The sequence below is a fragment of the Luteibacter sp. KNZ12-1A genome (assembly GCF_056755675.1).
This window is the reverse complement of sequence record NZ_JBPGXU010000019.1, coordinates 1-51,026: the sequence shown is the minus strand read 5'-3', so window position 1 is coordinate 51,026 and position 51,026 is coordinate 1. Positions and strand designations below refer to the sequence as shown.

Here is a 51,026-nt window from a genome sequence, read left to right as displayed (position 1 = left end):
AGATGTGTATAAGAGACAGGGGGAAGCCATGCATGCCGGATGGGCGAGCGCGCGAGCCGCATGCTCGAAATCCGTCAACGATCCGCCCTCCCGGCCTTCGCTCACGGCCGCCTCGGCCGCGTCGAACCATGCCGGCACCGGCCATCGAGGCCATCCGTTCGCCGTCGGCGCGACCGATGCCGCAAGCACCAGGGGGAAGATGCGGCCGACCCGATCCGACGAGAGGGCGACGGCGCCCACCCAGGAGTTCGGCCCGCATACATGCGTCGCGAGTGCGAAGCGCCATACCGGTGTCGCCAGGCAGCGTTTCCGCCCACTCTCGCCCAGGTTGCCGGCGAGGCCGGCCATCGCCTCGCGGCATGCCCGGTCCCAAGGTTCGACGAATTCCGGCGGAAGTCGACGCTGGACGAAGTCGCCGAGCAGCGGAAGCTTGCCGTGGAACCCACAGACCTCGTTGCCGATTCCCGCGCTCATGCGGGGCACCTGAAACGACGCACGCTGCTATCGCCGAACGGGTTATGCAAGCTCGCCGCCTCGATGTCCACGTTCGCATGTGTCGCGCCGAAGCCGAAGTCCGCGCCGAACCGGGTCTCCGTGCGCCGTTGCAGGGACGCCGCGTCGAGCGCATGGAACAAGCCCCATTCGCCCGGATACTCCAGCACCGGGAGCGGCTTGCCGGACGTGTCCCAGGCGCTGATGCGTGTCAGGCCGGGCTTCGGACCGGGCCATTGCATCGCGACGGACACCGGCGCTTGGCCGGCCTTGTACTCGTAGGTCTGGCCATCCACTTCGATCGTCAGCCGATCGATGCCGACCGGTGGCGTCGCGATCGAAACGGTAAAACCGACCTGCGGTTGCGGCCCATCGCGGAAATACACTTGCCGGATCGTGTCCGCCAGCTGCGCCTCGGCGAGCACCCCGGCTCCAGCCTTCGCGCTGTCGGCATCACGGAAGGTCCATGACGACCCGCCGCTGTCCACGACGCGCGACAAGGTCTGCCGGAAGAACGTGTCGAAGCGGCCACCGTTGCCGAACAAGGCGGCGAAGTCCTGCAGAGGTATATCGTTGCCACGCGTCGCGGCGAAGGGGTAGCGCCCCTGCACGAAGCGTGTGCAATCGGCACCGGCGGCTTCGCGGAAGCCATCGGCCAACGCGCCGCTGGCACCCTTGCTTACCAGGGACTGGCTGCTGCCCACGAGGCTGCCCACCCATCCGGATAGCGGCGGAGGCAACTGCGCCGCTTCGAGCCGCGCGGCGGCGAGCGTGGGATCGGGACGGCCGATCGCATCCGCGGCCGGATTCAGGCTCAGCAGGGTCTTGCTCAGTTGGTCGAGCGTGCCGAGGGTATGGTCCAGTGGGGTCGCGCCGACCGCGCCATCGGTCAACTGGTTGAGCGCGGCGAAGTGTTCGACGATCGGCGCGGACGCGCCATCGTCCGTACCGCCCGTGTTGTCGCGCACGAGCGCCAGCAGCGCCTTCAGCGGCGAACCCGGGCCAGCCAGTCTTGCGGCCACGCCGCTGGCTTCCTGCACGTTGCTCACGGGTTGCAGCTCGAGATCACCGAGCAGGTCATCCCACGCACGGATATAGTCGGCCACATAAAGCGCGCGCACCTGGGCGACGAGCGACACGCGCCGCAAGGGGTCCGCCGCCGTGGCGCCGAACACCCAGCCGTCGGCGACGAAGCGATCCACCGCGCTGGCGATCCCGCCACCCGGGCCGCCACCCGAGGCAGGTGCCGCCTGCACCATCGCGGTGAACACCGGCCGCGTGAACAACGCCGGTAACGGCCTGGACAGCGGCGCGCCGCTGCGACGGCGGAATACATCGCCACGCAGCCCCAGGATGCGATCCAGCCGCACCGGCGCATCGCGACGCGACGCGCCGTCGATTTTCACTCCCCCGTAAACCAGCGTCGCCAGGTCCGCCGCGCGCAACGTGGCGCGGGCCGCTTCGACCAGGGAGTGATCGAGCGGCAAGGCCCGCATCTTGTCGTGCCCATCGAAGAGGATGCGGAAATGGCCTTCCAAAGCCTGCACGAGGCTGTCCTCATCGGGAAACACCTCGCGCCATCGCTCGCCGGCCAGCAGAACGAGCTGGTCGCTATCGCGATGGCTGGTATCGCCGAGCATGAGGTAACCCTTGAGTACGTAGTAGAGCTGTTGCGGGTCGCCGGCAAGGCCACGCAAATCGTCACGGAACTGCAACGCGAGTCCCGGAACGACGCTGGCCTGGAACTCGCGCTCATGCGCTCCTCGTACTTCATCGAAAACCGCGTCACCCTGGAACAGTCCGAAGCGCATGGACCATGGCGTCCGATCGCGCACCTGCCCCGCCACCTGCTCGGCACGCTCCAGCGTGTCGAGGCGCTGCAACGCCTGCGCGTAGTACTGGCGCAACGATGCCGGCTTCGTACCCACGTCATCGCCGGGGAAGTCGTGCAAGGCCTGGTCGACACGCGCGACGTAATCGGCGTTACGGCCAAAACTCGTCGCCATGCCGACCACGAGAACGGCGCCCAGCACACCGATGCCACCGATCGCCGCCGCCTCGGCCAGGCGACGCCGACGCCATGCGACCGGGTCGGCACCGACGAAGCCCGCCTCCGGCAGGATCGTTTCCTTCAACAACCGCTCGGTGAAGTACGTGCGCCTCTGCGCGCGGACGGATACCGGCGTGGCGGCGTGCATACCGAAGGAACGTCCGACCGCCGAGAGCACGCGATCGATCGGTGTGCCTTCCTGCGTGCCCGACGTGAGGTACACACCGCGCAAGAGCGGCGGCCGTCCATAGGCATGGCTGCCGAAGACCGTCGAGACCAGCGGCAAGGCCGCTTCGCGGAATGCGCGCAACTGCTGCGGAAAGGACAGTATCCGTGCCCGCCTGCGCACGTCGCGCTCGGCGTGCATCCGCTCGATCACGCGCTCGTCGATCCGCTCCAGCAAGACGTCGAATTCCGCACCCAGCAACGCCGGCGCGCCACCCTGCACGCTTTGCGCGGCGGTGAAGGTCGTGCCCCATACCTGGGCGCGCCCTGCCGGGTCGAGCGCATCGAAGAACTCCATGAAGCCCGCCACGAGATCGCACTTGGTGAACATCATGTACACCGGCACCACGACGGCGAGCTGGGTGCCGATCTCGTCGAGACGTCCGCGCAGCCTTTGCGCATGCTCCTGCCGCTCGGCATCCGTCATGGTCAGGATGTCGGCGACGCTCATCGTGAGCAGGATGCCGTTCACCGGTCGACGCCGGCGATGACGCTTCAAGAGGCCGAGGAAGCCCGTCCACGCCGAGGCATCGGCATGCGGATCGGAGTCCTGCGTCGTATAGCGGCCCGCGGTGTCGAGGAACACCGCGCGATCGGTGAACCACCAATCGCAATCGCGCGTGCCACCAACGCCTCCCAGTGAACGCTGGCCCATGCCGCCGAGCAATGGGAACTCGAAGCCCGAGTGCTCGAGCAGGGTGCTCTTGCCCGAGCCCGGCGCGCCGATGAGCAGGTACCACGGCAGTTCCCGCAGGTCGCCACCGCCATCGCGACGCTTGCGCAGCACGGCCATGGCTTCGGCGAAGCGGTGGCGCAAGGCTTCACGCTCGGCACGCGCGCGCGCGTCGGAATCCGCACGCGCCCCGTCGGGTTGCGAGGAGAGTTCCGCGTCGAGCTGCTCGCTGCGACGGGCAGCGAGCCGGCGACGTCCGATCAGGACACCGATCCATACGGCGGCCACCACGGCGATCGCCACGACCCGCGAGGTGACGCTGGCCAGTGGCTGTGTATCGCCGATGCCGAGATACGGGCCACCGAATCCGATCAACGATGCACACAGGGCGATGCCGAGCAGCGCACGTATCCAGGACGCATGGAACAGGTCGGCAAGGGTCTTCATCCGGCCTCCGGCATGAACAGGATCTCGACGCGACGGTTACGCGCGCGGTTGGCGGGCAGGTCGGGCGATGTCGCGACCGGTTGCGAGGCACCGGCGCCACTGGATTCCACGCGACGTGGATCGCGCAGGCCGCGGCTCAGGATGGCGCTGACGTTGCGTGCGCGTGCCGCCGACAGTTCGAAGTTGTCCTTGAAGCGAAGCGACCGGACCGGCTGGTCATCCGTATGACCCACGACGACGATGCGGCCACGCAACTGGTCGAGCGCGCGGGCGACACGGGACAGCAGGGCCGCCTGCTCCGGTGCCACGTCCGCGCCGCCCGAGGGAAACATGTTCGTGGCGGCGAGGCGTAGCGTCGCCTGGCCGTCCGGCTTCTCGTCGATGGCCAGCGCCCCGCTGCGCTCGTCGCTGGCGAGCAACTGACGCAGGCTCGCGGCTGGGGGCCTGGCCGGTGTACCGGTCGCTGGCAGCGGCACGCCGTGCAGGCCGATGGCGGCAAGCCGCGAACTCACCGGATCGGTGATCCCGTTGAGGCGGCCGTGAAGGTAGACCCACGTACCGGCGACGATGCATAGCGCCACCAGCGCCGCCATCCACACCGGCATGCCACGCCTCGGCACGAGCGGCCGGTCCAGGCCACGCCATCGTGGCGACAACTCGGCGGGAGCGGCGGAACGATACGCCATGATCCGCCGGTAGAGATCCTCACGGCGATCCGCGAGTCGCGACATGCCGCCGGGCTCCACGAGGTATTTCCCGCCGAAACCGAGCGCGAGACACAGGTACATCATCTCGACGAGGTCGATGTGGCGGACCATGTCCTGGGCGAGGCGGTCGAGGATGGCGAAGAACTTCTCGCCGCCGTAGGTCTCGCCATGGAAGGTCACCAGCAGGGTCTGGCGCTGCCATCCGGTCTGGTCACCCCAGGGCGAATCCAGCACCGCCTCGTCCAGCATCGTGCACAGGACGTAACGCGCGGCCACGCCTGTCGGCGCGTCCACGCCGGCGCGCGCCGCCATGTCGTCGAAGCGGCGGATCGAAGTCATGGCGCGCTCGCGCAGGAACGCGGCGTCCGGTGGTTCGGCGCTGTTGCGCAATTGCGCGGCAAGCAGGAGCAATGGATTGGCCGCCCGCACCAGCGGGTTGCCGCCCGCCATGGGCAATTCCTGCGGCGCGGCGGCGGTTTGCCACCCTGGCTCGCGTTCACTCCGTAGCGGCGCGGGTGACGGTTCACGCGCGGCACTCGGACGCACGATGGTCGCGTCGTCCGGGCGATAGCCCGGCCTCTCGTCGGTCGTCATCGAATCAGTTCCTCACCGCCCACAGTTCGAGTTCGAGCCCATCGAAACCGTTACCGAAATGCAGCGCCACGCCACCGGACGTGCGCAGGGTTTTCCACATCGGCGAGGCCTTGTCGAGTTCGAAGTACTGGTAGCCCGCGTGGTACGGGATCTGGCGCGGCGCACTGGACATCGACGCCACGGCGATGCCGGGCAATTGCAGGTTGACGAGATCGCGGATCTTCTCGACCGGGCCGATCTTCGATTGCGAGGGCAGCCGGCGGCGCATGTCCGCCGCGGCGATGTCGGCCTTGGCGGCGAGCACGAAAGCTGCGCCATCGAACAGCGTCGTGTCCGCGACGGTGCCCACCCATACTCCGTACTTCCTCTGTTGCAGCGGTACCGGGATCGCCGTCTGCTCCAGGACGGCGCTGAGGCTCATGCGCAACGCATCGATCAAGGGCTCGAAACTCTCGCGCAGACGCTCATGGCGATACGACGGGAAGACGTCGCTGCGCTTGCCTGGCGTGGTGAAGGTCGCCAGTTCCCCCGCCATGCCGAGCAACATCCGGTAGAGGTCTTCCGGATGCAGGAGCGGCGCCTCGGCCAGATGGGCCAGTTGGGGCTGGTAACGGTTGACCAGCTGGAGCATGAGGAAATCCGACAGCTCGGCGGTACTGGTGCGATCGTTGCCGGCCACGCGTGCGGCCAACGCCTCGCCGCGTTGATGCAGCAAGCCCAGCAACTCGGTGAGGAACAGGCTCAGGCTCGCCGAGGCACGACAGGACAAGGCGCTGGGAATGAAGCCGTCGTCGAGCACCACGCGGCGGTCGGCGCGGCATTCGACGAGATGCGCCAGAGGCAGGTCCACCAGGCCCTCGCGCGGTTGGCTGGCAGCGAGGAGCCGCGCGCTGAGCCCGCCGACCTCGAGCATCACCGTTCCGGTCGTGCTGCCCGACGCATCGGCCACCTCGGCCTCGCGAACGCGGAAGCGCGCCAATTGCCCTGGCGACGCCGTGTCGGGCCACACGCTTTCGGACTGCGTCGCCGAACGCAAGGGCAAGGTGAGATGGATGACCTGGTCGCGCCAGTTCGGATCGATGTCGAGCGGTGGGGGCAAGGGATCGCGATCGGGCATGGAGAACGGCGTACCGTCGGGAAAGACGCCGCGCGCGCGACGAATACCGAGCTTGCCGATGGCCAGCAGGTCCCGCTCCAGTTCCAGTTCGTCAAAGCCCCATGGATGCGGGCGCAGCGTGGCCGCCCGCAATTCGATGTAGCGCTCCGTGTAACGGTCCTGCTGCTGCATGTGCTGCGGGCGAAGGAACAGTCCTTCGCTCCAGACCACCTTGTTGAACGAGGTCATCGTGCGGCTCCGTCGCTCTTGAAGCGTGCCAGTTGGTCTTCATACGCCCGTGCGAACTCGTCGCCGAACAGGCGACGAAACCGTTCATCGGGATCGGCGGCCAGGCCCTGGTAATGCGCGCGGTAGCGATCCCACGCGCCTTTCCCCGCACCGGGCAGGAAACGCGATCGGCGCGAACCTCCCTCGTCTTCGAAACGTGCGGGGTCGAACTGGGCGATGAGGTCGTCGAAGGCGGCGCGTACGCCGGAAAGCAAGGCCACCTGATGGAGGCGGATATCGTCCATCGCGTCGACGATGGCCGCTTCGCCCGAGAGGAAGGCTTCGTTCGGCGCCGCGAGCAGGCGGGCCATGGCTTCCCCCGCCGTGGGCGCGAACTTCAACGGATTGTTTTCCGTCCGGCGGATCAGCGTGGCGGGCATGCGGAAACCGTTCTTCAATTCCGCGCGCGCACGAAGGACATCCATCACGCCCTCCAGGACGAGCAGGAAGAGCGGCTCGACAGCGGCATGTGTCGTGCCGGATGGCGATGGTGACGAAACGGGCGATGGCGGGGCCTCGACCTTCGCGTCCGCGGCAACGGGTACCTCGGCGACTGGCATCTCGGCGACAGGCGCCTCGGTGGCTGTCGACACGGGGTCCGGCACCGGCTCGCGGAACAGGCTCCGTGTCCTGTCCCAGTTTTCCGGTAGCACCGCCGTCGGACGGGGCACGGCGTCGTGGTCCACACGCGGCACGACGAGATGTTCGTCCATTGGCGACACATGGCTCCAGGGTGTCGGGGAACCGACGGTCGACCGCACTTCGTCCAGGCCCATGGGCGATACGGTCTGGAACCATGCAAGCGGGTCGAGTGACGCAGTCGCGCCTCCCTCGCCCGGAATCAGGGATAGTGCCGGTGCCTGCGCGACGTCGACCACCGGCGCCGGCGGCCGAACGGCAGGCGCGGTATCCGCGATGTCGCGCGTTTCGCGCCGCGCCGTGGTTCGCGCCACCTGCTCGACAGGCGACTCGATGGCGACGAGGACTTCGAACGTGTCGATCTGGACGAGGTCGCCGTCGCCAAGCAGCGCCGGCTCGCCGCCGCGAAGAGGCGTGCCGTTGAGCAACATGCCGTTGGTGCTGCGGTCCTCCAGGAAGTACAGGCCATTGAGATGGCGTACGACCGCATGCTGTCGCGAAACACCGTGGGCATGGAGCACCCAATCGCACTGCTCCGCACGACCGATGGTGAGGTCGCTCCCTTCCACGCGCACCGACGCCCGGTCGGCGATTTCCTCGGTACGTGCGCCGAGCACGGAGAGGACCAGGCTGGGTCCGGCATAGCGGTTCATACGGAATCCTCCGATCGGAGCAGGCCGAGGGCCGATGTGACGAAGGCGCGGCAACGCGCGTCGAAGTCGTCGCCGGCCGCGGCAAGGGTCAACAAGGCGCCTGCGGCGACGACCGCCATCAGGTGTGCGGCGACGGGGGCGACTTCCTTGCCCGAGGCATCGAGCAGGAAGCCCTCGGACCATCCCGCGCTGGCGGCGATCAAGGCGCCCGCGCCGACGTAGTGGCGGCTGGCCGCATAGGCGAGCGCCTTGCGCCGGTTGGCCTCGTCACGATCGCGCAACCACGCCTCGGCGAGATGTAGCCCGGGGCGGTCTTCCTCGGCGATCGCCACGCCGGCGGCGCATTGGCACAACCAGGGCACCACGTAGCCACGCGGCAACAGGCGCATCTGCAAGCGCAACGCCGCGCCCGCGTGGTCACCGTCGAGCAAGGCCTGCACCGCGGCCCGCGGGGTCATTCCGTTGCTCAACCGCGCCATGGCGGCCGCGTCCAGGCCCATGTCCGTGGCGGCCCTGGTGATACTGGTCGTTGTCGTGGTCATAGCAGCAATGGCGGCGTGCCCTTGAGCACGGCCGGTCCAGCGGTGGAAGAAAGCATCAAGGCCGCGCCCGCGGTGACTGCGATGGCGGCGGTGGCGTTCACCGTCACCGTGGCACCCGCGGTCAGCGATACCGCCGCCCCCGACGTGATCGACGCCGCGCCTCCAGCCGTGAGGTTCAACGCGCCGGTGCCGGTCAGGCGCAACGTCGTGCCGGCGATCTCGATTTCGCCGGTCCGCCTCAGCACGATCCGGGCGATGCCGGTGACGAGTTCGATCTCCTCCCCGGCTTCGATACGCAAGCGACGGCCCACGCGCAGGCTGTCGTCACGACCGATGTCGTGGCTGCGATCGCGCTTGATCGCGGTCGTTTCATCGCGGTCGATCGTGCTGATGTGATCGTTCTCCGCCTCGTGGCGGAGGTCTCGCTGGGCGTGCAGCAACAGTTCTTCCGCGCCCTTGCGGTCTTCGAAGCGAATCTCGTTCGCCTCGCCCGCCGAGCCCATCAGGCTGCGGCTGACGACACCGCTGCGGGTCTTCTGCTCCGGCAACGGATACGGCGGCTGGTGGTCCTGGTTGTAGACGCTGCCGATGATCAGTGGCCGGTCCGGGTCGCCATCGAGAAAGGCCACCACTACCTCTTGCCCCACGCGCGGAACGAACTGCGCGCCCCAGCGCTTGCCAGCCCACGACGAACCGATACGCACGGGGCAGGACTGGTCGGACTTCGGCTTGCCCGGCGTATTCCAGAAGAAGGTCACCTGCACGCGTCCGAGTGAATCCACCTGGATGTCTTCATCGGCCTGACCGTAAACGACGGCCGTCTGCACGCCCGCGATGGACGGACGCGGGGTGACCTGTGCCGAACGGAAAGGCTGCCGGCTACGGATGGCACGGAAGCGACAGGCGAAGGGCGCCTCGTCGGCATCCGGCTCCACGCCGCCCGCCTGGTAATCCACTTCGACCATGCGCGTCGTCGAACCGATCACCAGGTATTCCTGGTTCGCATCCGCCAGCGGGAAGTCCTTCAGGGTGAAGAGATCCCCGGTCGCCAGGCCGACCGCGTCCGTGGACCCTTCGCTGATCGCGTCGGCCACGTTGAGCGCATCGACACGGACCCTGGCGAAACGCTGGCCGTCCGCCATCTGCTGGGCATGGCCCACCGACCCGTATGGGTAATCGTAGATTTCCAGCCCCGGCACGGCATGGATATCGGGTCCGTCCGTCACCGGCTCGTTCGCAAGCAGCGAGGCCCTGGGTCTCTGGTAGTCATAGTCGTCCATACGTACGCGCGTGGGATTCACGCTGCGGGCGACGTGCCAGTCACTGACCGATGCCTTCATCCGATGGCCGCGCTCGGTGGGAGGCGCATACGGAAGCGTCTCGAACCCCGGTCGAGGCGCATGAGCGCCCAGCGCGTCGGCGAGCACCATCGTGTGGCTGGACGATGCGTGGGTGAAGAAGTAATAGATGCCTTCCTGTTCCATCAACCGGCTGATGAAATCGAAGTAGCTCTCGCGGTACTGCACGCAGTATTCGCGAGCCGTATAGCTCGCGCCCAGGGCGAGCCGCACGTCGCCGTACCCGAACTCCGCGAGAACCTCGCGCGCGATCTGCGGCACCGTCTTGCCCTTGTAGATGCGGCAATCGGACGTTTGCCGGAGAAGCCAGGGCGTCGGCACGACGCGGAACGCATAGACCGCATAGCGAACGTTCTGGATGCTGATGAAGGCGCCCTGCTCCGCCTCGGCGACGATGCCGTTGAAGTAGCGGACGACGCCTTGCGGCGTGACCATCTTCACGGTCATCGGCGTACCCAGGAGTGCACGCAGGTCGGCCTGCGCGTTCTTGCTGATCGCTTCGATGCGCAGGTCGAACAACCGACCGAGCTCTTCCTTCGCCGTCATGTTGGCGAACAAAAGGGCATCTCCCATGCGGGACGAAAGGGTGATGGCATGCGCCATGGCCGGGTCAACGAGCCGACGGTTCGGCGGACCAGCCGGCGAGCCCGCGTCGCAGGACATTCCGCCAGGCGGTCTCGTCGCCGGCATACTCCACCGCCCCCGCGGTCGAGAGGTCCTGCCTGATCGCGACGAGCCACTTCGCCACCAGCCGCGTGAGGTCGCCACGGATGAACAGTTCCACCTGCCTGCACAGTTCCTTTCGCGCATCGCCGCTCTTCGGCGCCTGCGCCAGCGAGCTTCCCTCGATGAACCCCTTGCGCGCCGCCGGGTCCTGGCCCGCGTTCACCATGTCGCGCCAGGCCATCATGGGGTCGGCGGGCACGCCGCAAACCCACTTATAGAAAACGTCCTTGAAATCCTTCGCCTTCTTGCCGAACTCGATCGAATTGTGGTCGTTCGCCTCCACGCGCTCGTCATCCTGTATCCAGCTTCGTTCCCTCATGCGCGGATGCGCCCTTATCTCCAGCAGCAAGGGATACGAGGCGGCGAACTTCGAGTTCATGACACGGCGCCCTTCCGCCATGTCACCCCCGCTTCCATTCAACGCGTTGAAGTGACGCTCCAGTTTGTACTGCTCGAGGAGCAGGACGAAGCACGAGACGATGCAGCTCTCGAAGTCGTTGAAGACATGATTTCCGTTGGCCATGAGTACGTCCCCAACTACAGCGTGTAGATGTTGTTCAACATTTTCTGGCGATCGCCGCTGAAATCCTTGTGCGTGTAGTAGCGCAAGTAGTCGCTGGCATCGATGGGTCGCCACGTGGGCGAGTAACTGTTCGACGCCAACCGGTACCGGCAGAATGTCGCGACCTTGCTGTAGTCGTTGAACACCTTCTTGAGCGCGGGAAGATCGGCCATCTGGCGGTTGCCGACCACGCCGCGCATGATCTTCTCGACCAGCCGCGACCGGGCCGCCTCGGAGGTCAGCGCCACCACCTTCGCAAGGTCCGGATTCATCTGTGTTCCGCCACCAGCGCCACGTGCCAGCGCGTGCTTGAAATCGTCGCGCCCGGCCTTTCCGACCAGGTCCTTTTCCTTGTAGTTGTAGTCGGTGAGCACGATGCGCGAGCCATTTCCGTGGCTGTACGCGAACAATTCGAAATTCGGCGTGTGATAGAAATACGAGTGGCCCAGCCCCTCGTCGTCGACATACGAGACGTCGATCTCCGACCCGGCCGGAACGTTCGCGAAATTCGCCTGCCGGAAAGCGACCAGGAAGCGCGAGTAGGCCTCGGGCGTCAATGTCAGCGATATCGTCATATCAGTGCGCCCCGTCTTCGAACCGGTAGGTGAAACCGCCATCCGCGACGCCCACCTCCACTCGCTTCACCACTTCGCCTCGCATCGTTCGTTCGAGGAAGGCGCGACTGACATCGGGAAGCATCGTGTTGGTCAGGATGGCGTCGATCATGCGGCCGCCGGATTCGCCCTCGGTACAGCGCGAGACGACCCTGCCGACCACCTCGTCGTCGTACGCGAAGGGCACGCGATAGCGCGACTGCACGCGCTGCTTGATGCGCTCCAGTTGCAGGCGGACGATGCGTTCCAGCATGGACGCGCTCAAGGGGTAATAGGGAATGGTCACGAGGCGCCCAAGCAGGGCCGGCGGAAACACATCGAGCAGGGGCGCCCGCAGCGCGCTCGTCATTTCCTCCGGATCGGGTACGCGGCCCTCGCGGCCGCACAGCCTTGCGATCGTATCGGTACCGACGTTGCTGGTCAGGATGATCAGGGTGTTGCGGAAGTCGATGGTCCGCCCTTCCCCGTCCTCCATCACCCCCTTGTCGAAGACCTGGAAGAAGATCTCGTGCACATCGGGATGGGCCTTCTCCACTTCGTCGAGCAGCACCACCGAATAAGGCTTGCGGCGCACGGCCTCGGTCAGCACCCCGCCTTCGCCATAGCCCACGTAGCCCGGCGGCGCCCCCTTCAGCGTGGAGACCGTGTGCGCCTCCTGGAACTCGCTCATGTTGATGGTGATGAGGTTGTGCTCACCGCCATACAGGGTCTCGGCCAGCGCCAGCGCCGTCTCCGTCTTGCCCACGCCGGAGGTGCCCGCGAGCAGGAAGACGCCGATCGGTTTATCGGGATTGTCAAGGCCCGCGCGAGACGTCTGGATGCGCCGGGCGATCGTTTCCATCGCGTGGTCCTGGCCGATGACCCTACGCGCCATGAGGCTGCCGAGGTTCATCACCGTTTCCAGTTCGCTGCGCAACATGCGGCCGACGGGAATGCCGGTCCAGTCGGCGATCACGGTAGCCACCGCCTGCTGGTCCACGCTGGGCAGGACCAGCGGCGTCTCGCCTTGCCGTTCGGCCAGGCTGGCTTGCAGGAGACGCAGTTCGTCCAGCGCGGCCACCCGGCCGGACTCATCGAGCGCGCCATCCTCGCGCAGCCGGGCACGCAGGGTGAGCACCCGACCGACGAGTTGCTTCTCCTCCGCCCAATCAGTTTCGAGGACATCCAGGCGCATGCGCTCGTCGGACAGCTTCGCCGTGACGGCGGACTCGCGGTCGGCCACGTCGATCCCCACCGTCTTTTCACGCACGATGATGGCCAGCTCCGTTTCGAGCGCCTGGATGCGCTTGCGGGAGTCATCCACCGCCGCCGGAATGGCATGCTGGCTCACGGCGACCCGCGCGCATGCCGTGTCCAGGAGGCTCACGGCCTTGTCGGGCAGCTGCCGCGCCGGGATGTAGCGATGCGAGAGTTTCACCGCCGCCTCGATCGCCTCGTCGAGCACCTGCACGCCATGGTGTGCCTCCATCACGCCCGCCACGGTGCGCAACATGAGCACGCCGCGCGCTTCGTCCGGCTCGCCGACGTGCACCGTCTGGAAACGCCGGGTCAGCGCGGGGTCCTTTTCGATGTGCTTCTTGTATTCGGCCCAGGTGGTGGCGCCGATCGTGCGCAAGTTGCCGCGGGCGAGCGCGGGCTTCAGCAGGTTGGCGGCGTCGCCCGTGCCCGCCGCGCCACCCGCGCCTACCAGGGTGTGCGCTTCGTCGATGAACAGGATGATGGGGCGCTCCGAGGCGTTCACCTCGTCGATCACCTGGCGCAGCCGGCTCTCGAATTCGCCCTTCATGCTCGCGCCGGCTTGCAGCAGGCCGACATCGAGCACGCGCAATTCCACCTCGCGAAGCGCGGGTGGCACGTCGCCTTCGGCGATGCGCCGTGCGAAGCCTTCGACGACGGCTGTCTTGCCGACGCCGGCTTCACCGACCAGCATGGGATTGTTCTGCCGCCGGCGCATGAGAATGTCGACGACCTGACGGATCTCCTCCTCGCGGCCGACGACGGGGTCGATCTTGCCGGTACGCGCCTGCTCGGTGAGGTCGATCGTGTAACGCTGCAAGCCCTCCCGTTTGCCGAGCGGGGCCGGGGCCGGCTCGCCGGCATCACCGCCTGGCCGCCCATCGATGCGGAACCCGTCGTTGGCGCCGAGGCGATCCTCCGGCGAGCCGGCGACGATGCGCGGCAGGTCGTCGATAAGGGCCTCGGCGCGCAGCTTTTCGAACTCGGTCGAGATACCGGTCAGCACATGCCGCAAGCGTCGCGTTCGCGCGATGGCGGCGATCAGGTAGCCCGTGCGCACGTGTGCTTCACCGAAACGCAAGGTCGCATACACCCAGGCGCGCTCGACGGCTTCCTCGATATCCGCCGACAGGTCGCTCACCGAGGAGGCGCCGCCGGGCAGGCGCTCGAGCGTGTCGGTGATGTCGCGGGCGAGACGCGAGGGCTCGATTCCCGCGTGGCGGACGATGCGGTGCAGGTCCGAGTCCGCCAGACCGAGGATCTGCTCCAACCAGTGCACGAGTTCCACCTCGCGGTGGCCACGCAGGCGGCACGCCACGGTGGCGCCTTCGATCGCCTTGTAGGCGATGGCGTTGAGCTTGCCGAACAGGGCGGCGCGGCTGATGTCGGTCACGACGGCATCCTTGGGCGATTCGATGGGGAAAGGGGTTGCAGCACGAGGTCGTCGGCATCGCCGGGGCCGGGGAAGCGGCCCATCCAGGACGACAGGCCGAGCCGTCCCGAGCGACCCATGTGCGTGAGGGGCACCTCGTCGCGGCGGAGGATCACCTGGACGTCCCAGTCCTTCTCGTCGCCCGCGTAGAAGCGGACCGCGGCGACGAGTTCACGCAGTGCCTCGCCGCCCGGCTGGAAGCGACGGTAGTCGGACAGGCCTACCGGGCCGATGCGAATCCGGAACCGATGCTGCGCATCGCGCACGGCTGTACCCAGCACCGTCGCGGTACCCAGCGTCGCCATGCCGCCACCCATGCGCAGACGCCCGTCCTCCGGGAGGACGAGCCAGGCCACCGCGAATTCCTCGATTCTTACGGGCACGGCGAAGAAGGCGCCGAGGAAGGCGACAAGACCTTCGGCATTCCTCGCCTGGGACAGGACGCGCCCTGCCATGTACCGGCGGAAACGGTCAGGCAACGCATCACGTTCCGTCAGTGCGGGAATGCCGATGCCCGACAATGCGCCGAGGAAACCGGCAAAGGCGTCCTCGGCGGGGCGGTCCATCTGCACGGTGGGTTGTGCGTCGGCCCAGGCGCGATAGAAGAAGCTCAGCATCCGGTGGTGGAACACGTCCGCGAATGCCGTGAACGTGCGGTCCCGCGCCGTGCGCTCGCGCTCTAACACGTATTCGGTGAGATGCAAGGGCAAACCGCCGTTCGGTCCCCACAACCCGAGCATCAGGCTATGGACGCGCGGCTTCCCGCCTTCTGTTTCCACGCGATCGATGCTGCGCGGAGGGAAGGCGAGTGAAGGCGTGTGCGCCAGGCGCACGGGATCGTCCGCCGGCCGGATCGAATGACCAAGCCTGGGGCGATCGTCGTATACGCACTCGATACGACGCAACGCATCGAACCAGTCGAAGGAACCCGGTTCGGCGCGTATCGCTTCGAGCAGCGCTACAGGATCGGGCGCGTGCCGGATCGAGCCGTCCACCGGGCTACCTCGTTGCGTTCCAGGGTATGCAGTACGGTTTCGGTGAACGAGTTCAGCGAGACGTACCGCGAGAAGAAGTGCTGCATAACGGAGCCGAACAGGAAGGTGCCGGTGCCTTCGAAGGCGCGTTCCTCGCAGGTGAGCCGAATCTCCAGGCCGCGTCCGTACGTGACCGGACCGGCGATCGGCAGGCGGCGGACGATCGGCGCGGAACGCACGTCACGCACGCCTTCGACGAGGCGACGCGATGCCGCATCGTTCTCGTCGCTGTAAAGCGAAAGCATCTCGCGCAGTGCCACCGCCCCCTGCTCGTGCTCCAGCAGTGACAGGTAATTGAGCTGCAGGTGGCTGATGAGCTTCCAGGCCGCCTGCCCTTCCGCGATCGCGGGCCGGGGGCGTGTGGGTCCGGCGAGGCAGCGCACGCTGCGTACCGGGGCATCGCTGTCGAGCAGGAAATCCGTGCGGCCCTTCCCCACCGGCATGTGCAGCGGCAGGTCGCGATTGCTGCAAAGCAGTCGCAGGCCGACCTGGCGCAGGCTGCTGGCATAAGGCGCCTCGCGTCCGTCGACCAGGGAGAGGAACACTTCGCCGCCCGTATAGCTCGACCTCGGGCCGTCACGACGTTGCCGCGTGGAGGCAAGACGCGGCTCGCGGCGCAGCGTGTAGAACGCGGCCGCGGGATCGTGCCACGTGCGATCCTGCCCGCCGTAGAAGGGGTGGAAGCTCTGCTCCGGCTCCTGGCTGTCGCCGAAACCCTGGACCTCGTCGATCTCGACGACCTCGAAATCCATGGGGCGCGCCCGATCCGCCAGTACGTGGTACTCGGCAGCGCCGTCGCGAAGATGGATGCGATCGGCGCGTCGGGGGAACAGATTGATCGCCGGCGTACAGAACAGGCGCAGGTACGACGCATCGACCGCGTTGTCCAGCCGTGGCACCGAGCGATCCAGCCACACGACGATATCGAACTCACTCGCCGACGATTGTTGCAGCACGCGGTGCAGGCCGGTGAACGCCGCGAATTGGAAGCGTTGCGGACAGGCGAAGTATTCCTGCAACAAGCGATAGCCGCTGAACGAACGATCGGAGACCGGCAGCAAGGCTTCGTCGTCCGCGAAGCCGCGTGCCTCGATGCGCACCTGCTCGACGAAGCGGTTCGTATCGCCGGCGATGACGGAGAAACCCAGGCCGTTGCCCAGCACCTGCTCATAGAGAAGCCCGGGCAGGTCCCCGCCGCCGGCGAAGAACAGGGGCAACTCGTCGAACGACAGCGCATCCAGTCGCGCGCCTGCACCGAGTTTGAAGCGCAGTCGCAAAGCGGCGCGGGGAGATGTGCCTGCGGGGGGCGACACCCCCACGGCCGCGATCGCGGCCGGGCTCGCCAGGTAACGCGCTTCGCGAAGCTCCAGCGGCAGCAAGGTGACGGCGTGAGCGGTGCGGTATTCGCAGGCGGTCCGTTCGCCGAAACCGATCTGGCTGCGCAACGCGCTGCCACGCGGGACGAGGTGTCCGTCCACCGGAAGGCTCTCCGCGCTGTCAGGCGTCATCTCCACCACGGTCATGGAGGGGACCGGAGCGAGATAATGCGGGTAAAGCATGCGCAGCAGGTGCTGGGTGAACACGGGATGCTGTGCGTCCAGCTTCATCTGCACGCGCGCGGCCATGAACGCGAAGCCTTCCAGCAAACGCTCGACATAGGGGTCCGCGCACTCCATGCCCTCCATGCCCAGGCGGCCGGCGATCTTCGGATAGGCGCTCGCGAACTCCGCGCCGGTCTCGCGGACGTGCTGGAGTTCCTGGCTGTAGTAGCGAAGCAGTCGGGGGTCCATGATGCTCAGCCGAGGCCGTCGAAAACGCTGAAGCGTGCGGTTTCCAGATCGACCTCGGTCTTCAGGTAGAGATTCAGGGGCAACGGTTGCGCCCACATCGTCGACTCGATCCGGAAGGACAGCGTCAGGCGGTCCATCCGCATCGTGTCCGCCTTCACGTCGACATGCAGCGTGGCCGGGTCGAGCCGTGGCTCGAAGGCGACGATCGCGGCGCGCAGGCGCTGGCTCAGCGATTCGATGTCCATGCCCGCGATGGCCGCACCGGTGAGATCGGGGACGCCGTAGTCGAGGACGGAGCCCTCCACGTACGGCAGCCCCACCAGGTCTTCGGGCGACCAGTGCCGCGTGCAGTTGAACAGCCAGCCCAGGTCACGCACGACGTACTCGCGCAGGCGCGCCGCGGTCATGACGCGCTTCTCGCGGCTTTCCTCCGTCACATGCGGTTCGTCGTCGCGAAGGCGGTCCAGCAACGAAGGCTGGAGCCGCTCCTGGGTGGTCAGCTCGGCCATGGGTGGATCAGGCCTGGCCCTTCACCTGTTGCATGTCGTAGGTGAAGTCCTTGGTGCCGCCCTCCGCCTTGCCCTTGTCGTTCTGCGGCTGGAACGAGTACTTGAACTTGCCGAAATGCAGGGTGATGTTCTCGGTGAGGCGCTCGTCGCCGCCGCTGCCACCCGTGGACACCGAGGTGACCATCACTCCCTCGCTCAACTCGATGGTGAGGAAGTCGGTCTGTTCGCCCGTGGCATTGGTCACGTACAGCGTGGCGCTGTCCACGCGCGCACCCGTGCAGCAGGCGTTGAGCAGCGCGTTGGAGCAGGAGTCGACGAATTTCGTGATCGTGATGTCCTGCACGTTGGCCTTGCCGCCCGAGGCATAACCAGCGCCGGTATGCAGGTTTCCGGAATTGCTGGCGCCCCACGCCCAAGCGATGATCGGCACCTGGCCCTTGTGCTTGGCGTGGTTGGACGCGCCCTCGATCGAGACCTGACCGGGGCCGAACTTGATGTGCATGTCGTATGCCATGGAACGCTTTCCTCAAAGGAATGTGGAATCAGGCGGCCTTGCCGGAAGGCAGGCGGGCGACCAGACGCAGCGATACGGTCAGGCCTTCCAGCTGGTAATGCGGCTTGAGGTAGAACTTCGAGGTGTAGTAACCCGGGTTGCCCTCCACTTCCTCCACGACCACCTGGGCCGCGGCGAGCGGCTTGCGCGCCTTGGTTTCCTCGCTGGAGTTCACGGGATCGCCGTCGACGTAGTTGAGGATCCAGCTGGTCAGCCAGTTCTCCATCTGCTCACGCGTGCTGAACGATCCGATCTTGTCCCGCACGATGCACTTCAGGTAATGCGCGAAGCGCGAGCAGGCGAACATGTAGGGAAGGCGCGCACTGAGCGCGGCGTTGGCCGTGGCATCCGGATCGTCGTACTCCTCGGGACGCGCGAGCGACTGCGCACCGATGAAGGCGGCCATGTCGGAGTTCTTCCGGTGCACGACCGGCATCAGGCCCATCTTGTCGAGTTCGGCCGAACGGCGATCGGTGATGGCGATCTCGGTGGGACACTTCATGTCCACGCCGCCATCGTCGGTCGGGAAGACATGCGCCGGCAGGTTGTCGATGATGCCGCCCGACTCGACGCCGCGGATGCGCGTACACCAGCCGTACTGCTTGAACGAACGGTTGATGTTCACGCCCATCGCGTAGGCGGCGTTCTGCCAGGTGTATTTCGAGGAATCGGCACCACCGGTGTCTTCCTCGAAGTCGAAATCCTCGACCGGGTCGGTCTTCGCGCCGTAAGGCAGGCGGGCGAGCGTGCGCGGCATCGTGAGGGCGACGTATTTCGCATCTTCGCTGTCACGCAGCGAGCGCCAGGCGGCGTAGTCGGGCGTGGTGTAGATCTTCGCGAGGTCGCGCGGGTTGGCAAGTTCGTTCCAGCCGTCCATGCCGAGAAGGCCCGGGGCGGCGGCGGCGATGAACGGCGCATGCGAGGCGGCGGCGACCTGCGACATGCCGCGAAGCAGCTCCACGTCCTGCGGGCTATGGTCGAAGTAGTAATCGCCGATCAGGCAGCCATAGGGCTCGCCACCCAACTGGCCGTATTCCTCTTCGTAGATCTTCTTGAAGACCGGGCTCTGGTCCCATGCCGTGCCCTTGTAACGCTTCAACGTGCGGCCCAGCTCGTTCTTCGACAGGTTGATCACGCGGATCTTCAGCTGCGTGTCCGACTCGGTGTTGGTCACGAGGTGATGCATGCCACGCCAGGTGCCTTCCAGCTTCTGGAATTCCGGGTGATGCAGGATCAGGTTGATCTGCTCGGTGAGCTTGCGGTCGATCTCCGCGATATATGCGTTGATCGTCTGGGAGACGTCGTCGGAGACCATATCGGCGTGGTCGAGCACCTGCTCGGCCAGCGTACGCACGGCGGACTCCACCTCGGCGCGGGCCCGCTCGCTCTTCGGACGGAATTCCTTGGTGAGCAGGGCCGCGAAGTCGTTGCCTTCGACGGTGTCGACGAGTGCCTCGGCGGCCTGGGTCTGTTGCGTGGCCATGGCTCAGCTCTCCTGCGAATCGGTGGGATGGCGCGCGGCGGCGAGGGCCGCCAGCAAGGCAGGGTCTTGTATCGCCTGGGCGATCAGCTTCTCCGCACCGGCCTTGCCGTCCAGGTAGGTACCGAGGTTGGCCAGTTGGGTGCGTGCCTCAAGCAGCTTCGCCAGCGGCTCCACGTTTCGGGCGATCGCCGCGGGGGAAAAGTCGTCGAGATGGGCGAAGGTCAACTCGACGTTCAGGCTGTTCTCGCCCGTCAGCGTGTTGGGCACGCCGATGGCGAGCGATGGCCGGGCCGATTCCAGGCGCTCGTTGAAGTTGTCCGCGTCGATCTCCAGCGCCTTGCGCTCTTCCACCGGAGGCAGGTCACCCGCGCTCGCTCCGGAGAGGTCGGCCATCACGCCCATGACGAAGGGGATGCTGACTTTCTTCTGGGCCCCGTAGAGCTCGACGTCGTACTCGATCTGGACCCGCGGCGCGCGGTTGCGGGCGATGAATTTCTGGCTGCTCTGCTTGGCCATCGTTTTTTCCTACGGCTGCAATAGATGCAATGAATCGGCTTGACAGTTTTATTTCATACCGTCAATCGAGCGGCCATTGTCGGCCAGTGCCGTCAGGAGCTGAAATCGTTCGTGGGTATATGAGGCATAAGGAGATGTGATGCCTCGCGATGCAACTTTCCGGTGCCGGGCCGCCACGGCTCCGCGCTGCAACGCATTGCCGCGTCACATGCCGACCGGCATCATGCCCGCCATGGCATCCGTCTCGATCCTCCCTGAAGTCGCACCCGCCCCTGTCTCGGGCGGCATGGTCGTCAACTGTGTCGCCTACCGGAACAACGGGCAACGCATCGGCGACATCACCATCGAAGCCATCAGCGACGTGCTGAAGGAGCCGGATACGTTCGTCTGGGTGGGCCTGCACGAACCCGACGAGGCCTTGCTGCTGAAGCTGCAGGAGGAATTCGACCTGCACGACCTGGCCATCGAAGATGCCCAGCACGCACACCAGCGCACCAAGATCGAGGCCTACGGCGACTCGCTGTTCATCGTGGCGCAGACGGCGCAGCTGGTCGGCGGCAACATCGCCTTCGGTGAAACGCAGATCTTCGTCGGGCAGCGCTACTTCGTGACGGTGCGCCACGGCGCCTCGTTGTCGTATGCGCCGGCGCGACGCAGCTGCGAGCAAACGCCCGAGCTTCTGGCGATGGGGCCAAGTTATGCGCTCTACGCCGTGCTGGATTTCATCGTCGACAATTTCCTACCGATCGTTCGCGATTTCCGGGAAGAGTTGCACGAACTCGAAAACGATATATTCGCCGAAACGCTGAACCGCCAGACCATCAAGCGCCTCTACGACATGCAGCGTGAACTGATGACCCTGCGCCTGGCGGTCGTACCGCTGCAGGATCTCGTAGCGCAGCTGACACGACTGCATCCGCATCTTATCCACGATGAGTTGCGCGCCTATTTCCGTGATATCTACGACCATGTGTTTCGCGTCAACGAATCGATTTCGGCGATGCGCGAGATGCTGGGTGCGGCGATCAGCGTGAACCTCGCACTTGTCACCTTCGGGCAGAACGAGGTGATGAAGAAGCTCGCCGGGTGGGCGGCCATGTTGGCGGCGCCTACGTTGATTACGAGCTGGTATGGCATGAACTTCGCGCACATGCCGGAGTTGGATAAGCCTTGGGCTTATCCGGCGATTACGTGTTTGGTGGCTTGTATTGTGGGTGGGATTTTTATTGCTTTGAAGAGGAATCGTTGGTTTTGACTGCACTGTTGTGAGGAGATGCTGGGACCCTGACAGCCCAAGCATCGACTAGGACTACAAATGATTGAACGGAATGCAGCTCTGGCTTGGCTATCTATCGCATTGGCGTAGCGACCATCCTATGGTCGCCCGAGTCAAAGAGGGCACTAGATACGTCTGACTTGAACCTTGTCATTTGGTCAAAGCCAACTCCTGCAAATCCTGTAAGGTTTCCCTTACAGACATTCCCCAGCGATGGATATTATGCTCTGCATAATCAATACCCGTCGTAATATCGATGGCGAACCAAGGGGAATTCATGACATCCGCGTTTTTCAACGGCGAGTCGACGCGCCGTTCGATTTTCATGGCACGAAGGTCGGTGTTAGGTCTGATTGCTACATGGATGCTCCTCTGGGGACATGAGGCACTAGCAAGCAGCCAATGGTGCTCCTCACCGCCGCCTAATGACTACCAGAGCGTGGCTGCTTGGTGTGTCCAGGAACAAGCCAAAACGATGAGCGAGCCTAATCCCGAATATCTGGTAAAGGCGTGTCATGCCACCGTAAACCCATATGCCCAAGTAGGTTCCAACGGCACTTTCTCTTTTACGTGGGCTCAATGGGGCGGCCTTCACAGCATGGTTAAGGATTGGCAGTGTGAGGCTACTCCTTCCCCCTCCCCGGCCAAGCCGTTGGGGCCGCCGCCCTGCGGAACCTGCGTGGGCGACCCCATTCATGCCGGCACCGGCAACGTATTTGTTAGAGAGGAAGACTTTCGTCTGAACAAAGCGCTCCATTTTCAGCGTTTTTATAACAGCAATGCTGCAACCGCAGGCCTTCGGATGGGCCCCCACTGGACTTATACTTATGCGCGGCGAATACGTTACACACCTGCATCTGGAGCAACCGCGCCTTTAGCCGTGGTGGTACGCGATGAAGGACAGGAATGGACGTACCAATACAACGGTGGAGTTTGGGGCGGCGAGTCAGACGTCTCTGATCAACTTAACTCAATCCGCGACGACAATGGCGCCATCACCGGATGGACGTTACGCAGGGTCCCCGACCACGCGACAGAAGTGTATGGCGCCGACGGCGCACTCATTCGCGTCGATGATTTCAATGGATCAAGTACTGTCCTCAGTTACGAGGCATTACCGGCAGACCCGAACACCGGCCGTAGACTTTCGATAGTCACAGATCAGCAGGGACGTACCATTCGATTCCAGTATGACAGTTTGAATCGCATCTCGTCGGTAACGACCGCGAACGGTCTAGTCTATCAATATACATACGATGCAACCGGTTACTTGGCATCCATGTCTACCCCAGACGGATCGACCCGTGCCTTTCTTTATAACGAAGCGGCACACCTTGCTGCGCCACAGAACTACCCGCTTCTGACCGGCATTCTGGACGAACTATCGCAGCGATACGCCACGTATGACTACGACGCTGCTGGCCGGGGTATATCCACACGTCTCGGTGATGGCGTGAACCGTCACGACTTAATTTTTAATGATGACGGAACAACCACCGTCATCGATCCACTCAGAGGGGTGTCAAACCGCTCGTTCTGGCATGTAAGCGGCAGCGTCTACGCCAATACCCTAAGCGCTCCATGCGAAGACTGTGGTCCGATCCAAAGCCGAACTTACGACCTTCTGGGTGATCTCGTGCAAACGACAGACTTCAACGGAGGTACGACGACATACACCTACGATATCAACCATCTCCTCACTCAGAAGATCGAAGCCTCGGGAACGAGTGACCAAAGAGATACCCAGACCACCTGGAACGATCTCTATCAGCCAGTTGAAAGGCGTGTTTATAGCGGCGCCTCGCATGTCCTGTTCACGCGAACACTGTGGTTATACAACAGCAGAGGTCAACCCACTGCACAGTGTGACGTCGATTGGCGCAAGGCACCAGGATACGTGTGCACGAGCGGCGCAGACGCACCTGCGGGTGTTCGTAGACGTCTCAATACGTACTGTGAGGCAGTCGACATAGTAATCTGCCCCATTGTCGGACTTTTGCTAACTACCGATGGCCCCAGAGTGGACATCCAAGATGTTACCTCTTACAGCTATTATGTTGATGATGATGAGAGCAATTGCACGTCAACAGAGAGAGCCTGCCACCGCTTAGGTGACCTCAAGTCCACGACGGACGGTGCTGGCTTGGTCACTACCTATATCTCGTACGACAAGGCCGGAAGGCCCACCCGCGTTCGGAATCCGAACGGAACCCTGACCGATTACACCTACACCCCGCGCGGATGGATCGCGACAAAGACGATTCGGGTCGACCCAGCCGGCACTCCCTCGTCCGCCGATGCCATCACGACCATCGTGTACGACCCGACCGGCACGGTGCACTCGGTCCAGGATCCAGATGGTGTCACCACGACCTACACCTACGATGCCGCCCATCGCCTCACCGACATCACAGATGCTAATGGAGCGCGGATTCACTACACACTCGACGCCGCCGGCAATCGCACCAGCGAGCAGGTATTGACGTCGACCGGAACGGTCACACGCTCCCTCGGTCGGACATTTAATCCGTTGGGCCAGCTCACCGCTCTGACCGACGGTCTGAATCGAACGGTATTCGTTGCAGGCTTTGCCGATAGCTATGACGGAAACGGTAACCTGGTGCACAGTCAGGATGGATTGTCTGTCCAACAGAAGCAGTCCTACGACGGTCTCAATCGCCTGGTGAGTACCATCCGCGATTACCAAGGTACCAACAGCGCCACCGCTAACGCGCAGTCGGTGACCAGCTTCGATGCCCTGGATCGGATTACCGGATTCAGCGACCCCGATGGTCTCACCACCACCTACGATATCGATGTTTTCGGCAACGTCACTGGCTTACACAGCCCGGATACGGGGACGACAGCGCAGACGTACGATGTGGCCGGCAACCTGGTGGGTACTATGGACGCCTCCCAGGTAGCGACTGCCCTCACTTATGATGCTCTGGGGCGACTTACGGGAACGACCTATCCTGATACGACCCTCAATGTCGCCTATCACTACGACGAATCGGATTCCGTCTCAGGGTGCGCGGGAGGCTTCAGCAAAGGCCATCTGACTCGCGTGGTCGAAGGTAATGGCGGAATCGTGTACTGCTACGACGGCCACGGCAACGTGATCAAGAAGCAGCAGACGGTGGGAGCGGTAACCACGATGACCAGCTATACGTGGACCGTCGGCGATCGGCTTAAATCCATTACGACTGCCAACGGCACCACTATCGCTTACGGGCACGATGCCAATGGGCGCATCGCTACGGTGACAGCCACGCCGCTCGGCGGGACGACGACGACCATTGCGTCGAACGTCACCTATCAGCCCTTTGGCCCCATCGCGTCGTACATGCTAGGCAACGGCCAGGCGGTGACCCGCACCTATGACGCCAATGGTCAACTGACGGACATCGCCAGCACGGCCTTCTCGCTGCACCTGGCACGCGATGTTATGGGCAATGTGGCCGCCTTGGGCGACTCGGTGGGTGCTTCACCGGCGTCAGAAACCTATGGATACGACTCGCTATACCGTCTGACTGGAATAAACGACCCAAGCGGGAACGCGGTCGAGGCTTATACATACAACAAGACGGGAGATCGCCTATCCAAGGCGGCGCCAGGTTTGCTGACGGGAACCTACAGCTACCAGCCGGGCACTCATCGACTAGTAGCCGTAGGCACCACGACACGGCAGGTCGATGCAAGAGGCAATACGACCGCGAATGTCCTGCCGAGTGGGACATTCGGGTATGGCTACAACCAGCGCAATCGACTCACGGTCGTCCAGAAAGACGGGGTTACCGTGGGAACCTATGTGCTCAATGCACTGGGACAACGTGTACAAAAGACAGTTGGGAGCGTGTCTACCCGATTCGATTACGATGAAGCGAGCCAGCTGCTGTCCGAAATCGCCGATGGGGCTGCGCGAGACTATGTATGGCTGGACAACCTCCCTATCGGGATCGTTGATCGCAGTGGGTCTGCCGTGGCTATCAGGTTCGTCCACGCCGACGGCCTAGGCTCGCCACGAGTCGTGACCGATGATGCCGGTGCGGTGCAATGGAAGTGGGCCTATCCCAGCAATCCCTTTGGGGAGAACGCGCCTGCTTACTCCTCGGGCTATACATTGAATTTGCGCTTTCCCGGCCAGTATTATGACGCAGAGAGCGGTATGTCGAACAACGTCAACCGCGATTACGAAGCGGCAGCCGGTCGTTACTTGCAGAGTGATCCCATCGGGCTTGAGGGTGGGCTGAACACTTACGCTTACGTCGGCTCTGCACCTTTCGGAGCAACAGATCCCCTTGGATTACAATCTTTGGCGCTCTGCGCAAACCCAGCGAATGCTGCGGCTTGTGCCGCAGCTGGAATGGGGCCGGGATCAGCCGTCACTGGCGCTACAACTGCGACAGGTACTGCAACCGGAGGCGCTCTCAGTACAGGAACGCAGGTTGCCATTGGTGCCGGCATCGCTACTGCGGTTGGTGTTGATGCCCTGACGAAGACCTGTCCCCAAGATGACTGCGATCAACGAAATAGGCAGGTGCAAGACGCCAAGAATAGAGCCGGCCAGCTTGGGGCGTGTCGTGCGGGAATGTCTCTGTACGACCTTAGAATTCGTGCCGATGCTTGGCTTGATCTGGCAATAAAGAGAGCTCGTCGTGATGAAAAATGCTGGGCAGGTGGAGATGCCGGCCACCAGGAGGCACAAGCGGCAGCTTGGCAAAACGCCGCAAAATGTCAGGGAATGGCGGTGAGTCCATGACGGTTGTTTCGGAAATTAAGCATGCCTTCCAAGGGCGGAGCATGCCGAGACAAGTTATCTCGGAAAGATCGCCACATACAAGCGAGTATCTCGAAGCCATGAACTTTCATGGCTTGAGCTGGGAAGTGATGGATTCCGATTTTCTCGTGAAGAATTCGGATGCGCTCTATGCCTTCACCCCCGAGGCATTCTGTTACTACCTTCCAGCCTTCCTTGTACATGGTTTTGAGCATCGGCAAACGCCACCCGTATACGTCGACGCGATCCTTGGCATGCTGGATCGAAGCCCCAATCCAGATCTATGGGATGACTCATTTAGGCGGAGATGGACGCTACTGCATGTGGGCGAGTGCCAGGTAGTTGAGAAATGGATTTTGGCACTGTCCGAGTGCTCAGAGGGCGCCTTTGATCAGTTAACTCTTGATAGGGCTTTCGATACAGTACAGCTGTTAATGGACCGTAAGTAGGCTTGCTTTGAGCACAACGAGCACGTGACATAGGTAGTAAACTGAATGGCGCTATCGATGTCGCAAACCTGGCCTTGACCTTCTTCTGGTTCGCAGCGCGGTCGTATCTGGGGCACGGTAGGAGCACTTGAGACGCGCCTACGACGAAACGGATATTCCCTAACCGACATCTGTCCCTTAGCATGACTTCGCCCAAGGACGGGATGGCAAACCATGCAACTAGGGCTTATCGCAAGTCGCGAATACCTGGATAGTGAGGACTCCCCGCTCCATCGGCTGCTGCATCGATGCGGAGACTATATACGCAAGCTGAAACTCACCTTGCGCGTTCCTGCTGATGCGTACGAAGCCGTCGGACGTATTTCTGGTTTCGCTGACTGCCCCACTTTGATTCCTTATCCAGGCGGTCGCCTTCACGACATCGTACGAATGGCCGCGTCCATCATCGATACCGATGGAAGTGATGCCTTGGACGGAGTCATCCATCTGGCCGCACCCGGCGATGAGTCGATCCTTGCCCTCGAAGTACGGACGTTGAAGCGCTTATGTCTCGTCCATGCCAAGCCTTATCTCATCACGACGGCTTCAGCCATGGAGTGGATCGAGGCGGAACGGATTCTTTGCGGACTGCCGCCAAACCCCTGCGACGGCTCACAGCACCCGTTCGCACACCAGACGATCGCGCTTATCGCGCACGATGCATGGAAACCTTGCATGGTGGAATTTGTCGTCAAGCATTTCGCGCTTCTATCCGGCTTTTCTCGCCGAATTTGCACAGGGACCACAGGGCGTCGATTGAATGATCTCGCTCGACAACAGGGCTGGTCAGGAAATGAGGCGTGGGCCAAGTGCTACGAAAGCGGCCCAATGGGTGGTGATGTGCAGATCGCCGATCTCGTACTTTCGGGACAATGCCAACGGGTGATCTTCTTTCATGATGCGCGCGTGAGCCACCCGCACGAGGCTGACATGTTGCTTCTTGAGCGGGCTATCGCTGCAAGCACTGCCGAAGTTGTCTACTTCAGTGGCGCCGCCGCGGCTTATCGATGGGCCGAGGCTGCCGAGTGCGAGACGCGTGATAAGCCATGAGGGATGGCCGCCATGGGCGACCATCCCTCCCGTTCTTACTTCGCCCCCGGAGCCGTCCACTCCTTCAACCAAGCATTCACCGTCTCATGCCACTGCACGCTGTTCTGCGGCTTGAGCACCCAGTGGTTCTCGTCGGGGAAGTGCAATAGCTGGCTGGGGATGCCGCGACGCTGCAGCGCCGTGAATGCGCCCAGGCCCTGGGTGTCGGGAATACGGAAGTCCTTGCCGCTGTGGATGACGAGCATCGGCACGCGCCAGTCCTTCACGTGGTTGACCGGGTTGAAGCGCTCGTAGTTCTCCGGGTGGTCGAATTGCGTGCCGCCGTTTTCCTTTTCCTCGAACCAGAGTTCTTCGGTTTCGTAGTACATGGCGCGCGCATCGAAGACACCGTCGTGATCAACGAAGCACTTCCAAGGCTGGTTCCAGTTGCCTGCCATCCAGTAGACCATGTAGCCGCCGTAGCTGGCACCGAGGGCGCAGGCACGATTGCCATCTAGGAAGTTGTACTTCGAGAGTGCCGCACTCCAGCCGGCTTTCAGGTCTTCGAGCGGCTTGCCGCCCCAATCGCCCGAGATGGATTCGGTGAAGGCCTGGCCGTAGCCGGTCGAACCATGGAAGTTGACGGTCACCACCGCGAAGCCCTGGCCTGCGTAGGTCTGGGCGTTCCAGCGGTAGCTCCAGCTGTTGGTCATCGCGCCCTGCGGGCCGCCGTGGATGATGAAGGCCACCGGGTAGGTCTTGCCACGCTTGTAACCGACCGGCTTCACCACGTAGCCCTGCACGGTTTCGTTGTTCCAGCCCTTGAAGGTGAAGAACTCGAAGTCGCCGGTCTGCGCACCCTTGATGCGCTTGGCGTTGAAGTGGGTGACCTGCTTGAGGCCCTTACCCTTCAGGTCCGCCGTGTAGAGATCCGCCGGACGCTTGAGGTCGTCGCGGGATAGCAGGATCTTCGAACCGCCCGCCGAGAACGCACCCACGGAACCGTCGGTGACGAGAATGCTGGCCTTCCCGGTCGCCACGTCGATGGCGAACAGCGGATGCTGGCCCTTGTCGTCGGTGGTGGTGTAGAGGGTCTTGCCATCGGCCGAGACCTGGAGGGCACCGGCGGAGCTATCCCACGAAGGCGCCACTTCCCGCTTGCTGCCCGAGGCGAGGTCCAGGGCCATGATGCCGAAGCGATCGGCCTCGGAGCCCGGCTCTTTCATCGCCGTATAGAACAAGGTCTTGCCATCGGGCGACACCAGGGGATTGGCGTCCCACGCCAGGTTCTCCGCGGTGAGGTTCACCGGTGCGGCAGAGCCGTCGGCTGGGACGCTATAGATGTCGAAGTTGGTCGACCAGGGTTCGGTCTTGCCGGCGATGCGGGCATCGAAGTAGACGGTCTTGCCGTCCGGCGAAAAGGAGAACTCATCGTCCCCACCGAAAGGCTTGCTGGGCACGTCGCCGTCGATGTCCCGGCTCAGTAACACCGGCTGCGAAGGAGCGTTGGCGTCGGCGATATAGAGCTGGGAGCGGCGACCGTCCGCCCAGGTGTCCCAATGGCGAACGAAGAGCTTGTTGTAGACGGTGCCGGTGGACTTGTCCTTCTCGCGGCCGTCCAGACGCTCCTTGGTGCAGGCCAGGTCGGGGCAGTCGGTGAATACGTCGTAGCTGAGGAGCAGCCTGGCGCCGTCCGGCGACAGCTTGAAGGCATTGACGTCCAGAGGGGCATCGGTGACCGCTTCACCGGCGCGGACCGTCAATCCCAGGCCCTTGCCGGAAGTGTCGGCGTCGAACGAGCGGTGCCAGACCTGCGCCGTGCCGTCCTTCGGCGCTGTGTAATAGATGGACTTGCCGTCCGGCGCCCAGCGGGGAGAGGAGCCTTTCTCCACGACCATGACCGGTTGCGGTGGTTTGTTGAGGTCGACGACATAGAGGGAGGTGACCCCCTTGTTGGCCGCGTAGTCCGTGGCGCGGACGGAGAAGAGCGCGTAGCGGCCGTCCGGGGACAGCTGGGGGTCCCCGACGCGGTCCATCATGACCAGGTCGCGGATGGAAAATGGGTGGGGGGTGGTGCTGTCGGCGTCTGCGGACAGGACGGGGCCGGACGCTAGGGCCAGGGCTAGCGCGGCTAGGAGGGGTTTCATGGATGTGCTCCCTAGGTAAGGCAGGGAGCGACGGTAAGGGGTGCCGGGTAGCTAGCGCAAGCGGACGACCCAGGAAAGACCGCGACTGCCTCGGACAAAATCGGTGACGTAACTCACGTTTGGATGGCCATGTCCTTGGCGACTCCATGTATGGTACGGATCGTGCTCGGCACTGGGCACACTCCGCCAAGAATCCTCACCCATGCCATCGACGAAACATGTTACCGGCTTCACCCTCATTGAGTTGATGATCGTCGTGGCGATCATCGCAATCTTGGCCGCCATTGCCATACCTGCTTATCAGGACTATGCAATCCGAGCACAGGTATCGGAAGGCATTACTGTCTCTACTGGGGCAAAAAGCGCGGTCTGGGATTTCTTTGCCGATAAAGGACGGCTCCCGCCGAGCAATGAGTCAGCCGGCCTCGCCTCGGCGGCGTCGATTGCAGGGAAGTACGTTTCGGGAGTTACAGTGACTGATGGCGCAATAAGGGTGTCATTCGCTACTGCTGCCGCCAATAGCCACGTCAGAGACAGCAACCTCACACTTTCACCCATCACCAGCGCCGGTAGCATCGCATGGGTCTGCAAGGGCTCATCCATGGAAAATCGTTACCTTCCGACCAGTTGCCGCGCATAAGGTGACGCGGAACGTCACCTTATGACATTCCACGTCATGATGCATCGCATTGAATCCCAAGAAATTTTCTTGTTGCTTGACAGACGTGACACTCGGCACAATTCCGGCACCCGTAATATGCGGGAATACGCGCCGTCGGGTGTGGCACGCAACATGCAGCCGACAAGCGAGCTTCCTGGTCGTTCCTGACCACGTGAGTGTGAAAGGGGATCGGGCCCTTCCTAGGGGGAGCCGGTACCGGGGCTCAGGGGGCATCACAATCTGGTTAGCTAACCACCAAGAGATAGGACACTCCATGAAGACTGTGCAGAAAGGTTTTACCCTTATCGAACTGATGATCGTCGTCGCGATCATCGCCATCCTCGCGGCCATCGCTATCCCGGCCTACCAGGATTACACCATCCGCTCGCAGGTCTCGGAAGGTCCGGTCCTCGCTGACGGCGCCAAGACGGCTGTGGCAGAGTTCTTCCAGAATACGGGACGTTTCCCGACCAGCAACGTTTCTGCGGGCCTCGCTACGGACACGTCCATCAGCGGTCAGTACGTAACGAAGGTGTCCGTTGACACCGGCGGAACTGGCCTGATCACCGCGACCTATGGTGGCCCGAAAGCCAGTACCAAGATCAGCAGCAGCTCGACGCTCGTCCTCTCGCCGATCTCCAACGCCGGAAGCATCGCTTGGACCTGCAAGGCTGGCGCTAACATTAAGGCCAACTATCTGCCGTCGAACTGCCGCTCGTAAAAGAGTAAGGCGTTTCATAAAAGGAGGCCGCACAAGCGGCCTCCTTTTTTTTGCCTCGCGATACAGAACCAAAATCTTCACCCGCGCAGCCCTGATGTCAACTGTAGGCACTGGAACTGGCACAATAAACGCCAAGTCGGCTCCAAGGGTAGTCGTGCGACATTGCCTCCACCGCCCTCGCGCATTTCTACCGACACCACCTCCACACAGCCAATGGGTTCATGATCGTTAACCGTCTCGTAAGTCTTCTAGCTATCACTGCGCTTTTGATTAGCGCCTGGCTGGCTTATCACCCTGGGCTCAAGGGTGGCTTCATTTTCGACGACTACGCAAATCTCCCTTCATTAGGTGAGACGGGACGTGTCGACAACGGAGCGACATTCGCACGATATATAACATCTGGTACCGCCGACCCTTTGGGCCGCCCCATTGCCATGGCGACCTTCCTGATCGATGCCAGCGATTGGCCGGCTGACCCAGCGTCGTTCAAGCGAACAAACGTTCTCCTTCACTTGGTGAACGGCTTCCTTCTCTATCTTGTGCTGAGCACCCTTGCCTGCAAAAGCTTACCTCTCGCACCAGTATCCCGATTGAGCGCGGCGGCGTGGATAGGTGCAGCACTTTGGATACTTCACCCACTATTTGTTTCGACCACTCTCTATATCGTGCAGCGGGAAGCCATGCTGCCGACCACATTCACGTTAGCTGGCATGCTTGTTTGGATGAAAGTCAGGCAAGCACTGGAGAGCGATGCGATCAAAGCAGCGACAGCATTCGCGGCAATCAGCCTAGTGCTTTGTACAGCGCTGGCAGCACTATCGAAAGCCAACGGCATTTTGCTACCGATACTAATTCTCAGCATCGAATATACCGTCTTTTCATGCAACCCGATGGAGGCCTCGCCTAGGGCACAACGACTACACCGTATCTTGTTGGTCGCCTGTTGGATGGTCGCGATCGTCATCGGAATGGCACTAGTTTATGTTGCTATATCGAGCATCAACGATGGCCTTGCTCATCGCCCCTGGACGGAACAACAGCGTCTCCTTACCGAGCCAAGGATTCTCTGGCAGTACCTCGGTCAACTGTGGATGCCCCATCCGTATACGGCCGGTGTATTCAATGATGCCGTGATCGTATCGACCGATATCGTGCACCCGTGGACCACTTTACTTGCGATAGCGGCCCTTTCCGTTGCGCTAGTTGGAGCGATTCTGTATCGGCATCGATGGCCCTTCCTTGCCGGCGCTTTCCTATTTTTCTTTTCAGGACACCTACTCGAGTCGACCAGCGTACCTTTAGAGCTCTACTTCGAACACCGCAACTACTTACCAGCGATGCTATTGTTTTGGCCTCTCGGACTATGGCTTGTTGGCGCTACTCAGAAAGAAGGTGAAACAAGATTCTTTCCCTCTCTTTCCGTTCGATATGTCATCGCTACTATCGTGGTCCTATCGCTTGGCCTCATGACTCACGCCAATGCAGTAATTTGGGGCGATACAGCTCATCAGGCGTCACTCTGGGCAGCGCTGAATCCCGCGTCGCCACGTGCGCAAGTCATTGCGGCGCAGGAAGAACTACAAAGTGGCGCAGCCGACAAAGCCGTTGCGCGCCTTGAGCCGATGCTGGCCCAGCACCCGACCGAAGTACAGGTCGCTTTCAATCTCATCGCAGCGCACTGCGCTCTTGGTAATCTCCGTCCTGAACACCTAGCCGCCGCCCAACGCGCCATATCGACCACGGCTGACCCCGGCACTCTCCTCGTAAGTTGGTTTGATAGAACCATCGATGCGGTAAAAAAAGATTCTTGCCATGGACTCGATCTAGACGATTTAGCCAAGCTCGCCAAAGCTGGCCTTGGCAACTCCCGACTTCCCGCGGGGCGCCGTCAAGATATCGAGCATGTTTTAGGAGCTATCGCATTGAGCATGAGTCAACCTGACAGCGCTTTACTACATTTCAATCGCGCACTCGCATACGATCCGCGTGAGCCAGCCGCCCTACGTCAGGCAGCCGAGTTGGGATCGGCGGGTTATCCAAGCTATGGACTAAGCCACCTAGAAACCTTTGATTCACTCCCTGCCGCAGCGATCAAGCCCCCCCCTGGAATGCCCGTGATACATGCATGGATACTGAAAAAACAACAGTACTGGCAACGGGAGAGGCAACGCCTCGAGGGTGTGCTCCGCACGGACGCGGCGTCAAACTTATGAGCGCAGGCATCTATAACCGAGTCATCAAGCATCCATGGATTATTTTTTTCCTAGGCATAGTTCTGACGATAGCCGTTTATATTCCGGGATTGTCTGGTGGCTGGCTTTTCGACGACTTTCCCAACATCGTAGATAACCCGGGAGTACACCTGGAACAGTGGAGCGTCCCCAATCTAGTGAATGCTGCGCTTTCGTCACCATCCAGTGACTTTAAGCGCCCGCTCGCGTCCTTGAGTTTTGCAATCAACTACTTATTTAGCGGAAACGATCCGTCAGCAATGAAGCTGACCAACCTCGTAATTCACTTACTAAATGGACTGGCTGCATTTTTCCTTGTCAGGGAGCTTCTGTGGGTGATTCACCCGGAAGCTCGTACCCGGGCCGCGTGCATAGCTGCGCTGGTGGCCACGGGGTGGCTTCTACTGCCCATCAACCTCACGGCCGTCCTGTACGTCGTGCAACGCATGGAAAGTTTGGCGAATTTATCGGTTCTTCTTGGACTATGGGGCTACGTGGCCGGCAGGCGGCAAATGATTCGGAGAGGACACGGGTTGCTTCTAGCGACCGGTAGTGTCGTCGCTGCAACAGCAATTGGAGTGCTGGCTAAAGAAACAGCCGTGATGCTTCCTCTGTATGCGGCGCTAACCGAGTTATTCATTTTCCGCGGGAAACGGCACGATGGTGCGATGCGTGATTGGCGTATTTTCGCCTTCTTCACCGCGATATTGCTCGTGCCGATGATCGCTGGTGGACTGTGGCTCTTACCCGGCCTGATTGATCCTGCAACCTGGGTTACCCGTGATTTCACCCTGAAAACCCGCCTCCTAAGCGAGGCACGCATCATCTTCGACTACGTTGTATGGACCATATTTCCCTCCCCTCGCGCCCTTTCCTTCTACCATGACGACTTTGTCATATCACAAGGGCTTCTTGATCCGCCGACCACTGCACTAAGCCTCGCAGCACTTGCAGGACTCACTTTGCTTAGTGGTTTGGTCCGGCATAGCTTGCCTGCCGCCGGGCTGGGTATCGCCTTGTTCCTCGGCTGCCACCTCTTGACAGGAACGGTGCTGCCACTGGAACTCGTGTATGAGCATCGCAACTACTTTTCCAGCCTCGGCCTGGTCCTGGCACTCTTGGTTGCAGTTGAGTCTGTTCCTCATGCATTTTCCATTGCTCATCGACTGGCCTACTTCGCCATCGCCCTACTCGCTGGACTCTGGACTGTGCAGACCTTCGTGACAGCGAGAGCATGGGGTGACCCGATCGCTCTCGCTCGTGAGCTTGCATGGAGAGGACCAGAATCACCACGTGCCCAGTATGAGCTGGGCCGAACATACATCATCGCCTCGCATTACGATCCCGCATCACCATTTACCCGCCTGGCCTACGAACCACTCGAGCGCGCAGCGCGCTTACCTGGTTCAGCGATCCTACCGGAGCAGGCGCTAATCTTCATGAACTCGAAGATGCACCTCGCGATTAAGGACGCTTGGTGGACGAGCATGATAAACAAGCTCAAGATGCGACCAGCCACCATTCAGGATGAGAGCTCGCTCGACGCTCTGGCGGCATGTTTACGCGATACATCATGTGACTTTCCGGCGGATCCTCTATATAACGCGTTCTCTGCGGCCATGTCGCACGACAGGCGCAGCCCCAGACTTCTAGCCATGTATGCCAACTTCGCCTGGTCTACCTTGCACGATGGCGGTCTAGCCATTCGCGTGCAACGCGAGGCGGTGGCCGCCGCGCCAAGGGAAGCCGCCTATCGCGTTGGATTGGCTCGATATGCGATCAAACTTAACGATCATGCCGAGCTCGTGCGGCAAATCGACAGCCTGGAGGCCATGAACGTCGGTGGCCGGCTGGAAGCCGACCTAGCCCCCCTCCGGGCTGCTCGTGACCGTACTTCACCCCCTATTACGCCCGTACAGAAGAGCCGTGCGCCCAATGATAGGTAAGCTTGCGCGCAGCAGCCTCGTGACCATAGGCGTCTTGGGCTTACGTATGTTGACCCAGGCGGCAACTCTAGTTCTCATTACCCGGCTCCTTGGACCATCTCTTTACGGCGACTACATGGCCGCGGCATCGCTTGCAGTCGTCGCGGGCCTCATTCCGAACTTGGGCTCAGGCTATGTACTCATGGCGCGCACGGCGCGCGAAGGCCATTCAGCAGTAGAGACATGGAGATATGGATGGCCACTGAGTATCTCTATCGGTACATTCCTGTGCCTGGGCTTCCCATTCTTGGCGCAACTGCTTACCCGAGGAACACTGTCATTCGGCGATCTGCTGCTCATCGGCTTCGCAGAACTGCTCGTGACGCCGGTAACGCAGTTGCTTGGTTTTGTCCTTCAGGCACGTGATCGTGTACCTCAAGGGCAACTCCTACTTTGGCTTCCCCTTTGCTTTCGCGCCATCGCAGCAGCAACATGCTTGATACTTGTTGAAGACGGCTCAGTACATCTTTTTGTTGCGCTGCAAGCCGCAGGTGCCACGGCAGGCCTGGCTGCAGCGCTAATCATGACTCTTCGCGTAGTTCGGCTTCCATGGGCACCCAGGCGCCCCACGCGCCAGGAATGGCGATCCGGTGCTGCTTATGCGGCAATGCATGTCGTTGCGGCCAACCCTGGCGAACTGGACAAAATGACCTCTCCCTTGTTGCTAGGAGATCACGCAGCTGGCATCTATAGTGCCTCTTCGCGCGTGATGAACGCGGTTGTCACACCAGTGCTCGGCATCCTGCTCGCATCGCAGCCCCGTCTATTTCGTCATGGTTCCATGCCGACATCAGATGGACAGCGTTTGATACGCACCCTTGGCTATCTCGCATTTACTTGGGGGATCATCAGCGCTATCGGAATGGCAGTGATAGCCCCATTGCTCCCGTTTATTCTAGGCCAGGCATTCTCGGATACAGCGCTCACGCTTCCCTGGATAGCACTTGCCGCCCCATTTGTCTCCCTGCGAATGGCTGCCGGAACAATTCTTGTTGCACTGGGCAGGCCACTACAGCGACTACGCTTTGAGCTCAGCGGTATCGTTGTCCTAGGATGCCTCCTCACCATAGGAGCACACGTACTCGGCTTGCGCGGAATGGCTCTAGGGCTGGCCTGCGCCGAAGCATGCATGGCCACATACGGTTATTTTCTAGTGCGTGCCGCCCGGACTTGAGGATGCTGGCGGAGTCAGGCTACGGCAACGCCCCAAACACACATCCAGTACAGCCATGCAGAGCCCCCGCCACGGGCGTATGGCGCGGAAGCGAATGCTACGAACCGATGCGCGCAGTCCAAGAAATATGACACGTCCTGCTGCGAGACAAATTCTTCCGCCCAACCCGTAACCCAAGCGGGAAACCATAAGCAAGTGTGCACGTGCCATGTGGTATTCGTAAAAGAGTGAGCCGTTCCCGCTGCTACCGGACCCTTGGTGAATCACCACCCCTTCGGGCACATCCAGCAACGCAATACCGCCCCGGACGAGACGAAAGCCGAGCTCGATGTCGTCACCATAGAAGAAGAAAGACTCGTCAAACAACGGCGCATGCACGAGCGAATGGTGGAGCATGAGGCATGCGCCGCCTAGCAACGCATGTCCACGCAAGCCCGGACCTGCGGGGGAAACCGTTGCCGAAAAGTGCCTATAGTACGTACGTGCCGGCACAAGTCCTGTAGGTCCGTCGATCGACGGAGCCGCAATCGACGGGAGATCGTCTACCACGGCGCGACGCAAAACATCGACCGTGCCCTGAGTCAATGTGGCATCGCTGTTGATCAGCAATACGTTGACATCGGGCATGACCCTACTGATCAACTCAATGGCACGATTAACGCCCGCGGCAAAACCCAGGTTTCGCCCAGGCTCAATGACATGCAATCTTATCGCCACTTCGCCCAGCGATTCGTTCAACGCATGCAGCGATGCTCCGTAATCCTCGGAATTATCAACGAGCACCACGGCGGACACTCCTTCACTCGCGAGCGACTCGATGCAACGAAGCGTCATCGCCGAAGAACGGAAGTGGAGCAAAACAGCGACGCATTCACGCATGATCGTCGCCGCGCTCTGGAGCAAATGCTATAACGACAAGTTCGTCACCACCAGCCGGTAAAAAGGTGGCCATAAGATCAGCCCACCAACCCTCAAGACGTGCCAGGTGTTTCCGAAGTCGATTACCCCACCCAGGACGACATCCGGCAATACGCCCACTCTCGCGAGCAATGCTCCGCGCGTGAAGTCCACGACGAAGCACTCGTGGTGTAACAAACCCGGCGTGCCGCAACATCTCCGTCATGGCACTCGCACTTGGAATACATAGATGTCGTGGTACTTCAAGGCCGCGCCAGGAAGAGCGAAAAATGCGCGCACCGATGCCATTTGGATTGGGCCACGCGAGCCAGATCATGCCTCCCGGACGAAGCCGTCGTAGGCAGTGACGCAAATCTGCTCTGGGATCTGGAACATGCTCGATGCTGTGACGCAAAGTAACTACGTCGAAGGGGCCTGCGACGCTTGGCTCTTCACTATCGGCGAAACCCACCCATGATTGAAGCCCTTGCGCCATACAAGCACGCACCGCTTTCGGATCAGGATCCAGGCCAACGGCATGCCAGCCGAGACTAATAGCGCGCTTCAGAAACTCCCCATTACCCGAACCTATATCGAGTACGCGACGCTCGCCCCCCCGGACTAGATAAAGGTGTCGTCCGTGATAGTCGAGTTTAAGCCGTAGCGGCTCGACGACGCTAAAAAAAATGAATCCAAGTTTTGAGGCTGGCCGCACGCACGCCCGGAATCGCCGATTCATGTAGCTATTAACGGACGATACGGCGTAGCGCTTTATGCCGGATCGAGAACCCGAGGAATAGTCGACGTCATGGGTATAGTAATTTCCATAGGCTTCACCTATTGAATCATCGGAGGGCCTCGGATCCGGATAGAGACTATGACAGTGGAAGCATCGCCAGATCGTCCACAAGTCTTCCGCCTCTGGGCCGTTCAAATGGTCGAACACGTGTGAGGCATGAAGCCGACGCTTCGAACCGCCGCACGCAGGACAGGCAGGCACACGCACCGCAGGCCCGCCGCCCCATGTCGTTGTCACTACTCGGGTCATACCGAATTCCGAGCAATCGCGTTATCGCTCTTTCGAGCGACAACTACGTTCTCTTCGGCATAACGCACACTGAGCGTGCCCAGCATATCCATGATCAACGAAAGCAATCCGGCGATAGACGAGCTAGCACTTAATCCACGCCCACCACGCATCCGGGCAATCTCGGCACTACGTCTGTAAAGCCTTCCCGTATGCGCCCCCCTACGGCGAACCTCAACAATCTCGAATCCGGCTTCGCGACAAGCACTCTTGAGAACATCAAGAGATGGCAAGCATAAGTGACGGGGTACGTCATAGCTCTCCCAGTTCAACCCGTAAAACCTAGCGCCAATCGCTGCTGGATTCGGCAAGGCGATCCAAAGCGCACCTCCCGGGGCCAGCATATCGAACATTCGACACAACATGTCCCGGGGGGCCGGAACGTGCTCGAGAGAATGGCTCATGGTGATCGCATCCCAGTACGAATACCGCTTCTCAATCGCAAGGTCATCAATGAAACCATGGGTTACTGCGACCCCACGCTCCCGGCAAGCATCGATCGCCGCCTGATCCGGGTCGACACCCTCCGCTTCCCAACCCATGGTTTGTGCCAACGCGACAAAATCGCCGTTGCCACAGCCCACATCGAGCAATCGCCTTCCAGAGGAGCGCACAAGATGACGGCCAAAATAATCAAGCTTGAGCCGCAGCGGCGGGATCATCGAGAACACCAGATGCCCCCAGTGCGAGGCCGAAGCACGACGCGTACCGAAGCGATAATTCAGGTAGCCGTCGATCAGCGAGGTCAACCAATTCGCGTGCTGCACCACCTGCGGGGATCTGTGGGTTACGTAATCAAAATCGTACGCGGCAGGGATCGACACATCGTCGGGCCTGGGATCAAGCCAGACGCTCTGACACCGACGGCATGACCACAACTGCCATTCGTCGTCTGTCGGCCTCATAGCGTCGTGCATCGATCCCAGGGAAGACCGCTCCCTTCCTTCGCACATGGGACAAATGGGGACGGCAACGAGAGCGCCACGTGACCAATGCCTTTTTTTTATCAGTTCACCCACGCTCTTTGCCTCGAACACCGTCAATCATACCCTTGCCTATCTTTCGCCACTGCTCGGTCCGATCGGGGCCATAGAGCGTCACCACACACAATGTCAGTACGGCCTTCGCTACCGCCCATATTTTCCACACAGCAGGCACATACCGGCGACGCAACAACTTTATGGTATTTCTGTAAAGGTAGTAGTGGCGAAGCGGACTACGTTCAGGCCATACGCGCCACCCCAGCAGCCAAAGTCGACGGCCGCGATTACCCATGAGGTGTTCGAAAGATAGCCAGGGGATACCAAAAAGACGGAACCCATGGGACGTCACACGAAAAGACCATTCAGTGTCGACGTGATCGATAAACAATGTCGGATCCAGCTCACCGATTCGATCCACTAAGTCGAGCGACATCGTGGTACCACTGCCATTGAGGTTAGCTACTGGGAAAGGGGTGGCATTGACTGTGGGAAACGCTCGCGCCCATAACCAACCATAGGCAACATAATGGAATCCGTGTTCCATGCCTGCATAAGGATCAACTAACGCAGGCCCAACGCAACAGAGGGTGCCGGTTTCGGACTGCACGTGGTTCAATGCATCGAGCAGACCCCGTGGGACATTCGGCGCAAAGGTCGAATCTTGATCCAGCAGAAGAACCGCACGGCTACCGGGAGCATGGGTCCGAGCACGCACCATTCCTTCATTCAGTGCAGCTCCAAGCCCCGCGTTCACGTCCTTCTCAATCAATAGCAACGACTGAGAGTTTGACGCCAAAATGCGCAGTTGTTCTCGAATCTCAGGGGAGGACGCGTTGTCGACGATGACGCGCAAACCGACGTCGACCAGCGCTTGAAGTTGCTTCTTAAGCAAAACAAGATCGGGGTTGAATGTAACCGTCACGGATGCAAGTTCGTCAATAGTCAGGATGCGCGGCTTATCGTCCATGACTAGCTTCCACGAGCGGGTGAATTTTCTCGCCGAACGAAGTCCACGCGAACTCTTTCGCAAAGTTTCGACTACCGGACCTGAACTCGCCGCTAGGCGCGTCCAGTACTCGCCCGACCGCGTCGACGAAGCCCAGATAATCGCCAGGCCTCACCAGGAACCCAGAAATACCGTTCGATACCGCATCAGGAACACCTCCGACGGCGAATGCGACTGTCGGCAATCCGTGTGCTGCCGCTTCGATGGCGACCATGCCGAAGCCTTCGATATCACCAGGAATATCCTGCACCGGGAATATGGCTACATTCGCTGCGCCATAGGCGCACTTAAGTTCTTCGTCATTCAACTCGCCATGCAGAACAATATGCCTTTCGAGCCCTAAGGCTGATACCGCTGCTTCCACGGAGCTTCTAACACTGCGTGTGACGCGGCGTAGCGCATCCGGAGCATCGTTTCCGACAACAGCCAAGAGAATGTCTGGATATCGCTCGACAATGTGCGGCAGCACATATTCGACGAACTCGGCCAGGCCTTTGCGTTCGGTCAATCGACCAACAGAAAGCAGAACGCGTCGCCCCACCCACCCCTTATCTTGGCGGAACGATTCAATCGTTGAACCATCCGGAAATTCTGCGGATAGATCTACGCCCGGATGCACTATCCGAATGCGTTCTGGGGATACTCCAGCTGCCGTCGCCAACTCCGCAGTATTTTTGCTGTTAACCACACAAACGTCGCAATGGCGAATGAAAGGCAACCAAAGATTCCGATACACGTGGCTGTCTACAACGATATCGAGACCATGAAGATAGACCCCAGCACGGGCCCCGGAGAGACGCGCACTTATCCATGCGAATGGGGCACAAAGTCCGCTTCCAGCCATGACAAACGACGGACGACGTCTTAGGATCGCCCGTATCGCTCCGAATAGCGCACCAAAGAGAAAAATGGGCAACGGCTTCAACCTGCATTCAATAGCTGTTACACCATCGGGCAGTTCACCGCGACATCCTTTCGGACCAATGACATCCAGGCTACCACCTTGATTCAGTTCGCGCGCCAATTGAAGATTCAGGCGTTCCATTCCACCACGTAGTGGCGGTAAATTCCGCGTGATCAGCAGAACGTGTCGCACGCGAGATCACCCCTTGTTCCGCTGCGCGTAGTGATACACCTGGTATTGCCATGCAACAGGCCAGAGTCCTAGCAAGATTGCCTGGATTGCACGGAATGGCCATGTAGGCCATTTGCCATGAATGATCCATCGCCAACTAAGCGGGTGTAAGTCACGTCGACGGTGCCGAACCTCCAAACCTACCGATCGGAACAGTACCGCCCATTCTTCGAGTGACATGACGTCTTCCTTGACCTTTATCTGATGCGTGCCGCCGTACAGACCAAGTCTGCGACTGAGAAAGCCGGCATTCGGCACGAGCAGCAAGAACTCCGCGTTTGGCCGTGCCACCCGCAGCATTTCACGCAAGGCATCAGGTTTGTCTACAAAGTGCTCAAGCGATCCCATGCATGTGACGACGTCAAAGCTGGCATCGGGAAATGGAAGAACCTCGGCGGGTCCGGCCCGAAAGTCACCGTCTGGATACGCAATCCGAGCAGCGTCAATGGCCCGGATCGACAAATCGATTCCACTAATGGTGCGAGCACCCATGGATGAGAACTGACCGAGCCAGGCCCCGGTGCCGCAGGCCACATCCAAGACATCTCCACCACGGACCAAAGTCAGTTCGCGTGCCGCCATACGACAATGCCAAGGCAACTTATGCTGCTTGTCGACGTTGCGAGCATAGTACTCATCGTCGTAGAAGGCCCTGATCCCGTCGAGTTCACGCTGCTGGTCATCCGGTTGCAAGCTCATCGCGACGTGCTTCCATTTTCGCCAGGACGATAAGTCAACGCGGTGATTTGCTCGGATACCAAGCCAATCAGGAACACGATAACCGCCGCACTCCACATCAGCGTACTCATATTGGTCAACCGTCCTTCCAGCAAGAACGTACGTGCGTAGTTGAGGCAGCCAAGAGCAAAAAACACCACACTCACCGGTACGAACAACTTCAACGGCGAGTACAACGTCGCGATCTTGAAGATGATCAACAGAAATCGCACGCCGTCCTTTAACGGCCTAATATGGCTTTTCCCTACCCGCTGAGCAGCCTTGATGGGCACATACGCCACACCATAAGCGCTGCGAAAAAATGCCATCGTGCTCGTCGTTGGGTATGAGAACCCGTTTGGCAACAGGTGAATGAACTCCCTGAACCGGCCAGCTCTGGCGACACGAAACCCTGATGTAAGGTCAGCAACGACCTGGCCAGTCATCTTGCTTGCCAGCCAGTTGTAAACGGTATTAGCCACCCCTCGACCCACACCAGCCTGGCTTTCCCAATCGCGAGCACCGACGACCATGTCGTACCCCTCATCCAACCGAGCCAACAAACGCCCGATGTCCAGCGGATCGTGCTGCCCATCCCCATCCATGAAAACCAAGATGTCGCCCGTGGCCGCCCGGGTGCCACGTTTGATCGCCGCGCCATTTCCCATCGAGTAGGGAGAAGAAAGGCATTCAACCCCCGCGGCGGCGCAAACGCCCCGCGTATCGTCCGTGGACCCGTCATCGATCACGATGATCTCAGCACCCGGCTGGGCAGCTGTCAGGCGGGGCAACAGGTCTTTCAGTGCGGCCGCCTCATTCTTGGCGGGCAGGATAATGCTTATACGACTCAAGATATCTCCCCCATGGTCGTTGAATCATAAGGGATATCGCCCTGCGGAAACGAGAAGGACCGCGCGATCCGCGCACCCACGGCGCGACGATCCCACGCCGTACCGGTCAGGCGTGACCAATCCCATAATGTGGAGTAGATTCAGGCGCGTATCTCGGGGAAACAGGTCCTTCATGGCTTCACAAATGCATACGCCGATCCTGGCGGGTCTCACCGGCATGGCGCGCCGCCTCGTCACCGAGAACGTGCTGCCCGAAGCCGACGTGCGCAAGGCCGTGCAGGATGCCGCGGATAAGCGCATCTCGCTCTCCGCCTGGCTGGTCGACCACAACCTCGTCGACAGCCCGAAGCTGTCCCAGGTGGCCTCGGCCGAATTCGGCATGCCTCTGATGGACATCGGCGGCATGGCCCCGCCAACATGCCCCTGGACCTCGTCACCGAGGCCCTGATCACCAAGCACCAGGCCCTGCCCCTGTTCAAGCGCGGCAAGCGCCTGTTCGTGGGCATCGCCGATCCGATGCAGTCCCACGCGCTGGACGAGATCAAGTTCCACTCGAACCACATGGTCGAGCCGGTGCTGGTCGAGCGCGGCCAGCTGCGCCGGATCATCGATACCGCCCTTTCGGCCATGAGTGCCAATGTCCCGGGTTTCGCGGACGGCGGGCTGGACGAGCTGGTCCTGGAGTCCGGCGACGACGAGGGCGAGGGCACCACCGGCATCGATGCCAACGCCAATGACGACGCCCCCGTCGTCAAGTTCGTCAACAAGATCCTGGTCGATGCCATCAAGCGCGGCGCCTCCGACATCCACTTCGAGCCCTTCGAGGCGGTCTATCGCGTCCGCCTGCGCATGGACGGCATCCTGCGCGTCGTCGCCACGGCCCCGATCAAGCTGGGCAACCGTATCGCCTCGCGCCTGAAGGTCATGAGCGGCCTGGACATCGCCGAGCGCCGCGTCCCGCAGGACGGCCGCATCAAGCTCAACCTGACCAAGACCCGTGCCATCGACTTCCGCGTCAGCACCCTGCCGACCTTGTTCGGCGAAAAGATCGTGCTGCGTATCCTGGACGGTTCCTCGGCCAAGCTGGGCATCGACAAGCTCGGCTACGAGGACTTCCAGAAGAAGCTGTACCTGGACGCGATCGAAAAACCTTACGGCATGGTCCTGGTGACCGGCCCCACGGGCTCCGGTAAAACCGTCTCGCTGTACACTGCCCTGAACATCCTCAACACCGAAGGCCGCAACATCTCCACGGTGGAAGACCCGGTGGAAATCCGCGTCGAGGGCATCAATCAGGTACAGCAGAACACCAAGCGTGGCATGACCTTCGCCGCAGCGTTGCGCTCCTTCCTGCGCCAGGATCCGGACGTGATCATGGTCGGCGAAATCCGCGACCTGGAGACCGCCGAGATCGCGATCAAGGCGGCCCAGACCGGCCATATGGTGCTCTCCACCCTGCACACCAACGATGCCCCGCAGACGGTCGCCCGCCTGATGAACATGGGCATCGCGCCCTACAACATCACCTCGTCGGTCACCCTGATCATCGCCCAGCGTCTCGCCCGGCGCCTTCACGACTGCAAGCGGGCCATCCAGCTGCCTGCCGCGGCCCTCCTGGCGGAAGGTTTCACGCAGGAGGAAGTCGACCAGGGCATCACCATCTACGAGGCCGTTGGCTGCGACAGCTGCAACGAGGGCTACAAGGGCCGCGTGGGCATTTACCAGGTCATGCCCATGGTCGAGGACATCCAGAAGATCGTCCTCGAAGGTGGCAACGCCATGCAAATCGCCGAGGTAGCCCGAAAAGCAGGCATCAACGACCTGCGCGCTTCGGCCCTGCTCAAGGTCAGGAACGGCGTCACCAGCCTGGCCGAGATCAACCGCGTCACCAAGGACTGATCCGGGTCTCGACACCGCCTGCGACACGTGAAGATGTGCGCCAGGCGGCAGAAAGGGACGCGGCCTAGCGGTCACACTAGAATAAGAACAGGGGCCGGCCGGAACGGGGCGGCCTACTGAAGCATCAATCCGGGGGGAACACCGCGTCATGGCTACCGCCACCGCCACAAAGAACGTCCGCGCCATTGGCGCTGCGCGTGCCGAAGTCAATAAGCTGGTTACGTACGATTGGACGGCCCTCGACAAGCGCGGCAAGCGCATGAAAGGGGATATGCAGGCCAAGAATGCGGCCCTGGTCAAGGCGGAATTGCGCCGCCAGGGCATGAATCCGCAGACGGTACGCGAGAAGGCCAAGCCGCTTTTCGGCGGTACGGGGAGTGCGGTCAAACCCCGTGACGTCGCGATCTTCAGTCGTCAGATCGCCACCATGATGGCGGCTGGCGTGCCGATGGTGCAGGCCTTCGACATCATCGCGAGTGGTCAGAAAAACGTTCGGCTGAAGAACATCCTCACGGACGTCAAGAACGCTATCGAAGGGGGTGCCTCCCTGCATGAGGCCCTGGCGCTCTACCCCGTGCAGTTCGACGAGCTCTATCGCAACCTGGTCCATGCTGGCGAGTCGGCGGGCGTCCTGGATACGGTGCTGGACACCGTCGCCACATACAAGGAGCGCATGGAGGGCATCAAGGCCAAGATCAAGAAGGCCCTGCTCTACCCCATCATGGTGCTGGTCGTGGCCGCTCTGGTCACCATGATCCTCCTGCTCTTCGTGGTCCCCGTGTTCGAGCAGACCTTCAAGGACGCCGGTGCCGAACTGCCCGTGCCGACGCAGATCGTGGTCTCGGCCTCGCGCTTCATGCAATCTTATTGGTGGGTGGTCATCGGCAGTATCGTCGGTGGCATCGCCGCCATCATCTTCGCCAAGAAACGCTCGTTGAAGTTCGCGCATTTCCTGGAGCGGATGTCGTTGAAGCTTCCGGTGATCGGCAACGTCCTCCGCCTCTCCGCCATCGCCCGTTTCGCCCGCACCCTCGGCGTCACCTTCCACGCCGGCGTGCCGCTGGTCGAGGCGCTCGAGGCCGTGTCGGGTGCCACCGGCAGCATCATCTATGGCCAGGCGGTGCTACAGATGCGTGACGATATCGCCGTGGGCCATCAGTTGCAGTTGTCCATGCGCCAGACCGGCCTCTTCCCGAACATGGTCGTGCAAATGACGGCCATCGGCGAGGAATCGGGCGCGCTCGACCATATGCTGTTCAAGGTGGCCGAGTTCTACGAGGAGGAGGTGAGCAACGCGGTGGACAACCTGGCGACCCTGCTCGAGCCGTTGATCATGGTCATCCTCGGCGCGATCGTCGGCGGCATGGTCATCTCCCTCTACCTCCCCATCTTCAAGCTCGCCGGCACCGTCTGACCCCGATCGTTCAGGCAAGGCACAATACGAACCCTTCGTCCTCGCGGGCGAGGGGTTTTTCTTAACCCACGGCCGAGCCCATGCCCGACTTACCCATCGCCCTCTGGATCACCTTCGCCGCCGTCTTCGGCCTGCTCGTGGGCAGCTTCCTCAACGTGGTCATCCTGCGCACGCCGCCGCGCATGGAGTGGGAGTGGCGCAAGCAGGCGCGGGATGTCCTGGCGCTCGATCCGGTCGACGAACCCAAGCCGCCGGGCATCGCACTCGAAGCGTCGCACTGTCCGCAGTGCAAGCATCGCCTCGCCGTCCATGACAACATCCCCCTGTTCGGCTGGTTGTTCCTGCGTGGGCGCTGCCGCTATTGCGGTACGAACATCTCGGCGCAGTACCCGCTGGTGGAACTCTTCACGGGCGTCGCCAGCGCCCTGGTGGTCTGGCACTTCGGACCGACGCCGGCCGCCCTCGCCGGCCTGCTGTTCACCTTCTTCCTCATCGCCCTGTCCGGCATCGACGTCCGTACCCAACTGTTGCCGGACGAACTGACCTATCCACTGCTCTGGATCGGCCTCGGGCTCACCCTGATCCCGGCGTGGCAGCCGCTACCCGTGGAACCGTCGTCGGCGATCCTTGGCGCGTTGATCGGATACCTCAGCCTTTGGAGCGTGTACTGGCTGTTCAAGCTGCTCACCGGCAAGGAAGGCATGGGCCACGGCGATTTCAAGCTGCTGGCCGCGCTGGGTGCGTGGATGGGCCCGGTGTCGCTGCTGCCGGTCATCATGCTGTCCTCGCTGATCGGCGCCCTGGTCGGCGGCGGCCTCATGCTGTTCCGCAACCATCAGCGCGACGTGCCGATCCCGTTCGGTCCGTATATCGCCGCGGCGGGCTGGGTCTGGTTCCTGGCGGGCGATCGGCTGCTCGCCGCCTACGTGCGCTTCACCGGCCTGCAATGAGCGGCTTCGTCGTCGCGCTGACCGGCGGTATCGCCTCGGGCAAGAGCGCCGTGGAACGGCGTTTCGAGGCACGCGGCATCCATGCCTACGACGCCGACGTGGCGGCGCGGGCGGTGGTCGAGCCCGGTTCCGAGGCGTTGGCCGAAGTGGCGCGGACGTTCGGTTCGGGGGCGCTGGACGCCGAAGGAAGACTCGACCGCGCGGCGATGCGCCAGCGCGTCTTCGACGATCCTTCCGCACGCGCGACGTTGGAAGGCATCCTTCACCCACGTATCCGCACCTGGCTGCGCGACGCCGTGGCGGCCGATCGCGGGCCGTACTGCATCCTCTCGATCCCCCTGCTCGTGGAGAACCGCGAGCACTACGCGTGGGTGGATCGCGTGCTGGTGGTGGATGCGCCCGAGGACGTGCAGGTCGAGCGGCTGACCCGCCGCGATGGCATCGACGCCAGCCTCGCCACGAAAATGATCCAGGCGCAGGCGTCCCGCGAGCGACGCCTGGCCATCGCCGACGACGTGATCGTCAACGATGGCGATGAAGCGGCGCTGGACGCGAAGGTGGCGGCGCTGGACCGGCGTTACCGCGAACTGGCCGCCTGACCCCGCGCCCCCGTCCGTTACACCAGCGAAGCCGCCGCCAGCCGTTCCGCGACGAAGTCGTCGGCCCGCACCGGCTGGCCGATGTGGTAGCCCTGCACCAGGTCGCAGTCCATCTCGACCAGTCGCAGCAGGGTCTCTTCGTTCTCCACGCCCTCGGCCACCGCCTCCATGCCCAGGCGGTGGGCCACGTCGACCATGGCCTGCACCAGCAGTTCGGTACGGCGGTCGGTGTTCATGGCGTCGACGAAGGTGCGGTCGATCTTCAGCTCGGTGGCCGGGAAGTGCCGCAGGTAGGCGAACGACGCATAGCCGGTGCCGAAATCGTCGATGGCCACGCGCACGCCGCGGTCGCGCAGGGAGCGCAATACACGCACGCTCATGTCCAGGTCGGTGAGCAGGGCCGTTTCCGTGATCTCGACGATCACCGCTTCCGGTGGCACGCCCCAGATGTCCATGGCGCCGATCATCTGTTCCGCGAAACCCTGCTCCGCGAACACGCGCGGCGACAGGTTGATCGCGACGTCCAGCGGACAGCCGCCACGGTGCAGCGCCGCGGCATGGCGCAGCGAGGCGTTGAGACTCCAACGGGTCAGCGGCACGATCAGGTCGCTGCGCTCGGCGAATTGCACGAAATCGGCAGGTGCCACGTGGATCTGGGCGGTCGTGGTCCAACGGGAAAGCGACTCCACCCGCACCACCTCGCCGGAGCGCAGGTCGCGAAGTGGCTGGAAGGCCACGTGCAGGCGATTGGCCTCGATGTCTTCGCGGAGTTCGCCGTAGAGGATCTCCACGGGCGTGGCGTCGGGCTGGTAAAGCGCGAACGGCTCGCCCACGCGCTGTGCTTCGTCATGGGCCAGTTCGGCGCGGCGATAGAGCAGCTCCGCGGAGGTGCCGTGTTCGGGATGCACCGCCACGCCGACCACGGGCCGTCCGTGCCAGGGGCGCTCGCCGCGCAACAGGGGCGTGTCGAAGGCCCCTACGATGCGCGTGGCCGCCAGCAGGGCATGGGTGCGGTTGCGTACCGAGGGGAGCACCACGACGAAGCTGTCGTCACCGGCGACGAAGACCGTGTCCACATGGCGAACCGCCTCCACCAGGCGCTCGCGGGCGGCCAGCATGATGGCATTGCCGAAGTCGTAGCCGAAGCGGAGCTGCGCCTCGCGCATGCCCTGCAACCGCACGACGAGCACGGCGCGCCATCCCGAATCGGGGACCACCCGGTCGAGGATGACCTGCACCGCAGGCAGGATGTCGGCACGCCGCTCGCTCATTGGACGAAATACTCCCGGGGGTCGATTCCATGGCTGCCCGCGGGCAAGGTACGCAGGATCTCACGGCGGATGCTGTCCGATTGGTTCATGAGATCGATGATAAGGAATTCCTCCAGCGCTGCCTTGTCCTTTCGCGTAAGGATAGCCACACGAGGCTGCAGGCGGCGCGCCTGGTTCTGCATCATGACGATCGCGACCTCGCCCGTGTTCAACTCCACCAGCGAGCCTGTCGGATAGACCCCCATGCAGGCCTGGAACTGTTCCACCAGCTCGCCCTGGAACTCGCGGTCACGGCCTGCGTACAGCTGGCGGAGGGCGAGGTGCCGGGAGACGGCCGGGCGGTAGGGACGCGGCGTGGACATCGCGTGGTAGGTGTCGATGATCGCGGCCATCCGGCCGGACAAGGGGATGGCGGTGCCGGCCAGGCCCGCGGGATAGCCGCTGCCATCGAAGCGTTCGTGGTGGGTCAGCACCATGTCGCGCACCTCGGGGTCGCTGACACCGGCGTGGTCGAGGATGGCCATGCCCTCGCTCACGTGTTGGCGGGTCAGTTCCCATTCCTCGTCGCTCAACGGGCCGCCACGTCCGAGCAGCTCATCGGGCAGCTGGGCCTTGCCCACGTCCATCAGCAGGCCGCCCGCGGCAAGACTGACGATGGCCTCGCCAGCGAATCCCATGTGCCTGCCGAACGCCGCCGCCAGCGTGCTGCAGGCGACGGCGTGCTGGTAGGTGTAGCTGTCGCGTTGGCGCAGGCTCTCGACCCAGAAGAAGGCGTCGCCGCTGCGCAATACGCTGGCGACCATCGGCCGTACGGCCTCTTCCACCGCGCCCGGCTCGATCGCCCGGCCGCCGTGGATGTCGTCCACCAATCGTTCGGCGAAGCGTGACATGCCGTCGAACGCCTCGCGGGCCCGCGGCAGTTCCTCGTCGAACGGCACCGTGTCCGTATAGCTGTGGCGGGCGACCAGGCGAGGGTTCAGTGCGGGCCGGGGCGCCACGACGGGCACGACGCGCGCGGGCGTGACACGCCGGTGCATGTCCACGAAGACGTACTTGCAGAACCGGCTCAGGCGGTCGATGTCGGCCCGCGAGGCGATCGGCAGGCCCTGCAACGGGAACGGCGTATCGGACCATTCGCAATCGAGACGGCTCACGTACATGCCGACCTCCAGATCGGCCACGAACACGCGTCTCTCCACCAGGTCGTACGCCACTCTCCTGCCCCCTTCCGAGCCACTGCGTTCCCATGCGGCGGCCGCCCACGCACGGTGATCCAACGGTTAGCGGCAGCTTCACGGAATCCTGTAGCCGCCTGTGAGGTAAAGGGTGTATCCCCGGTCCTATAGGCAGGCCCACACCTCCCTCGGAGATCGCCATGCGCCGTCCCTTGCTTCCCGTCCTGTTCCTCGCCCTCACCGCCTGTACGGCCGCCTCGGCCCGGGAGGAAGGTGTTCCCCTGCCCGCCCCCACCATCGATGCCTCGCCGGCTGTCTCTTATACACATCT

At 62.2% G+C, this 51,026-nt stretch carries 39 protein-coding genes and 1 pseudogene; 13 read left to right on the top strand and 27 right to left on the bottom strand.

Annotated elements, in window-relative coordinates:
• The 16 genes from tagF to tssB all read right to left on the bottom strand — a co-directional run.
• The coding region (tagF, locus tag ACR9ZJ_RS06510) for a type VI secretion system-associated protein TagF (RefSeq protein ID WP_481287232.1) at positions 1-474 on the bottom strand (474 nt) is incomplete at its 3' end.
• Positions 471-3,887 carry a type VI secretion system membrane subunit TssM gene (tssM, locus tag ACR9ZJ_RS06505; protein WP_481287231.1) on the bottom strand — a complete coding sequence of 1,139 codons (3,417 nt, stop codon included), beginning with the start codon at positions 3,885-3,887 and terminating at the stop codon, positions 471-473. The genes tssM and tagF, both read right to left, overlap by 4 nt.
• The gene (icmH, locus tag ACR9ZJ_RS06500) at positions 3,884-5,188 is read right to left on the bottom strand and encodes a type IVB secretion system protein IcmH/DotU (RefSeq protein ID WP_481287230.1); all 1,305 of its coding nucleotides are present in this window, start codon (positions 5,186-5,188) and stop codon (positions 3,884-3,886) included. The genes tssM and icmH overlap by 4 nt, the downstream gene beginning before the upstream one ends.
• Before the next feature lie 4 nt (positions 5,189-5,192).
• Entirely contained in the window at positions 5,193-6,533 is a 1,341-nt protein-coding gene (tssK, locus tag ACR9ZJ_RS06495; protein ID WP_481287229.1) for a type VI secretion system baseplate subunit TssK, read from the bottom strand.
• The gene (gene tagH / locus ACR9ZJ_RS06490) at positions 6,530-7,864 is read right to left on the bottom strand and encodes a type VI secretion system-associated FHA domain protein TagH (RefSeq protein ID WP_481287228.1); all 1,335 of its coding nucleotides are present in this window, start codon (positions 7,862-7,864) and stop codon (positions 6,530-6,532) included. The genes tssK and tagH overlap by 4 nt, the downstream gene beginning before the upstream one ends.
• Entirely contained in the window at positions 7,861-8,406 is a 546-nt protein-coding gene (locus ACR9ZJ_RS06485) for a DUF6931 family protein (RefSeq protein WP_481287227.1), read from the bottom strand. Before ACR9ZJ_RS06485 ends, tagH begins: the two co-directional genes overlap by 4 nt.
• Positions 8,403-10,367, bottom strand: coding sequence for a type VI secretion system Vgr family protein (locus ACR9ZJ_RS06480; protein ID WP_481287226.1), 1,965 nt, complete (start codon positions 10,365-10,367; stop codon positions 8,403-8,405). Before ACR9ZJ_RS06480 ends, ACR9ZJ_RS06485 begins: the two co-directional genes overlap by 4 nt.
• A gap of 7 nt (positions 10,368-10,374) precedes the next feature.
• A complete protein-coding gene (locus ACR9ZJ_RS06475; protein ID WP_481279707.1) occupies positions 10,375-11,013 on the bottom strand; it encodes a hypothetical protein in 639 nt (212 codons plus the stop codon).
• A gap of 14 nt (positions 11,014-11,027) precedes the next feature.
• The gene (locus ACR9ZJ_RS06470; RefSeq protein WP_481279706.1) at positions 11,028-11,627 is read right to left on the bottom strand and encodes a hypothetical protein; all 600 of its coding nucleotides are present in this window, start codon (positions 11,625-11,627) and stop codon (positions 11,028-11,030) included.
• A gap of 1 nt (position 11,628) precedes the next feature.
• Positions 11,629-14,295, bottom strand: coding sequence for a type VI secretion system ATPase TssH (tssH, locus tag ACR9ZJ_RS06465; protein WP_481287225.1), 2,667 nt, complete (start codon positions 14,293-14,295; stop codon positions 11,629-11,631).
• The gene (gene tssG / locus ACR9ZJ_RS06460; protein WP_481287224.1) at positions 14,292-15,329 is read right to left on the bottom strand and encodes a type VI secretion system baseplate subunit TssG; all 1,038 of its coding nucleotides are present in this window, start codon (positions 15,327-15,329) and stop codon (positions 14,292-14,294) included. Before tssG ends, tssH begins: the two co-directional genes overlap by 4 nt.
• Positions 15,293-17,158 (bottom strand): type VI secretion system baseplate subunit TssF, encoded by a 1,866-nt coding sequence (gene tssF / locus ACR9ZJ_RS06455; protein ID WP_481287223.1) that lies wholly within the window; start codon positions 17,156-17,158, stop codon positions 15,293-15,295. The genes tssG and tssF overlap by 37 nt, the downstream gene beginning before the upstream one ends.
• Before the next feature lie 5 nt (positions 17,159-17,163).
• Positions 17,164-17,667 (bottom strand): type VI secretion system baseplate subunit TssE, encoded by a 504-nt coding sequence (gene tssE, locus ACR9ZJ_RS06450; RefSeq protein WP_481287222.1) that lies wholly within the window; start codon positions 17,665-17,667, stop codon positions 17,164-17,166.
• 7 nt (positions 17,668-17,674) lie between these two features.
• Entirely contained in the window at positions 17,675-18,181 is a 507-nt protein-coding gene (locus tag ACR9ZJ_RS06445; RefSeq protein ID WP_429199525.1) for an Hcp family type VI secretion system effector, read from the bottom strand.
• A 28-nt stretch (positions 18,182-18,209) separates the two neighbouring features.
• The gene (gene tssC / locus ACR9ZJ_RS06440) at positions 18,210-19,703 is read right to left on the bottom strand and encodes a type VI secretion system contractile sheath large subunit (protein WP_481287221.1); all 1,494 of its coding nucleotides are present in this window, start codon (positions 19,701-19,703) and stop codon (positions 18,210-18,212) included.
• 3 nt (positions 19,704-19,706) lie between these two features.
• The gene (tssB, locus tag ACR9ZJ_RS06435; protein ID WP_481287220.1) at positions 19,707-20,219 is read right to left on the bottom strand and encodes a type VI secretion system contractile sheath small subunit; all 513 of its coding nucleotides are present in this window, start codon (positions 20,217-20,219) and stop codon (positions 19,707-19,709) included.
• 232 nt (positions 20,220-20,451) lie between these two features.
• On the opposite strand from tssB, the gene ACR9ZJ_RS06430 reads away from it, so the two are divergent.
• On the top strand, positions 20,452-21,474 hold the full coding sequence (locus ACR9ZJ_RS06430; protein ID WP_481287235.1) for a magnesium and cobalt transport protein CorA: 1,023 nt from the start codon (positions 20,452-20,454) through the stop codon (positions 21,472-21,474).
• Positions 21,475-21,645: 171 nt separating this feature from the next.
• Here ACR9ZJ_RS06430 and ACR9ZJ_RS06425 read toward each other — a convergent pair whose 3' ends face one another.
• Positions 21,646-21,822, bottom strand: coding sequence for a hypothetical protein (locus ACR9ZJ_RS06425; protein ID WP_481279700.1), 177 nt, complete (start codon positions 21,820-21,822; stop codon positions 21,646-21,648).
• Between the two features lie 148 nt (positions 21,823-21,970).
• On the opposite strand from ACR9ZJ_RS06425, the gene ACR9ZJ_RS06420 reads away from it, so the two are divergent.
• The 3 genes from ACR9ZJ_RS06420 to ACR9ZJ_RS06410 all read left to right on the top strand — a co-directional run bounded on the left by ACR9ZJ_RS06420 (position 21,971) and on the right by ACR9ZJ_RS06410 (position 27,813).
• On the top strand, positions 21,971-26,257 hold the full coding sequence (locus ACR9ZJ_RS06420; protein ID WP_481287219.1) for an RHS repeat-associated core domain-containing protein: 4,287 nt from the start codon (positions 21,971-21,973) through the stop codon (positions 26,255-26,257).
• Positions 26,212-26,724, top strand: coding sequence for a hypothetical protein (locus ACR9ZJ_RS06415; RefSeq protein WP_481287218.1), 513 nt, complete (start codon positions 26,212-26,214; stop codon positions 26,722-26,724). The genes ACR9ZJ_RS06420 and ACR9ZJ_RS06415 overlap by 46 nt, the downstream gene beginning before the upstream one ends.
• 213 nt (positions 26,725-26,937) lie before the next feature.
• Entirely contained in the window at positions 26,938-27,813 is an 876-nt protein-coding gene (locus tag ACR9ZJ_RS06410; RefSeq protein WP_481287217.1) for a methylglyoxal synthase, read from the top strand.
• A 35-nt stretch (positions 27,814-27,848) separates the two neighbouring features.
• Here ACR9ZJ_RS06410 and ACR9ZJ_RS06405 read toward each other — a convergent pair whose 3' ends face one another.
• Positions 27,849-29,939: a prolyl oligopeptidase family serine peptidase gene (locus tag ACR9ZJ_RS06405; protein ID WP_481287216.1), complete on the bottom strand. Its 2,091-nt coding sequence runs from the start codon at positions 29,937-29,939 to the stop codon at positions 27,849-27,851.
• A 202-nt stretch (positions 29,940-30,141) separates the two neighbouring features.
• Between ACR9ZJ_RS06405 and ACR9ZJ_RS06400 the strand changes: the two genes are divergently transcribed.
• The 5 genes from ACR9ZJ_RS06400 (at position 30,142) to ACR9ZJ_RS06380 (ending at position 36,711) form a co-directional block, all read left to right on the top strand.
• Positions 30,142-30,579: a pilin gene (locus tag ACR9ZJ_RS06400; RefSeq protein WP_481287215.1), complete on the top strand. Its 438-nt coding sequence runs from the start codon at positions 30,142-30,144 to the stop codon at positions 30,577-30,579.
• Positions 30,580-30,874: 295 nt separating this feature from the next.
• Positions 30,875-31,321, top strand: coding sequence for a pilin (locus ACR9ZJ_RS06395; protein WP_481287214.1), 447 nt, complete (start codon positions 30,875-30,877; stop codon positions 31,319-31,321).
• A 221-nt stretch (positions 31,322-31,542) separates the two neighbouring features.
• On the top strand, positions 31,543-33,534 hold the full coding sequence (locus ACR9ZJ_RS06390; RefSeq protein ID WP_481287213.1) for a tetratricopeptide repeat protein: 1,992 nt from the start codon (positions 31,543-31,545) through the stop codon (positions 33,532-33,534).
• On the top strand, positions 33,531-35,498 hold the full coding sequence (locus ACR9ZJ_RS06385; protein WP_481287212.1) for a hypothetical protein: 1,968 nt from the start codon (positions 33,531-33,533) through the stop codon (positions 35,496-35,498). Before ACR9ZJ_RS06390 ends, ACR9ZJ_RS06385 begins: the two co-directional genes overlap by 4 nt.
• Positions 35,488-36,711 (top strand): lipopolysaccharide biosynthesis protein, encoded by a 1,224-nt coding sequence (locus ACR9ZJ_RS06380; RefSeq protein ID WP_481287234.1) that lies wholly within the window; start codon positions 35,488-35,490, stop codon positions 36,709-36,711. Before ACR9ZJ_RS06385 ends, ACR9ZJ_RS06380 begins: the two co-directional genes overlap by 11 nt.
• Here the strand turns inward: ACR9ZJ_RS06380 and ACR9ZJ_RS06375 are convergent.
• The 7 genes from ACR9ZJ_RS06375 to ACR9ZJ_RS06345 all read right to left on the bottom strand — a co-directional run bounded on the left by ACR9ZJ_RS06375 (position 36,688) and on the right by ACR9ZJ_RS06345 (position 43,387).
• Complete coding sequence (locus ACR9ZJ_RS06375) at positions 36,688-37,590, bottom strand: glycosyltransferase family protein (RefSeq protein ID WP_481287211.1); 903 nt, start codon at positions 37,588-37,590, stop codon at positions 36,688-36,690. The genes ACR9ZJ_RS06380 and ACR9ZJ_RS06375 overlap by 24 nt on opposite strands.
• On the bottom strand, positions 37,583-38,347 hold the full coding sequence (locus ACR9ZJ_RS06370) for a class I SAM-dependent methyltransferase (protein ID WP_481287233.1): 765 nt from the start codon (positions 38,345-38,347) through the stop codon (positions 37,583-37,585). Before ACR9ZJ_RS06370 ends, ACR9ZJ_RS06375 begins: the two co-directional genes overlap by 8 nt.
• A 305-nt stretch (positions 38,348-38,652) precedes the next feature.
• The gene (locus ACR9ZJ_RS06365; protein ID WP_481287210.1) at positions 38,653-39,519 is read right to left on the bottom strand and encodes a class I SAM-dependent methyltransferase; all 867 of its coding nucleotides are present in this window, start codon (positions 39,517-39,519) and stop codon (positions 38,653-38,655) included.
• Between the two features lie 187 nt (positions 39,520-39,706).
• The gene (locus ACR9ZJ_RS06360; protein WP_481287209.1) at positions 39,707-40,645 is read right to left on the bottom strand and encodes a glycosyltransferase; all 939 of its coding nucleotides are present in this window, start codon (positions 40,643-40,645) and stop codon (positions 39,707-39,709) included.
• Positions 40,635-41,729, bottom strand: a complete 1,095-nt coding sequence (locus ACR9ZJ_RS06355; RefSeq protein WP_481287208.1) for a glycosyltransferase family 4 protein — start codon at positions 41,727-41,729, stop codon at positions 40,635-40,637. The genes ACR9ZJ_RS06360 and ACR9ZJ_RS06355 overlap by 11 nt, the downstream gene beginning before the upstream one ends.
• 57 nt (positions 41,730-41,786) lie before the next feature.
• The gene (locus tag ACR9ZJ_RS06350; protein WP_481287207.1) at positions 41,787-42,518 is read right to left on the bottom strand and encodes a class I SAM-dependent methyltransferase; all 732 of its coding nucleotides are present in this window, start codon (positions 42,516-42,518) and stop codon (positions 41,787-41,789) included.
• The gene (locus tag ACR9ZJ_RS06345) at positions 42,515-43,387 is read right to left on the bottom strand and encodes a glycosyltransferase family 2 protein (protein WP_481287206.1); all 873 of its coding nucleotides are present in this window, start codon (positions 43,385-43,387) and stop codon (positions 42,515-42,517) included. Before ACR9ZJ_RS06345 ends, ACR9ZJ_RS06350 begins: the two co-directional genes overlap by 4 nt.
• Positions 43,388-43,559: 172 nt before the next feature.
• Here ACR9ZJ_RS06345 and pilB point away from each other — a divergent pair.
• The 4 genes and pseudogenes from pilB to coaE all read left to right on the top strand — a co-directional run bounded on the left by pilB (position 43,560) and on the right by coaE (position 48,249).
• Positions 43,560-45,286 (top strand): annotated as a pseudogene (gene pilB, locus ACR9ZJ_RS06340) (type IV-A pilus assembly ATPase PilB).
• Between the two features lie 148 nt (positions 45,287-45,434).
• The gene (locus ACR9ZJ_RS06335; RefSeq protein ID WP_481287205.1) at positions 45,435-46,700 is read left to right on the top strand and encodes a type II secretion system F family protein; all 1,266 of its coding nucleotides are present in this window, start codon (positions 45,435-45,437) and stop codon (positions 46,698-46,700) included.
• An 80-nt stretch (positions 46,701-46,780) separates the two neighbouring features.
• A complete protein-coding gene (locus tag ACR9ZJ_RS06330; protein WP_481287204.1) occupies positions 46,781-47,650 on the top strand; it encodes a prepilin peptidase in 870 nt (289 codons plus the stop codon).
• The gene (coaE, locus tag ACR9ZJ_RS06325; RefSeq protein ID WP_481279676.1) at positions 47,647-48,249 is read left to right on the top strand and encodes a dephospho-CoA kinase; all 603 of its coding nucleotides are present in this window, start codon (positions 47,647-47,649) and stop codon (positions 48,247-48,249) included. The genes ACR9ZJ_RS06330 and coaE overlap by 4 nt, the downstream gene beginning before the upstream one ends.
• A gap of 17 nt (positions 48,250-48,266) precedes the next feature.
• Here coaE and ACR9ZJ_RS06320 read toward each other — a convergent pair whose 3' ends face one another.
• Entirely contained in the window at positions 48,267-49,520 is a 1,254-nt protein-coding gene (locus tag ACR9ZJ_RS06320; RefSeq protein ID WP_481279675.1) for a putative bifunctional diguanylate cyclase/phosphodiesterase, read from the bottom strand.
• Positions 49,517-50,734: an HD-GYP domain-containing protein gene (locus ACR9ZJ_RS06315; RefSeq protein WP_481287203.1), complete on the bottom strand. Its 1,218-nt coding sequence runs from the start codon at positions 50,732-50,734 to the stop codon at positions 49,517-49,519. Before ACR9ZJ_RS06315 ends, ACR9ZJ_RS06320 begins: the two co-directional genes overlap by 4 nt.
• Between the last annotated feature and the right edge of the window lie 292 nt (positions 50,735-51,026).

Excerpts from the sequence above, each read along its gene's own strand:
- tssF (WP_481287223.1), bottom strand. The coding sequence starts at position 17,158 with ATGGACCCCCGACTGCTTCGCTACTACAGCCAGGAACTCCAGCACGTC.
- ACR9ZJ_RS06370 (WP_481287233.1), bottom strand. The coding sequence starts at position 38,347 with ATGAATCGGCGATTCCGGGCGTGCGTGCGGCCAGCCTCAAAACTTGGA.
- ACR9ZJ_RS06445 (WP_429199525.1), bottom strand. The coding sequence starts at position 18,181 with ATGGCATACGACATGCACATCAAGTTCGGCCCCGGTCAGGTCTCGATC.
- ACR9ZJ_RS06330 (WP_481287204.1), top strand. The coding sequence starts at position 46,781 with ATGCCCGACTTACCCATCGCCCTCTGGATCACCTTCGCCGCCGTCTTC.
- ACR9ZJ_RS06380 (WP_481287234.1), top strand. The coding sequence starts at position 35,488 with ATGATAGGTAAGCTTGCGCGCAGCAGCCTCGTGACCATAGGCGTCTTG.
- tagH (WP_481287228.1), bottom strand. The coding sequence starts at position 7,864 with ATGAACCGCTATGCCGGACCCAGCCTGGTCCTCTCCGTGCTCGGCGCA.
- ACR9ZJ_RS06410 (WP_481287217.1), top strand. The coding sequence starts at position 26,938 with ATGCAACTAGGGCTTATCGCAAGTCGCGAATACCTGGATAGTGAGGAC.
- icmH (WP_481287230.1), bottom strand. The coding sequence starts at position 5,188 with ATGACGACCGACGAGAGGCCGGGCTATCGCCCGGACGACGCGACCATC.
- tssE (WP_481287222.1), bottom strand. The coding sequence starts at position 17,667 with ATGGCCGAGCTGACCACCCAGGAGCGGCTCCAGCCTTCGTTGCTGGAC.
- ACR9ZJ_RS06390 (WP_481287213.1), top strand. The coding sequence starts at position 31,543 with ATGATCGTTAACCGTCTCGTAAGTCTTCTAGCTATCACTGCGCTTTTG.
- tssM (WP_481287231.1), bottom strand. The coding sequence starts at position 3,887 with ATGAAGACCCTTGCCGACCTGTTCCATGCGTCCTGGATACGTGCGCTG.
- ACR9ZJ_RS06355 (WP_481287208.1), bottom strand. The coding sequence starts at position 41,729 with ATGGAACGCCTGAATCTTCAATTGGCGCGCGAACTGAATCAAGGTGGT.
- tssC (WP_481287221.1), bottom strand. The coding sequence starts at position 19,703 with ATGGCCACGCAACAGACCCAGGCCGCCGAGGCACTCGTCGACACCGTC.
- ACR9ZJ_RS06470 (WP_481279706.1), bottom strand. The coding sequence starts at position 11,627 with ATGACGATATCGCTGACATTGACGCCCGAGGCCTACTCGCGCTTCCTG.
- ACR9ZJ_RS06335 (WP_481287205.1), top strand. The coding sequence starts at position 45,435 with ATGGCTACCGCCACCGCCACAAAGAACGTCCGCGCCATTGGCGCTGCG.
- ACR9ZJ_RS06375 (WP_481287211.1), bottom strand. The coding sequence starts at position 37,590 with ATGCGTGAATGCGTCGCTGTTTTGCTCCACTTCCGTTCTTCGGCGATG.
- ACR9ZJ_RS06405 (WP_481287216.1), bottom strand. The coding sequence starts at position 29,939 with ATGAAACCCCTCCTAGCCGCGCTAGCCCTGGCCCTAGCGTCCGGCCCC.
- ACR9ZJ_RS06350 (WP_481287207.1), bottom strand. The coding sequence starts at position 42,518 with ATGAGCTTGCAACCGGATGACCAGCAGCGTGAACTCGACGGGATCAGG.
- ACR9ZJ_RS06395 (WP_481287214.1), top strand. The coding sequence starts at position 30,875 with ATGAAGACTGTGCAGAAAGGTTTTACCCTTATCGAACTGATGATCGTC.
- ACR9ZJ_RS06425 (WP_481279700.1), bottom strand. The coding sequence starts at position 21,822 with ATGAAAATCGAACGGCGCGTCGACTCGCCGTTGAAAAACGCGGATGTC.
- ACR9ZJ_RS06430 (WP_481287235.1), top strand. The coding sequence starts at position 20,452 with ATGGCATCCGTCTCGATCCTCCCTGAAGTCGCACCCGCCCCTGTCTCG.
- ACR9ZJ_RS06420 (WP_481287219.1), top strand. The coding sequence starts at position 21,971 with ATGAGCGAGCCTAATCCCGAATATCTGGTAAAGGCGTGTCATGCCACC.
- coaE (WP_481279676.1), top strand. The coding sequence starts at position 47,647 with ATGAGCGGCTTCGTCGTCGCGCTGACCGGCGGTATCGCCTCGGGCAAG.
- ACR9ZJ_RS06360 (WP_481287209.1), bottom strand. The coding sequence starts at position 40,645 with ATGGACGATAAGCCGCGCATCCTGACTATTGACGAACTTGCATCCGTG.
- ACR9ZJ_RS06475 (WP_481279707.1), bottom strand. The coding sequence starts at position 11,013 with ATGGCCAACGGAAATCATGTCTTCAACGACTTCGAGAGCTGCATCGTC.
- tssB (WP_481287220.1), bottom strand. The coding sequence starts at position 20,219 with ATGGCCAAGCAGAGCAGCCAGAAATTCATCGCCCGCAACCGCGCGCCG.
- tssK (WP_481287229.1), bottom strand. The coding sequence starts at position 6,533 with ATGACCTCGTTCAACAAGGTGGTCTGGAGCGAAGGACTGTTCCTTCGC.
- ACR9ZJ_RS06320 (WP_481279675.1), bottom strand. The coding sequence starts at position 49,520 with ATGAGCGAGCGGCGTGCCGACATCCTGCCTGCGGTGCAGGTCATCCTC.
- ACR9ZJ_RS06480 (WP_481287226.1), bottom strand. The coding sequence starts at position 10,367 with ATGGCGCATGCCATCACCCTTTCGTCCCGCATGGGAGATGCCCTTTTG.
- ACR9ZJ_RS06400 (WP_481287215.1), top strand. The coding sequence starts at position 30,142 with ATGCCATCGACGAAACATGTTACCGGCTTCACCCTCATTGAGTTGATG.
- ACR9ZJ_RS06385 (WP_481287212.1), top strand. The coding sequence starts at position 33,531 with ATGAGCGCAGGCATCTATAACCGAGTCATCAAGCATCCATGGATTATT.
- ACR9ZJ_RS06485 (WP_481287227.1), bottom strand. The coding sequence starts at position 8,406 with ATGACCACGACAACGACCAGTATCACCAGGGCCGCCACGGACATGGGC.